This window comes from Bradyrhizobium sp. Cp5.3 (genome assembly GCF_000426265.1).
GTDB lineage: Bacteria > Pseudomonadota > Alphaproteobacteria > Rhizobiales > Xanthobacteraceae > Bradyrhizobium > Bradyrhizobium neotropicale.
Genome location: NZ_AUFA01000008.1, coordinates 281,158 through 338,191 on the forward strand (window position 1 = coordinate 281,158; position 57,034 = coordinate 338,191).

The following is a 57,034-nucleotide window of genomic DNA, read 5'->3' on the forward strand; positions in this document are numbered from 1 at the left end:
GTTGTAGAGCGAGCCCATCGCATTGCCGAGACCGGGCGCGACGTGGACGTTGCAGGCGACGAGCCTGCCGGAGGCGCGGCTGTAGCCATCGGCGATCGCGACCACCAGGCTCTCCTGCATCGCCATCACATAGGTGAGGTCGGGATGATCCTTCAGGGCATGCATGATCGGCAGCTCGGTGGTGCCGGGATTGCCGAACAGATGGGTGATGCCCTCGTCCTTGAGCAGCGCGAGAAAGGCGGAGCGGCCGGTGATCTTGTTCTTCATGTTTCCTCCAGGCCTCGCGGACGTTGCCGGAGGACGGGAGGCATGATGGCCGAAGTCGGAGGATGCACGCAATGGAGCGCGGTCATGGCTGCGTTGCGTACGAGCGGAGTGCGCGGTGTGGCTACATCTCCTCGCGCCCGAGCTCGAACGGATCTTCGCCGCGTGCGCGCTTCTTCTTTTTCGAGCGCTGCCACACAACGCCGGGAAAGCCCTTCAGCGGCACCAGCGACTCGCCGGTATAGGCCCATTCCTGCAGCTCTTCGATGGCGATGTGATAGAGCGGCTGGCGGCCGGTACGCTCGATGAACAGCGCGCGGGGGATGTTGACCATGTGTGGGCCGCGCGGACGTTCATAGGCGATCGGCGTGCCGCAATGGGAACAGAAGCTGCGCGCGGTCTTCGTCGTCTTGTCCTCGTAGCGGGTGAGAGCAGTCTTGCCGGACGTGATGCGAAACCGCTTCTTCCAACTTCCGACATAGGTGGCGTAGGCCGCGCCGTGAGCGCGGCGGCTGGCGGCGGAGTGGTCGTGCCAGGCCCAGCGCGCGGGCACGTCGATCTCGAAGGTGACCTTGCCGCAGAGGCATTGGCCGGTGGCGATTCCTGCGGCGGCTGCGGCTTTGGCCATGGTGTTTCCCCATCGTCATTGCGAGCGTAGCGAAGTAATCCAGGGTCTTTCGTCGGAAACGGTCTGGATTGCTTCGCTGCGCTCGCAACGACGGAAATTGTGCTGGCGGTCGCGCAACAAATCAAGCTCGTCATTCCGGGGCGCGACGAAGTCGCGAGCCCGGAATCCATTGGGCCTCATATTCAGGCGGAGAAATGGATTCCGGGCTCGACGCTCCCGAGCCGCGCTTCGCGCGGTCCCGTCGCGTCGCCCCGGAATGACGGGAATAACTTACGCCGGCGTCAGCTCATCATACACCGGATAGTCCGTGTAGCCCTTCTCCTCGCCGCCGTAGAACGTCGCGCGATTGTATGGCGTGATCGGATAACCCTGCTGAAGGCGGCGCGGCAGGTCGGGGTTGGAGATGAAGATGCGGCCGAAGGCGATGAGGTCGGCATGGCCATCGGCGATCGCCGCATTCGCGGTCTCGCCGGTGAAGCCGCCGGCGGTCATCAGCACGCCGCCATAGAGCGGGCGGAACAGCACCATCGCCGACGGCACGTTCTGCCAGTTGACCTCGGCACGGCCCGAGCCGCTGGAGCGCGGCTCGATGAAATGCAGATAGGCCAGGCCGAGCTTGTCGAGCGCCTTCACCACATGCGTGTAGAGCGGCATCGGATCCGGCTCGCCGGAATCATTGGCAATGCCGTAGGGCGACAGCCGCACGCCGACGCGGTTCGCGCCCCAGACGTCGATCGCTGCCTGCGTCACCTCCAGCAGCAGCCGCGCGCGGTTCTCGATCGAGCCGCCGTACTGATCGGTGCGCTGGTTGCTGCGCGATTGCAGGAACTGCTCGAGCAGATAGCCGTTGGCGCCGTGGATCTCGACGCCGTCAAAGCCCGCGGCGAGCGCATTCCTGGCCGCCTGCCGGAACGCCTCGACGATACCCTTGACCTCGCCCGTCTCCAGCGCGCGCGGCGTCTCGTAATCCGAGATCTTGCCGTCGGCCGTCATCGCCCGCATGCCTTCGGCCTTGATCGGAATCGCAGAGGCCGAGACCGGAAGCGCGCCGCCATGGAAGGAGGAATGCGAGACGCGGCCGACATGCCAGAGCTGAAGGAAGATGACGCCGCCCTTGGCGTGCACGGCATCGACAACTTTGCGCCATCCGGATATTTGCGCGTCCGAATAGATGCCGGGCGTCGCGGGGTTGCCGCGGCCATGCGAGAGCACGGGCGAAGCTTCGGCTATGATGAGGCCGCCCTGCGTGGCACGCTGCCCGTAATAGTCGGCATTGAGCGGACGCGGCGCAAAGCTCTCGCGCTCCGCCCGCATGCGCGTCAGCGGCGCCATCGCGACGCGATGCGCGAGCCTGTACGGACCGACCTGCAACGGTTTGAACAACGCCGGAAATGTCATGTTGGCCCCAATATCTCTGCGGAAGGATGCACATCATATAGCGAGGGGCGGCTACCGGAAAAGGTGCCGCCCCCAAAGGCAATATTCCTTCCCGCGAAACGCGGGAACGAAGCGCACTACGCCGTCTTGATCCAGACGGCCTTCACGTTGAGATATTCCTCGACGTGCTGCTTGCCGGATTCGCGGCCATAGCCGCTCATCTTGTAGCCACCGAACGGCACGGCCGGATCCATCGCCTGGTAGCAGTTCACCCACACCGAGCCGGCGCGCAGCGATTTTGCGACCGCATGCGCCTTGCTGACGTCGCGCGTCCACAGGCCCGAGCCGAGACCGAACGTGGTGTTGTTGGCGCGCTTGACCAGTTCGTCCATGTCCTTGAAGGCGATCGCGGAGATGACGGGACCAAAAATCTCCTCCTGCGCGATACGCATGTTGTCCTGGACGCCCGCGAACACGGTCGGCGAGACGAAGAAGCCCTTGGCCAGCGCGCCTTCGGTGACGCGGCCGCCGCCGGCGAGCGCTCGCGCGCCTTCCTTCTGGCCGATGTCGAGATAGCCGGTGACGCGCTCGAGCTGCTGCTCGGAGACCAGCGGGCCGATCTGGACATTGGGATCGAGGCCGTTGCCGACTTGCAGCTTCTTGCCGAACTCGGCGACGCGGCCGACGAACTCCTCATAGATCGACTGCTCGACGAACAGGCGCGTGCCGGCGCTGCAGATCTGGCCGGAATTGGCGAACACCGCCATCGCCGCACCCGGCACGGCGGCATCGAGATCGGCGTCCGCGAACACGATGTCGGGCGACTTGCCGCCGAGCTCGAGCGAGACGCGCTTGAGGTTGCCGGCCGAGGCACGAATGATCGACTGGCCCGTCATGTGCGAGCCGGTGAAGGCGACCTTGTCGACATCATGGTGCGAGGCGAGTGCCGCGCCCGCGGTCTCGCCATAGCCGGGAACGACGTTGATGACGCCGGGCGGCACGCCCGCTTCCATCGCAAGCTCGGCGATGCGCAACGAGGTCAGCGGCGCCTCTTCGGCGGGCTTGAGCACGACGGTGCAGCCGGTCGCGATCGCCGGGCCGATCTTCCAGATCGTCGCGGTCAGCGGGCCGTTCCACGGGATGATTGCGCCGACGACACCGACCGGCTCTTTCAGCGTGTAGGAGAAGATCTCGCCGGGCAGCGAGTTCTCGATGGTCTCGCCGTGGATCGCGGTGGTCTGGCCGGCGTAGTAGCGCAGCATGCCGATGGCGCGCAGACGATAGGCACGCGTGCGGCTGAGCGGCGCGCCCATGTCGAGCGTGTCGAGCTGCGACAATTCGTCAAAATTCTTCTCGACGAGGTCGGCGAGCTTCAAGAGCAGATTCTGCCGCTCGAACGGCCTGACCTTGCTCCAGGGTCCTTCGAAGGCGCGGCGGGCGGCGGCAACCGCGCGGTCGATGTCTTCCTTGTCGCCTTCGGCAACGGTTGCGAGCAGCTCACCGGTGGCGGGGTTGCGTGTCTCGAAGCGCTTTCCGGAAGCAGCGTCGACCCACTGTCCGTCGATCAGCATCTGCTTGTAGGACCCGTTGGCGAACGGATGGCGCGTGATCGGAATAGCCTGCGACACAGCCATGGCTGCACTCCCTGTGAGGTGATTGATTGGCTCGATCTGGGCGGGATCGTTAGGTTGAGCAGAATACAGCGGTGCCGGATAGGCGTAAAGTCGGCGCGGAACGAAGAGCACCCATGCCCACTTGTGCAGGGTCGACCGACCGCCATGTTATAGCTCGATCGAGTGCAACGCCCCTGCCACCGGAGACGATCCATGCCGCACCCCGCCATCGCCAAGGACAATGTTGCCGTGATCACCGGCGGCGCGTCCGGCATCGGTCTTGCTGCCGCCAAGGCCTTCGCACGCGCCGGGATGAAACTGTGCGTTGTGGATGTGGACCAGACGGGACTGGCAGAGGCGTCAACAAAATTGTCATCCGTTACGGATCCCGCAAATGTGATGACATCCGTCACCGACGTCAGCAAGCCTGAGAGCGTGGCGGAACTGGAACGCGCGGTGCGCACGCGCTTTGGCGGTACCGACATCCTCATGAACAATGCCGGCATCCAGCCCGGCAGCACACTGTTCGGCGAGCCCGACAATTGGCAGCGCATCATCGGCGTCAACATGTGGGGCATCATCAATGGATCGCGCATCTTTGCGCCCGGCATGATCGCGCGCGGCACGGCCGGCCTGATCGTCAACACCGGCTCGAAGCAGGGCATCACCACGCCGCCCGGCGATCCCGCCTACAATGTCTCGAAGGCCGGCGTGAAGGCGTTCACCGAGGCGCTCCAGCACGAGCTGCGCAACACCCGGGATTGCCGCATCACCGCGCATCTGCTCATCCCCGGCTTCGTGTTCACCGGCCTGACCGCGAAGGGACGCACCGAGAAGCCGGCCGGCGCCTGGACGCCGGAGCAGACCGTCGATTTCATGCTGGCACGGCTTGAGGCCGGTGACTTCTACATCCTATGCCCGGACAACGACGTGCCGCGCGAACTCGACGAGAAGCGCATGCTGTGGGCAGCCGGCGACATCGTCGAGAACCGCCCGCCCCTATCGCGCTGGCATCCGGACTATGCAGAGGCGTTCAAGAGGTTTGTGGAAGGCAATTAGTCTCGCTGCAACATAAGACCCTCATGGTGAGGAGCGCGAAGCGCGTCTCGAACCATGGGGCCCGGCCGTGGGCCTGCATCCTTCGAGACGCCCGCTACGCGGGCTCCTCAGGATGAGGATCAAGCATTGATCGCGCGGGATCGACTACAGCGTCTCTTGCTGATGCCCGCACTGCTTGCAGGCGAACTTGACGCGGCTCTGCCCCTTGGGGGCCTGGACCCGGTTCGGGGCGCCGCACTTGCCGCAGACCGCCTCGATGCGGGTCGTGCCCTGCTTGACGACGATGGTCTTCTTTTCCATCGATTCGCGGATCAGGCGCTCGGCTTCCTCTCGCAGGGATTGTTTCGACAAAGCTCGTCTCCGCCATGAATGCGGGCGAGGCTTATCGCAGTTACGTCGAAATCACAATCAGCAAAGCAGTCTCAAACTTCCACGATCACATGATCGTCTTCAACGTGCACCTGGAAAGGTCTCCGCCACATACGGGTCTTTCTTCAGTTCCTCGCCGCTCGCCACGGCAACGGATATGACCAGATCTTGACGCGTTTCGGATCGACCCAGGACCGGCCGTTGCGCATGTCAAATTCCCAGCCGTGCAACATTTCGCCAACGCGCGAGCGCTGGTAGATGCCGGGCTCCGATATACCCTAAGCGCTCGGCGTGCCCTGCGCGGCACCATCCGTCATGATCAGGATACGCTGCACCAGCGCGATCGCGGTCTCGGTGGCAGGATCGGCTGAGATCACGGGAACCGCGAGCGCGAGCAGATCGATCGGGTCGGACGAGAGCACGACGAGATGCGTCGCATTGCCCGCGGCCATCAGCGACACCAGCCGCTCCACCGCCGGATCGGCCGGCGGATGTCCCCAGGGCGCATCGAACCGCCGCAGCACGCGATGCGTCGCGAGACGGTTGCGCAACGAGGCGGGATCGTAGGGCGCGAGATCTTGTTCGCGGTAGCGCCGCGCGCTCTCGAACAGCGGATGGCGCAGCAGCTCCGCGATGAGCTGGTCGCGCGTGGTTGCCGGCGAGATCGCGACCGAGCTCAGCACGCCCGGTGCGCGGGATTCGAGGTAGGCCCGTAACGTGTCCGTCATCAGGCCGATGGTCAGCACACCCGCGACCGCAATGGCGCAGAAGCGCGCGATCTGGGCAGCGTCGACATCGGGGGCGACAAAGGCCGCGGCAAGACCAAGCAGGGCCGAACTCACGAGCCGCAGCACGGTGAGGAGCACGCCGTGCCAGCGTGCTTCGGCGCTGCTGCCGGCGATCAGGACCGCAGTGACCACGAGCAGCGCGCCGAGCGCACCCAGCCTGACCGGCATGTCCGGCATCAGCGCCTGAAAATCGGTGACGATGAAGGGGAGGACTACGATGGCGCCGATCGTCATGCGATCGATGCTGCGGTTTTCGGACACCATCAACCACTGGCGATCGCGCGTCGCAAGCAGAAAGGCGCAAGCGGCGAAGCCGCCGAGCTGGAACAGCGCCAGCGCAATCGCGTAAGGCATATCGAAATGCCCGAGGCCCAGCGCACCGCCGACGCCGAGCACGACGGCGCCGATAATCACCCCGAGCTTGATGGCGCGGGGCGCATGCCGCCGCAGCATCCCCTCGGTCACGATCAGCGCGCCGAAAGGAATCGCGGCAGCCGGGATGACCGAGAGATCGTCGAGCAGGCTGCTTTCGCTCAGCCAGGCGATGCTGCGGACCAGGAACAGCAGCGCGACGATGCCGAGCGCGGTCACCAGGCGTCGGGTCAGCGGGCTATGCGCATCGCGGCGATGAAGCGCGAGCATGGCGACGGCGAGCCCGATCACGCCGCAGAGATTGACGATCGCGTTGGCGACGACGGCCGACGTCATCGGTCGCTCCCCTGCCGGGGCCGCAGCGTGCCGAAGGTCTTGCGATCGTCGAGCCAGTAGATGACCGGCAGCACCAGCCGTTGCAACCCGAGGATCAGGGATGCGACGAACAGACCGGGCAGCGAGCGGTGCGGCACCTGCTCGAACAGATAGCTGCGCGCCGCCGCAAGATCGATGTGGCCGATCTGCAGGAAATCGTCGCCACGATCGTAGTTCAGCTCGCGGGCGCAGAACTCACCATATTGCGCGTCCCGGTGTTTTGGAGCGGCATCAAACGTCTTCTTCAGGGCGTCGGAGCCGCCGGTATAGGCATCGGTGATGACGAAGCGGCTCTCGTCGAAACCGGCATCATCGCCGACGCCGAACACGCTGCGATGCCGGCGCATCATGCCTCGGGCGAGCTGGAGATGGGCAAAGCTCTGCCGCGCCTCGGGGCGCGGCGAGGGATAGACGTCGGAAAAAGTCTCGCTGACCATGCCGACCACCGACGGCACCTGCGTGACGTTGGAGATCCAGCGCGGGCGCAGGCCGTCGCGCAGGAACAGGACAAGCGTGGTCAGGCCGTAGAGCACCCAGGACAGGCCCTGCCCGCGCGCATCGGGGTCGACCATCACCAGCCCGAGATGGGTGACGTCGACCGGCGCGCCGTCGAGCTCGACCTGCATCACCGACAGCGCGTTGAACGCGATCGGGCGGCCGCTGTCCTCCTCGGAGATCAGCGTGACGATGGCGCGGGAGAGGCGCTCGCGCTCGCCCGAGAAGATGCCGTAAGTGAGCTGATCGGCCGGCAGCGTCTTGGCCGCAACGATGCGGAGCTGCGTAATCAACCTGTCGAGTTCGTCCTGCGGCAGCGACAGGCCGGGGCTTTCGACGATCCGGGTCATGTGACCGGGATGGGTGCGCAAGCTGAGATCGATGCTCGGCTGCGCGAGCGCCTTGAACCAGAATGCGGCGTAGCTGCGCACGCGCCCGGCCGCGCCTCCGACCTGTCCTGCGTCTCGCCCGTTGCCAGAAGCCGTCATCCTGCCCGCCTGTGATCCGGACCGTTCTTCATGCGAGGCTGTTAAGGAGCGATGAGTACAACCTCCTGCGACGACTGCAGGGTAAAGGAAATATTGCGGGGCGTGCGACAAACCGGCGCAAAGCGGAGAGGACGGCGGATGCCTTCGCATCCGCCGTCCCTGCTCCAGCCGGCTTGTGACGTGCTTTACGCCGCCCGCGAGCCGCGCTCGACTTCCATCAAGAGACGCTCGGCCTTGGCGTCCTCGATGCGGTTCACCAGGCGGCCGCTCTCGTGATTGTCGCGCATCGTCTTGGTCATGGTGATGCAGGACTGCGTCAGCATCAGGAAGCCCATGGCGAGGTAGCCCTTGACCGACAGGTCGAGCGGCAGGAAGAAGATTCCGAGGCCGACCATGAAGGCGGACGCGGCGAACGAAACGTAGGTGAAAGTAACCCAGGCGGGGCTGTGGGACGGGGTGGTCGGGTTCATGATGGTCTCCTGTTGCTTGACGTTGAGGTGAATGATCATCGGTTAGGGTCAGTCGGTGGGCGTGCGCTTGGACTTCAACCGCGCCAGCACGTCGTCCGCGGTCGTCTTGAGCCGGGGGCCGAAGCCCTGCTCGGCGAGCTTCTCTGCGGTGGCGAGCGGACCGGTGGCTGCATCGAGCTCGACCAGCGCGTCGTCGGCGGCCTGGGCCTCGATCTGCCGTTCGCGGAGGCGCTTCAGCGTGTTCTCCGCCTCCGGCAGCGTGGATTCGTAAGGCCTTGCCGCCTCGATGCCGCTGCGGCGAAGCGAGCGCACCGCTTCCGAGGCACGGGCGAGACGACGGCCGCGATCGAGCTCGGTGATGCGGGCCTGCGCGCTGGCGACCTGCCGCTTCAGCCGGGCGATCTCGGTCGCGAACAGCGCGCGTGCGGTCATGGCAGCGTCGCGGTCGGCTTCGAGGCCGGCGATGGCCTCGGCGGCTTCCTTGGCAAGATCCTCGCGGCCACCGTCGAGCGCCGCAACGGCACGGGTCTCAAGGTCGGCGATGCGCGCGTTGGTGGCCTCGAGCTTCCGGGCCTCGTGCTGGTCCTGGGCGATCGCCAGCGCCAGCGTCCGCTTGCTGCGCTCGACGGCGGCGGCCGCATCGCGCATCTGCTGATCGAGGATCAGCAGCGCCGTCCGGTCTTCGAGCTCCTCGCTGGCGGCCGCCACGCTGCCGCGAAAGAGCGTCACTACGGTCTTGAACATTGGCTACTCCCTGCTATGAGCGTTGCTCACGGACGCTTTGTAGCATATCTTGAGCATTGCTCAAGAGAAATTTGAGCGTCGCTCAAGAATTATGATTAAGAATGTCTAAAGCCTTGGAACGACGAGAGAAACTGAAAGAGGCGCTGATCGTCGCAGCGGAACGGATGATCGCCGAGAGGGGATTGGCCGGCCTGAAAACCCGCGATCTCGCCCGCGAGATCGGCTGCGCCAATGGCGCGGTCTATAATCTTGTGGCCGACGTGGACGAGCTGATCCTGCGCGTCGGCTCGCGCACGCTGCGCCGGCTCGACGCGGCTCTGACCGGCGCCGAGGGCGCAGGCCCCGCCTCGCCGCAGGAGACGCTGGTCCGCATTGCAATTGCCTATTGCGATTTCGCTGCGGAAAATCTCGAACTCTGGCGCGCGCTGTTTGAGCATCGCATGGAGCGCGGCAAGATGGTGCCCGATTGGGCGATCAACGAGCAGATGGAGCTGTTCGGCCACATCTACCGGCCCCTCGCCGCTTTGTTTCCGAAGCGCGGTCCGGAGCAACTCGGCATCACCGCGCGCAGCTTGTTCTCGGCCGTGCACGGCATGGTGGCACTGGGGCTGGAGCAGAAGCTGGTCGCAGTGCCCCTGCCGGCGTTGCGGAACGAGATCGCGGGACTCGTGCGCGCGATGCTGGACGGATTGGTGGCGCGACAGAACTAACTCGCCGACTTGCAAGCCACCGCACTTTCCGGTGCAGAAGCTGAAACGGGCCTCACCGCTCAGTCAGCGGGAAACGCCCGAACGAGGCGCGCTTCACTGGCTCGCAACGCGGCTGCATCGAGCTTGCCTTTCCGCGCGCCATCGAGCGCACAATCAAAGATCCGGTAGAACTGCGCCCCGTCATAAGCGACCAGCAACAGATCGACGCCGGCGTCGATCGCCTCGACCACGGCCTTGCAGACGTCGTGCTGGTAGATCGCGCCCATCACGAGGTCGTCGGTCATCACCACACCCTGGTAATTCCAGGTGTCACGGATGATTCCCTCGACGACGCGTTTGGAATGCGAGGCAGCGCGATCGGGATCGATGGCCGTGAGCGTGACATGGCCGACCATGAGCGCGCTGTGCGACTGCGCGAGCACCTCCCGGAACGGACGCCAGTCGGATGCCTCCAGCTCCTTGACCGGCGTGTCGAGGTTGGCGCTGAAATGATGCGTGTCGGTGCGCACGCGACCGATGCCCGGAAAATGCTTGAGCGTGGCGCCGACGCCAGAAGCTTCGAGCCCACGGACATAGGCGCTCGCGATCGCACCAACGACAACAGGATCGGTGGCAATCGCGCGCTGGCCGATCAGCGTGTGGAAGTCGAGCTGGTTGCGCCGCGCCGGCGGCTTGAGATCGAGCACCGGCGCGAGATTGAGATTGATGCCGAGGCCTGAAAGCTCGCGCCCGTGAATTCGCCCGAATTCCTCTGCCTTGGCCTGTTGGACATCCGGCGCGAGCCCGGCAAGCGTCGCCAGCGCAGGCACCTTCGCCAGCGGCGGCGAGAGATGGCCGACGATGCCGCCCTCCTGATCGGCGGCGACGATGAGCGGTGGCAGGCCGGCGGCGCGCCGCTTGTCCTGGAGCGCTGCGATCTCGGCGCGCAGGGCATCGACGGTCCGGCCCCTGATGTTGTGCCGTGTCACGTAGATGCCGCCGATCAATCCCTGCTCCGCAAGACGCGCGACCTCGGGAAAGGAGGAGTAGCCGACCATGAAGTGCGGGCCGAGCTCACGCGCCTCGGCGGCGCTCGCGCCGAGGACATCATGCTTGCGCAGCTCGAACCTTGAGTGCGCGGCAGCCATCAGGAGCGGCGGCAGGCACCAGAGAAGGACGAGCAGCCTGCCGGCGATGCCGCGCCACCGTCCGCGACGCAGCAGGACGACGACAACGACGATGCTCACGGCGAAGAGCGCGATGTTTCCCGCGCCACGCAGCACGAGGAGATAGGGATCGTTCTTGTTTGCGGCCGCGAATGCGAGAACGGGCGCGGCCAGCCAGAGCAGGATGAGGCCGATACGGCGGATGAGCTGCATGGATTTCAATGGGTGCGAGGGGCGAATGCTTCGCACCTATCAAGGCGCTTCACGTTGCGCGAGAGGCAAAAGCGCGCCTGCACGGAATCTGCACGAAACTCCTGAACTCGTGCAGACGATGATCCCGGCTTCTGCACAAGAGCCGTCCAGACTTCGTGGCGTCATCACCCACGAAAGGTCTTTTGGACATGACGAGCCTGGCTTCGACGTCGACAATTGATATCCAACCGATGCGGCCTTCCGCGATCCCGACCAAGCTCGCAATGGCATTGATGCTGGCCGCGCTCGCCGACTGGCTGCTCTACGGCGAGCGGGTCGGACTGTCGCTCTCTATCTTTGCCGTCGCGATCGCCTGCGCCTCGCTGCTCGCCAACCACGCCTCGCTGGAATGGCGGCGCGCATTGATCGGCGGCGCCGTCCTCGCTCTGGGCCTCGTGCCGGCGATCGAAGAGGTGAACACGCTCTCTTTTGCGATCCTCACCATTGCGATGGTCGTCGGCCTGCTGCTCGCGACCAATCCGGAGACGACCGAATTCGCTGACCGCGCCCGCGCGCTGCGCAACTTCTTCCTGTTCGGCCCCTTGCGGTTCTTTCCCGATGCGCTGCAGGTCTTCAACATGTCGGCGTTCACCCGCGCTATCGCCCTCTGGCTGTTGCCGGCGGTGCTGGGCATGGTCTTCGTCGCGTTGTTTGCCGCGGCAAACCCGGTGATCGAGCAATGGGTGTCCCTGCTCAATCCAAAGCTCATCGTCGAATATGTCAGCGTCTGGCGCGTGCTGTTCTGGACGGCAATGCTGGCGCTGGTCTGGCCGTTCATCCATGTGCGCTGGCGCCGCCAGAAGAGTGTCGCCACTGCGGCAGCCGATGTCGCCGAGCCGGAGCCGCTTGCGTCCTTCGTCCCGGCCGAGTTCCTGGGACCCGCGACGATTCTACGCTCGCTGATCCTGTTCAACGTGCTGTTCGCCGCGCAGTCCACCCTCGACGGCATCTATCTCTGGGGCCACGTGGCGCTGCCCACGAGCCTCACCTACGCGGCCTACGCCCATCGCGGCGCCTACCCTTTGATCGCAACCGCCCTGCTGGCCGCCGTCTTCGTGCTTGCCGCGATGCGCCCGGGCGGGGCTGCGGAGAAATCGAAGGTGATCCGGCCGCTGGTCTATCTCTGGGTCGGACAGAACGTCCTCCTGGTCGCCTCCTCCATTCTGCGCCTCGATCTCTACGTGGACATCTACATGCTGACCTACTGGCGCATCGCGGCCTTCATCTGGATGGGGCTGGTCGCGGTCGGGCTGGTCCTGATCGTGGCGCGCATCGCCCTCAACCGGTCCAACCGGTGGCTCATCAGTGCAAATCTAATCGCGTTAACGATCGTGCTGTATTCCTCTTCGCTCATGAACTTCGATGCACTCATTGCCGACTATAATGTTGCCCACAGCCGCGAAGCATCGGGCAGAGGTGTGCAGATCGATATCAACTATCTCCTCACCCTCGGACCGCAGGCGCTGCCCGCGATCGACAAGGCGATCGCGCTCCGGGCCGGTGCCAACGAGAGCTGCCTTGTGTCGCGCCGCGACCGCCTTGTAGAACAGCAGCGACAGGACTTGGCCTGGCGGACCTGGGGCTTTCGGAGCTGGCGGCTGCAACGCAGGCTCGATGCGCAGGCCAAGGCTGCAGGCTGACGAGGAAGCGGAGAGATCCTTGGCGCATCGTATTCTCATCGTCGACGACGAGGGCCACATCCGCGAGGTCATCCGTGTCGCGCTGAGAAAGGCCGGCATGGACGTGATCGAGGCGCGCGACGGCAAGGAGGCGCTCAGCCGCTTTGCCACTGAGAAGCCCGACCTGATCGTGCTCGACGTCGGCATGCCGGAGTTCGACGGCCTCGAGGTCTGCCGCGAGGTCCGCAAGAGCTCCGACGTGCCGATCCTGTTCCTGTCGGCGCGCGACGAGGAGATCGACCGCGTGCTCGGCCTCGAGATCGGCGGCGACGATTATGTGACGAAGCCGTTCAGCCCACGCGAGCTGGTGGCACGGGTCAACGTCATCCTGCGCCGCCTCAGCCCGCGCAATGGCGATGCCAAGGCCGGGCCGGCGGCGCTGATCCAAGGTGGCCTCCTGATCGATCCCGAGCAGCACGTCGCGTCCTTTGCCGGCACACAGCTCAAGCTGACCGCGATCGAGTTCGGCATCCTGCGCGCGTTCCTGACCCGGCCGACCGCCGTGTTCAACCGCGAGCAATTGATGCGGGCGGCCTATCAGCTCAACATCCAGGTCTCCGACCGCACCATCGACAGCCACATCCGCAACATCCGCGCCAAGCTGGCGGCGCTTGCCTGCGACAACGTGATCGAGACCATTCATGGCGTCGGCTTCAAGCTCGGCCGCTGCGAGAAGCAGGCATGAGCACGGCACCCGACAAGTGGCGGCCGTCGCTCGGCCTCGTCATCTTCGCGGTGCTGACCACCGTCGGCGTGCTGCCGCTGGTCGGCCTGTTCTTCTTCCGCCTCTATGACAACCAGCTGATCCGCCAGACCCAGGCGGAGCTGATCGCGCAGAGCCGGGTGCTCGCGACGATCTATGCGCAGGAGGTCGAGGCGCGGCTTGCGAGCGGCCTGACGCTCGGTGCCGAGGTGCCGCCCGGCCTGCTGCCCGATCCCGGCGACCAGTTCACCCCGATCCGGCCCGCACTCGATCTCACCGCCAACGACCTGTTGCGGCGGCGCCCCGATGCGCAAGCCGCGCTGCGTCCGGCGCAGCAGGCCTATGTCGAGATCGGCGCAAAACTGACGCCGATCATCCGCGAGACCCAGAAGGTGACGCTGGCGGGATTCAGGATCCTCGACCCGCAAGGGGTGGTGATCGCCGGCCGCCAGGAGGTCGGACAATCGCTTGCCCACATCGAGGAAGTGGCCGACGCGCTGCACGGGCAATACCGCGCCACGCTGCGCAACCGCGTCCCGGACAAGCCGCCACCGCCGATCTATTCCTTCAGCCGCGGCCTCGGCGTGCACGTGTTCTCGGCAATGCCCGTCATCGTCAACAATCGCGTCGCCGGCGTGATCTACACCACGCGGACGCCGAGCAACATTTTTGACCATCTCTACCAGGAGCGCGCCAAGTTCGTGCTGGCGGGGCTCGCCGTCATCCTCGGCACGATCGCGATCGGGCTGGTGTTCTCCCGCACCATCACGCTGCCGATGCGCGAGCTGATCGAACGTGCCGCCAGGATCAGCCGCGGCGACCGCGAGGCCTTCCAGCCGCTCAGGCACTACGGCACGCGGGAGTTCGCCCAGCTCTCGCACAGCTTCCTCGGCATGGCCGAGCAGCTGGCGCGGCGCTCGGACTACATCGCGACATTCTCGGCACATCTCACCCACGAGCTGAAATCGCCGCTGACCTCGATCAAGGGCGCGGCCGAGCTGCTGCAGGATTCGCTTCAGGGCAAATCCGATGCACTGACGCCCGCCGAGCAGAAGACGTTCGTTGCGAACATCCTGTCCGACACCGAACGGCTGGAGGCGATGGCGCAGCGGCTGCGCGAACTGGCGCGTGCCGAAAGCCTGCCGCAGAACGAGCGCACCGAGCTCGCACCGGTCATCACCGACCTCAAGAACCGGTTTCCAGCAAGCGTGATCTCGGCCTGCGGCAGCCTCGACCGACCGATCGGCATGTCCGGCGAGAAGGCGCTGATCGTGCTGTCGCATCTCGCCGACAACGCGATGCGGCATAAGGCCAGGACGATCAGGCTGGAAGCGGTCGACGAACGCACCACGCTGCGGCTGACAGTCAGCAATGACGGCGAGCCGATCTCAGTGCCCAATCGCGACAGAATATTTGACGCTTTCTTCACCACCCGCCGCGACCAGGGTGGGACCGGGATGGGTCTTGCCATCGCGCGCGCGGTGATGGCGAGCCATGGCGGCTCGATCAGGCTCAAGCCGACCGACGAGGGTGCGGCCTTCGAGCTTCAGTTTCCGGTCGCCTAGATCGCGAAGACCCAGGCAGCGACAATTGTGCCGAGTGTGACCAGACCGGCGATGGTCCAGCCTGCGGCATATTCCAGTTCAGGGTGACCGGTCGCCCGCATGATCTCGGCCGGATCGGCGGTATGCTTCCAATGCTCTGCCATGACAGCCTCGCACGCTTTTTCGCGCGTCTTATGTAAGTCGCATCAGCCGCCATTAGGTTCCATCACGGAAATGCGAGGACCAGCGGCGCCGATCGAGCAGGAAGAGTGCCGCCGGAATGACGCAGCTTGGTTTGTTTGCCGACCCGCAGGACGGTCCCGCCGGCCTTCGCTACACGAACGATTTCATCCCTGCAGCCGCCGAGCAGGACTTGATCGGCCGCATTGCGGCATTGCCGCTGCAGCGCTTCCAGTTCGGCGCCTTCGAGGGCAATCGCCGGGTCGCGTCCTTCGGCTTCCGTTACGATTATTCGCTGCAGCGCCTGATTGAAGCCGAGCCGATCCCGGCCTGGCTCGTGCCGGCTGCGCGTCAGGTCGAAGCCTGGGCTGGGCTGGCGGACGGCGCCGTCGCCCAGGTGCTCTGCACGGAATATGACGTCGGCGTCGGCATCGGCTGGCACCGGGACAAGCCGCATTTCGACAAGATCCTCGGCGTGTCGCTCGGCTCTCCCTGCAAATTCCGCTTCCGGCGCCGGCGAGCCGACAAGTGGGATCGCTACACGCTCGAAGCCCTTCCACGTTCGCTCTACATGATGGACGGGGAGGCACGCTCACAGTGGGAGCACAGCATCCCGCCAGTGGAGGCCCGCCGCTATTCGATCACATTCAGGACGATGAAGCCTGCCGCACAAAAAATCTGAAAAACAACCCCATGCAAAGTAGCCGGTGTTGCCGGCATGAGGCGTCGCGCGCTTCGCAAAGTCGTTGACACGTCGGGCAAAACAGCGGCACCAATATATCCTCACGCGTTTTGCCAGCTTGCCTTCCACTTCCGATTGCATGCTAGGTTGCCCATGCGCATCCCGCGGCATGGCCGACAACGCAGTCACCGAGCGCAACAAGACGGCCAGGGATTCAGGGGGCAAGGATGACGTCAGGGAGATTTGTCCTAACCTGCGCCTTCGTCATCGTCGGCGCCTTCCATGCCGCCTCCGCCGCCACGCCCGCGAAGGTCTCGGGCTCCACGGCGATCGCGCTCGCCGGTGTGCTCGCGCCGCTGTCGCCGGACCTGTCGGGTGCCGAAAAGAAGGCGGTTGCGATGCTGTTCGCCGCCAACAGCGACATCCCCTACAAGAAGACGATCGTGGTCACTGCGGACAGGATCGTCTGCCGAACCGGCAATGTCGACATCACCATGCGCAATTGCGAGGTCACCTTCGGCAAAAAGGTCAAGACCGTGAACGGCTCCACGGCGAACGAGATTTTCGCCACCGAGGCACTGGCCGGCATTCCGCCCGACGGCGCGGCCGGATCAAATTTCGAGAGCCTGACCAGGCTGAGCTGCACGATCGATCCGAATGCGATCCGGCGGAAGGACGGCAGCGGGGCGGATTGCACGTTCCAGCCGGGGAATTGAGCCAGGCTTGGCGGACGAACCGAACGTGCCGCGAAATCGCCTCAAGACGAACTAATAAGGCGAATTGAAAAGACGAGTGAAACGAGCGGACCAATATTGGGCGCGCAAGGCCTGCACCAATATGATCAAGAATTATCTCGCATTTTTCCTTCTTCTGACCGTGACGACAGCCTCCGCACATGGCCCGGTGCCGGCGCGGCTGACAGGATCCGATCTCGTCCGGGTGGGCCTTACCGATAGCGACACGAGCGCCGGCGGCACCGCCCGGCTGTGCGAGCAGGTCACGTTCTCGCGCGGCCTCCGCTATGGCGAGAGCGAGCAGAACGTGCTTGACGTCGCGACCAGTGCAAACAAGGCGGATATATCTCAGCCGGTGCTGGTGTTTGTGGGCGGCGATACCTTCACCGGCGACACCGTCGCACCAGACCTGTCGCGCGAGGTCCAGGATCAGGCAATGTGCTTTGCCGTGCACAATGGCATGATCGGCGTGCGCGTGAACTATCGTCTCGCGCCCGCGGCAACCTGGCCGACCGGCGCGACCGATGTCGCGGCGGCACTGTCGTGGCTCCACCAGAACATCGACCTGTTCAAGGGCGATGTCCGCGAGATCGTGGCGGTCGGCTACGGCGCCGGCGCGTTCCATGTCGCGAGCCTGCTCGCCCATCCCGAGCTTCAGGCCGACCAGGCCGACGTCGCTGCCGTCGTGCTGGTGTCCGGGATCTATCGCGCGGGCAAGGACGCGAGCGACAGCGAGAAGGCTTATTTCGGCACCGATGCCAGCCAATATGACAAGCGATCGATCTTTCCCGGCATCCTCACCATCGATGAGCCGATCGTGCTGGCCTGGGGCGCAGGCGATCCCGCACATCTCGTCTCACAGGGCGAAGCCCTGAAGGACGCGCTCTGCGCCGCCGGTCACTGCCCGCGCACCACGATCTTGCGCGGCCGCGACGGCATCGCCGCGGCGTTCGGGCTCGACGGTTCCGGCGACAGCCTCGCCGAGCCGACGCTGCTGCTCGTGCGCCAGCTCGAGGCGCGGGGACTGCCGTAGCAGGCCGTCGTCGTCAGCGCGTCAGAACGCCTGTCGTTTGGCTCGGCGCGGACAGGTCGCGGCGCGCCATCAGGCCACAGGATTGACAAACGCTTGACCTAGATCAAGCGGCCTTGGTGCAGGGTGAGCCGACCTCATGAGGGGCCAACATCAAGGTATCAAACATGCGCGTCAGCGGCAGGATGCTGTTCGTTGTGATGGTCGCTTTCGCCTCGCTGGGGGCGATGTCGCAGCAACGTGCAGAGCAACCCACGGCCGACACCGAAATCCGCATCGGCAACGTCATGCCCTATTCGGGACCGCTCTCCGAATTCGGCGCGATCGGCAAGGCGGAGGCCGCCTATTTCGACATGATCAACGATCGCGGCGGGATCAACGGCCGCAAGGTCCGCTTCATCACGCGCGATGACAATTCCGATCCCACGACTGCGCTGGAACTCACCCGCAATCTGATCGAGAAGGACGACGTGCTGTTGATGTTCGGCGCGTTCGGCACGCCCGGCAACCTCGCCACGCGCTCGTATCTCAACGAGCGGAAGATTCCGCAACTTTTCGTCGCCTCCGGTGACGAGGAGCTGAGCCGGCCCAACCGGTTTCCCTGGACCATGGGCTGGCAGCCCTCGTTCAAGGCCGAGGGACGCATCTACGCCAACTACATTCAGGCCTATTATCCGCAGCGCAAGATCGTAGTGCTTTGGCAGAACGACCAGTTCGGGCGCATGGTCTTCAAGGGGATCGAGGAAGGTCTTGGCGATCTGAACCGTCTCGTCCTCGTCGACATCGCCTTCGACATTACCGATGAACATCTCGAAGGGCACATCTCGATCCTCAAGCGCGCGGGCGCCGATATTTTCGTCTTTCTCGGCGTGCCATCGACGGCGTCCAAGGCGATCAAGCTGGCGGCGTCACTCAATTGGCACCCGGTCTTCATTGTGAACGATTCTTCCGCCTCGATCGCCAATGCGATGGCACCCGCAGGATTGGAGAATTCGGCCGGCGTGATCTCCGCAGCCTTCCTGAAGGATCCAAGCGATCCCGCGTGGAAAAACGATCCTGCCATGAAGGACTGGTTCGCCTTCATGGACAAGTACCATCATGTCGAAAGCACGAACAACAACGCTGCGCTCTATGGCTACGCCGCGGCCGAGGCGCTGACGCAGGTGCTGAAGCAATGCGGCGACGACCTGTCGCGCGAGAACATCATGCGTCAGGCTGCTTCGCTCAGGGACTATCAGCCCTCCGTCGCCTTGCCCAACATCAGGATGAATACCTCGCCAGACAGCTATCTGCCGATCAAGCAGATGCGGCTCGTCCAGTTTGACGGGCGCTCCTGGCAACCATTCGGCGCGGTGATCGAAACCGCATTCACGGAAGGCGCAGCGCGATGAGCCGCCTCACGCCGGCTTGAGCGAGGCCAGCGCGCGCGGCGGCTGCTCGATGCTGGAGGCTCGCCATTTGGCATTCATGGTGGTCGCGGCAAACGACTTTTCGTTTCATGACGAATGTTTATGATCGGCCTGCAACCGCTCCGCCGGGAGATCTTCCGAATGACCGAGACCGTTCGCATCAAGCGCTTCACTGCGCGCCCTGTGATCGTGCCGATGAACCTGCCGCTCCAGACCTCGACCGGCGCGGTCGCCAGGGCGCCTCTGGTGCTGATCGACTGTGAGACTGACCAGGGCGCGCGGGGGCACGCTTATCTGTTCTCGATCACGCCGTCGGCCTTGAAGCCGCTGGCGGCAATGGTTGCGGAGATGTCGGAGCTGCTCACAGGCGACGAGCTGCTGCCGTTCGAGATCGAGCGCAAGCTGACCCAGCGCTTCACGCTGCTCGGCCTTGCCGGGCTGCAACGGCTGGCGCAATCCGGCATCGACATGGCGGCGTGGGACGCGCTGGCCCGCACACGCGACCTGTCGCTGGCGCGCCTGCTCGGCGGCGCGCCGAAGCCGGTGCGTGCCTACAATTCGAAGGGACTCGGCATCATGCCCGCCGGCGCCGCGGTGGACGAGGTGCAAAAGCTGCTGGGTGAAGGTTTTCACGCCGCAAAGATCCGCGTCGGCCGCCCCGATGCGCGGGAGGATCTGAACGTGGTGCGCGCGGTGCGCAAGGCGGTCGGCGATCAGGTGACGCTGATGTGCGACTACAACCAGGCCTTGACCGTCACCGAGGCGATCCGCCGCGGCGAGATGCTCGACGATGAGGGGCTGACCTGGATCGAGGAGCCGATCCGCCATGACGACTATGCCGGCTGCGCCCGCATTGCGGATGCGCTCCGCACGCCGGTCCAGATCGGCGAGAATTTCGACAGCGCCTTCTCCATGCAGTCCGCTCTGTCCACCGAGGCTTGCGACTACGTGATGCCTGACGTGCAGCGCATCGGCGGCGTCACCGGCTGGCTGCGCGCTTCGTCCCTCGCCCATGCCGCCGGCATCGAAATGTCGACGCATCTGTTCTCGGAGGTCAGCGCGCACCTGCTCTGCGTCACGCCGACCGCGCATTGGCTGGAATATGTCGACTGGGCCGACGCGGTGCTGTCGACGCGCCTCGCCATCAAGGACGGCTTCGCGCTGCCAAACGAGACGCCCGGCAACGGCATCGAATGGGACGAGCCAGCGGTGAAGAGGTATCTGGTGAGCTGATCGAAGCAGTTGGTCGTCTGGCGAAAGCCAGGACAACCCTGGGGAGGTATGACGCGCTCTCCCCCCATCGAGCGCGCGCCACAAGGGTATATGCGATAGCCCTGCCCTTGCGGGGGAGGGAGTAGAGCGGAGCACGCGGCAGCGGTCGTCCCAACACCGCGCGCTACGCGGCGGGTGGGCCGAACCAGGTGGTGAGCGCCTCAACGAGTCCGCGCTGCGCCGTATCGCCCACCCATGCGACATATCCATCGGGCCGCACCAGCACGGCATCGGGCGCAGCGACCACGCCGAGCGCGGGAAGCTCCCACGAGCCGGCATAGCTGGCGTCGATCGGTTGGACCCGATCCGCCCAAGGCACAATGTCGAGGCTTCCGGGCTCGCCGAGATTGAGCAGCACGGCACGGCCACCATGCAGCAGCGAGAACATTCGGAGCGGACCGGCGGGCGTGACGAGGTCGAGATCGGGCATGCGGCGCCCGAGCAGCGGATGCCCCTCGCCGAGGTCGTAGCGAATGTCGAGACCCGACATCATCGCACCGAAGCGTTTGCGCGGCTCCTCCATGCCGAGAAGCTCGGCCACGCTGTCGCGCAGGGCGTCGATGCGATCGTCGTGACGAAGCAGCGCAGTCTGCGCCATCGTATTGCGCAGGACGCGGGCGGCGACCGGGTGGCGCTCGGCGTGGTAGCTATCGAGGAGACTTTCCGGCGAGATGCCCCTCACCACCTGCGCCAGCTTCCATCCCAGATTCACCGCGTCCTGCAAGCCGGTGTTGAGGCCCTGCCCACCGACCGGCGAATGCACGTGTGCGGCGTCGCCGGCGAGCAGCACCCGCCTGTTCCGATAGGTGGCCGCCTGCCGGGTCATGTCGGTGAACCTCGATATCGAGGTCGGACTGTGAATCCCGTAATCGGTGCCGTGGACGGCGATGAGGGCATCGCTGAGATCGCGCAAGGAGGGCTCGCTGCGGCCGTTTGGTCCGGTGTGCTGTTCGGTCACCATCATCCGCACCGGCCCATCCTCCAGGCGCGCGAAGGAATGGATGCCCTTGTCGTCGCGGCGGAGGCCCCACTCCGGCTCCTCCGTGATCTCGGCTTCGGCGATCAGGCAGCTCGTTGTCGCATCCCAGCCGGGAAAGTCGATGCCTGCGGCCTTGCGCACCAGGCTTCGTCCGCCGTCGCAGCCGACGAGATAGTCGGCCCGCAGCGGCGGACCATCGGCCACGTCGATCTCGACGCCGGTCTCGTCCTGCGAGATCGCCGTCACCTCGCGCCCGCGATAGATACGCACGCCGAGCTCGCTGGCCCACTCGGCCAGGATACGCTCGATGTGGTTCTGCCTCAGCGCGAGCCCGTAGGAATGGCGGGTGGGGAAGTCGCTGATGTCGAGACGATTCCAGGCGAAGCCCGCGACCTGGGCCACCTGCCCCTCGCCGAGGAACCGGTCCGCGATGCCGCGCTGATCGAGAATCTCGATGCTGCGCGCATGCAATCCACCGGCACGCGTGCCGACGAGGTCCTGATTGACACGCCGCTCGAGAATGGCGACGTCGACGCCCGCAAGCCGCAGCTCGCCTGCGAGGATCAGTCCGGTCGGGCCCGCTCCGACGATGACCACCGCATGGCCGATCATCGCAGTTCCTGCAGTCCGCCCCGCCGCGTGTGCCCGATCCGTCGACATCGATGCGCTCATCTCGTGATCCCCTTGCTTATGGCTGAGACCGGGGGTTCTACGGGATGACCGGGGACTTGAAGCAAGGGCGTTGCAGGCCACATATAGAGCTGGGAGGAGGAACGGCGCTTTTTCCTCCAGCCGGTCCGCGGCAGAGCGGAATAATCTTATGCAGATGGTTTCGTGGAGACGTCTCGGTTGCGTGTCGGACTATGCCGACTCCACAGCGCCATCCCTGGACATATCCGCCGCACGGCCGGATAGCCGCACCACGCACCTGAATCCGACGTGGCTGGTCGAGGTATCGACCGGCTCGGCGTGACGCGCGGCCGGGCGATAGCGGCGGCAATAGTTCGGCGCGCAGAGATGCGAGCCGCCTTTCAAGACTTTCCGCGGGATGCGTATGTCTGGTTGACATGGATCAAAGCTTGCCTCCTCACACCCGCCGCGCGGATTAAGTGGGATGCAGCAGGGCTTTGCGACATCTGCCACATGCCGCGCCGACCACCAGTCCAAGGTCCACTCCCAGACATTGCCGATCACGTCATAGAGGCCGTAGCCGTTCGGCGGAAAGGCCATGACCGGCGAGGTACGCTCGAACCCATCCTCGCCGAGGTTCTGGACAGGGAAGTTTCCCTGCCAGATGTTGGCCATGTGCTTGCCGCCGGGCATCAGCGCGTCGCCCCAGGCGAACTCCTCGCCGTCGAGGCCGCCGCGCGCGGCGAACTCCCATTCCGCTTCCGTCGGCAGATCCTTGCCGGCCCAGCGCGCATAGGCAGCCGCGTCGCTATGCGAGACGTGGACGACGGGATGATCGTCGAGCCCCTTGATGTTGCTGCCGGGGCCGTAAGGATGGCGCCAGTTGGCGCCGCGCATGAAGCTCCACCACTGGCTCCAATCGCGCAGATCGGTGATGCGCGGCAACGGCGAGAACACCAGCGAGCCGGCGTAGAGCATCTCCTTCAGCGCGCCGGGATAGTCCTTGGGATCGGGAACGAGCTGCGCCTCGGTGATGTGGCCGGTCGCATTGACGAATTTCTTGAACTGCCGGTTGGTCACCGGCGTGCGGTCGATCCAGAAGCCGTCAACGGACACCCGATGGCTCGGCGCTTCCTCCGGATAATGGTGGTCGGAGCCCATCCGGAATGTACCGCCGGCGATGAAGACCATCTCGCCGGTCTTCACGTCATCCGGCAACCACTCGCAGTGATCCAGATCGGTCCGCAGCATGGTGGAACCCCGATACGTCCACCCGATGCTACGGCGCGAAATTCAACGGAATTCGGCAGTGACAGATCGCCCTGTGCGCTGGACACATCGCCTGATCCCCCTCCTGTCGGCGCTGAAGGCTGAAGATGTTCACGGCATATTGCGCAACCATCTCTTCCTCTTTCGCGCGCACCCATTTGAGCACACAGCGAACCACGGCTGCGTGCGCTCTGCGATCCGCGGAGCGACTCGGAAAAAATTGCTGAGGCGCAAATGGTATCCGAAGATTGGAAACCTGTGATGTGCAAATTGTGCCAGCGCACCACAGCGGCAGTGAGCCCTAACGACGCAGTGCGCCGGTCCTTCAATACCGATGGTTGCGACGCGTATACTTCGCGTCAAGTTCGGCGATAATTTGCTTCAAAGAGCGAAGCTGCATCGCTCCGCCCTCTTCCTCGGCGCGGTAGTATTATCCCGTCGCCTGCCGCATAATTGTCGCGCTTCCATCAGAGAGTGCCGCCATGGGGCAGTTTCTTCTGGTTGATTCGCAGAAGCTTGATGGTTTCGAGGGCCTTCAGCAGGCCGTTCACGGATCACATGTCGACGTCATGCAGCTTGGACGCGGGCGGCTGCACGGCACGTTGTCCCATGTTGGCATCGGAGATTTCTCGCTTAGCATCGGCGCCTTCAACGTCGGCATGCGCACGCAGCGCATCGCCAGCGACGACAAGCTGATCGTCGGCATGCTGCTGGCGGCAGAGCAGCGCGTGGCGCATTGGTCGTTCGACATGCAGCTCAACGACGTGCTCGTGATTCCGCCGCTGCTCGAACATGACGGCGTGTTTCACGGCGGGTCCGCCTACGCGGCGATGCGCTTCGATCTCGACGAGGTGACGTCGCTGTTCGGCGGCGAGGCAAGGCTGAGCGACCCCGACACCTGGCGCGGCCGCGGTCACTTCCGCGCTGATCTTGCGACCGGCGCGGTCGCCTCGCATCGTCTGGTCCGGATCATGTCGCATCTGCGCACCCACAAATACGCGCTGATGCCGTCGAACGCCGATTTCTGGAAACGGTCGATCGTCGAGTGCATGGCCGCCAACGTCATATCGTCGCTGCCACCCGACGACAGCGGCTGGCTGCCTTCGGCACGGCGGCTCATCCGCAGGGTCGAGGACTATCTGGACGAGACCGGCCCGCGCCCGGTGCACGTTTCGGAGATCTGCTCCACGCTGAGAGTATCCCGGCGCACCTTGCATCGCGCCTTTCAGGAAGTGTTTGGCATCGGGCCGGTCACCTTCCTGCGGTACAAGCGCCTGTGCGCCATCCATTCCATCCTGCGCGACAGCGCACCAGGCTCGACGACGGTGGCCGCGGTGGCCATGCAGCAGGGCTTCTACGAGCTCGGCCGCTTCTCTCACTATTATTTCACGATGTTCGGCGAGCATCCGTCGCAGACATTGGGAATTGCACCGTCCACTCTCGTGCGGGGTGGAAACATCTGCGCCTAGCGTGATCGCGCTACGCCCGATGCGTGTCGCGTTTCGCGTTTGTTGACAAGCACGACACCCTCAAGCACACTTCCTTTCGGTGGATACCGCCTGCTGCTTGCGCCCTTGTGGGTATGGTGAAGTGTATCAGACCGCCGCACGCGTCCTTTGCTCACGCGAACGGGTCAGTAACGCAAGCTCTGACGTTTTTCCGTTCGCATAGCAGAGGAACGGCACATGCGCGATTTCCGCGACGCCAAAGCCATGGCGCAAACGCTTCGCGAAGCTCTCAACTCCCGGTCGGTCTCCCTCGGCGTCGGCGAGAGCCTCGAGCTCATCGCGAAATTATTTGGACTGCCGGACTGGAACGTCCTCGCGGCCAGGATCCGCACCGCCGAACAAGGCGGGCATGAGAGAAGCGGTGGACCGGGCGCGAAGGTCGACGCCGGTGTGACGAACGGGAAAGAGGTTCATGTCCCGTCCGATATCCTGGACCGCTACGTCGGAAACTATCAGTTTCACAATGCCGTCTTCACCGTCACGCGCGACGGAGGCCAGTTGTCGGGGCGTCTGAGCGGCCAAGGCGCGGTGCCGTATCTCGCCGTGGACGAAACGGAATTCACCGCGGACGACATCGAGGTCAAGCTCCGCTTCATCCTTGGTCCGGACAGCAGGCCGACCGCTGTGGTGCTGCGTCAGCATGGCAACGACCACACCATGCCGCGCATCGATGCGGCCGCGGCGCATGAGCTTCAGCGCGCGATCGAGGACCGCATGAGCAGCCGGTCGGCCAGTCCCGGCACCGAGGCCGCACTTCGCCGTCTCGTCGCAAGTCTCGCGTCGGGTCAGCCCAATTACGCGGAGATGAGTGCGGGACTGGCGGAGGCCACCCGCAAGCAATTGCCGCGCTTGCAGCGCGGCCTCGCCGACATGGGCCCGATCGCATCGATCGAGTTTCTTGGCGTGGGCGCGCAAGGCCAGGACGTTTATTCGGTCTGGCATCAGGGCGGCGCGGCGTCGCATTGGCATATCGCGCTCGAGGCCGACGGCACCATCGCTTCGGCCTTCGTCACGCCGGGGCCGTGACATCCCTCACGTCGAACCGGCGGGGTCGCGCCGGTAGCGGAAGTCGCAATGATCGGCGCCCTGCATGATCGTCTGCGTGCGCGCGAGCTTGATGTCGGGACCAAATCCGTCCGCCGCCGCGAAGTCGGCGGTGCAGACCAGGAGAAAGCCGAGCTCCGGCTCGCCGAGCGCCTTGTAGAACTCGGCATAGGCGCAGCGCTTCACGTCGAAGGCGAATGCGTCTTCCGACTGCTCGATCACGTCGTAGGCGAGTGCATCGTCGCGCGCGTAGGTGCTGAACGCCGACGCGACCGCCTTGCCGAGATTGGTCTCGTTCTTGGCTTGCCAAAATTCCTCGCCGTAGCGGCGATAGAGATCGCCGAGCGCCTTGCGCACCAGCGCATTGGCGCGCGCCTCGCCAAGCTCGGCCTGCAGGGCTTTGACCAGCGGGATCAGCACCTCCGCCTGGATCTTTGCCTGTTCGATGACGGAAACGCTCACCCACGCCTCCTCGTTCTCGTTGCGGCAAGCTTAGCCCGGCCGGAGGCGATTAGCTAACCGAGGTTTCCGCGGGATAGGTGAGACGACCATCAGGCGCGATGCGCGCGGCCGGGTTGATCGCGGCCGGCTCGACCTTTCCGGGTCCCAGAATGTGAAACACGGTCTCGCCGGCCGCGATGAGATAATCGGTGATGATCCGCCGGTGGCACCGCCACCACACCGTCTCCGCACAAACGATGGCGCAACGCTGCCGGTGCCCCAGTTCGCGCAGATGCGCGAAGCCCGCCCGAAAGGCGTCGCTCATGGCGTAGTCGGCGTAATTGTGGAAGCTGTCGTTCTGCCAGAACGCATTGATCTCGGGCGGCATGTCGCGGTTGCGGCTGCGCAGGCCGCCGAGCGCGGCGACATGCTCGTAGCCGATCGCATGCGCCTCGAGCGATTGCGGCAAGGTCTCGCGATTGTACTGCGGGTTGGTGCGCGAGCGCGGCACGGTGCGAACGTCGACAACGCGCGTGACGGAGACGCCCTGCAGCAATTCGACGAATTCGTCGATCGGGCGGGCCGCGTGGCCCAGCGTGAAGAACGGATGCGCCATGGGACGCCCTGTCAGCGCGACGGCGGCACGTCAGCTCCGCAGCCGCCGCAGCGCCCGGCCCTTGTGCAGGGCGACGTGGTCGGTCTTGTCGCTTTTGATCTCGTATTGCGGATCATCCGGGCTCGCGTGGTGGACATAGCCCTTGTAGTCGACGTCTTTCCTGTGCACGCGCAGGATATGGCCGCGCACGCGGCCAGCCTCGGAATTCCAGCTCACGTGGTCGCCGACCTTGAAGGTGTTTGGCATGACGTACCAATGCCGGATGGCGCCGGGGCGTTCCCGGGAAGCGGAACTGGACGCCCAGTCCGTCTACGCTGTTCGAGCTACGCCGGACACGCTTCGCCGCCTGGATGGTCGTGGCTTGCCCAGCCGTAGCTCGCGGCGAAAAGCCCGTCTTCGCCCGTTGGCTTCGGCGTGGCATCCTTCTCTCGCTGCGCGAGCGAAGGATGGTGGGCACGACAGGGATCGAACCTGTGACCCCTACCATGTCAAGGTAGTGCTCTCCCGCTGAGCTACGTGCCCTAGAGGTCGTCTAGATCGGGTGGGGTCCCTATAACGGCTCAGGGGAGCCTGCGCAAGGACGGAACAAGGTCGATTTAGGCCGCCAGCATCTTGTTCACTTCGCTCACCAATTCGCGCAGGTGCACGGGTTTCGACAGCACCTTGGCGTTCTTGGGGGCGTCCGAATCCGAGTTCAGGGCCACCGCGGCGAATCCGGTGATGAACATGATCTTGATGTCGGGGTCGAGTTCCGAGGCGCGGCGGGCAAGCTCGATACCGTCCATCTCCGGCATCACGATGTCGGTGAGCAGCATCTCAAACGGCTCTTCCCGCAACCGCTGATAGGCGGCCATGCCGTTGTCATGCGAGGAGACCTGAAAACCGGCGTTTTCCAGCGCCTTGACCAGGAAGCGGCGCATGTCGTTGTCGTCTTCGGCGAGCAGGATCTTTGGCATGGCAGGAAACGTCGAATCCTAGAGAGGACATCAGCAAAGAACACTAAGCCCGATAGAGGGTAAATTTGGAGTGAAAGTATTTACCCTGGGCCCGTGCGCCCGCTCTTTGTGAACCGGAATGGGGCGTGAATCAATCGAACCGTGGGTTGAGGTGCCTGCACGGTTAAGACATGTTCCAAGGGGGCGATCACACTTTTTCGCTTGGCAGAATGGTTGCGATTCCAGACAATGAACGCACATAAGAGCCGCTCGACCGGCCGAATCGATTCGATCCGGCCTTGCCGGATCCTGCGGCTGCAAAGGGACGAAGCCCCTCAGATGACCCGGTTTGACGGCGAGGTGTCGCCAGCCTTCGAGATCGTGGAGCCCACCGAGTGGCGGGCGCCGATCATCTTCAACTCGCCCCATTCCGGCTCGACCTACCCGGACGAATTCCTGCTGTCCTCCCGGATCGACCTGCCGACGCTGCGGCGCTCGGAAGACTCGTTCATGGATGAGCTGATCGGCCATCTCAGCGATCGCGGCTTTCCGACGGTGCGAGTCAACTTCCCGCGCTCCTATGTCGACGTCAATCGCGAGCCCTATGAGCTCGACCCGCGGATGTTCTCCGGGCGGCTGCCGAGCTTCGCCAACACCCGCTCGATGCGCGTTGCCGGTGGCCTCGGCACCATTCCGCGCGTCGTCGGCGACGGCCAGGAGATCTATCGCGACCGCATCCTGGTCGACGATGCGCTGGCGCGGATCGAGGCGCTCTACAAGCCCTACCACCGCGCGCTGCGCCGCCTGATCAACAAGGTGCATCAGCTGTTCGGCACGGTGGTGCTGGTCGATTGCCACTCGATGCCGTCGGTCGGCGTCTCCCGCGACGAGCCGCGCCGGCCCGACATGGTGATCGGCGACCGCTACGGCACGAGCTGCACGCCGCTGCTGCCAGACCGGGTCGAGGAGACCCTGAGCGGGCTCGGCTATTCGGTCGGCCGCAACAAGCCCTATGCCGGCGGCTTCATCACCGAGCATTACGGCAACCCGGCCAGCGGCCTGCACGCTGTGCAGATCGAGCTCAACCGCGCGATCTACATGGACGAGCGGCGGCGCGAGCGCGGACCGCGCTTTGCGCAGGTCGCCTCCGACTTCGCGATCCTCGCCGACGTGCTGGCGACCACGATCCCCTTCACCGATCTCGGCCCGTTCCAGGCCGCGGCGGAATAACGGCTCGTCTTTCGTCGCGTGATCGCATCGCGAGTGCTTGGCGCGTTCGCGTTTTCGATCTGCGTTCGTGCGCGCGTCGAAATGAAAACAGGGGCCCAAGAAAAAAGGGCCGCTTGTGATGAACAAGCGGCCCAAGTCTAGGGAGGAAACGCCCAAGGAGGGCAGCGGTAACGCGAAGCGCTACCGCACCGCAACAATATGCGACTGCGCCGCACAAAGTGCAAGGGCTTTTGAGCCGTTTCCCATGCAAAAAACACAGGGCTCAGTTGCTTCCAGCGAAATCCAGATTCAGTTTCTTTAATAAGGAATTTCAATGGGTTGATAGCCGTTTGCATACAAACAAGGCAACCCCGGAACTAAGTTCTCAACGTCGTGATCGATATTTGTCCAGGATATGGCTCGGAGGAGGCGGCAGGACGTCGGCATCCAAAATACCAGGGTGCAAATCAAGACAGCGCTGCACGCCGGGGTGGATTTGAGCTAGGCAGGTGCGAGCTTCACCCGACTTTCGTTTCGAGGATTCGCCGTGACGGTGATCGACTTCTCAGCCTTCATCGGGCGGCTCGCCACCGCCGCCGGCGAGACCATACTGCCGTTCTTCCGCACCTCGCTGTCCATCGACGACAAGAGCAAGACCAAGGATTTCGACCCCGTGACCGAGGCCGACCGTGCCGCGGAGGCGGTGATGCGGCGGCTGATCAAGGCCAACTTCCCCCAGCACGGCATCGTCGGCGAGGAGTTCGGCAACGAGCACGAGGACGCCGACTATGTCTGGGTGCTCGATCCCATCGACGGCACCAAATCCTTCATCGGCGGCTTTCCGATATGGGGCACGCTGATCGCGCTGCTGCACAAGGGCGCGCCGGTGTTCGGCATGATGCACCAGCCCTTCATCGGCGAGCGCTTTTCCGGCGACAACGGCTCGGCCAATTATAAAGGCCCCTCCGGCGAGCGCCGGCTCCAGGTCCGCCGCTGCGCTTCGCTCAGCGAAGCCACGACCTACACCACGAGCCCGCTGCTGATGAACGAGAGCGACCGTGCCATTTTCGGCCGCATCGAGCAGGGCGCGCGGCTGTCGCGCTATGGCGGCGATTGCTACTCCTATTGCATGCTGGCCGCAGGCCATGTCGACCTCGTGGTCGAGACCGAGCTGAAGCCTTACGACATCGCCGCACTGATCCCGATCGTCACCGGCGCCGGTGGGGTCGTCACCACCTGGGAAGGCAAGCCGGCGCAAAGCGGCGGCCGCATCATTGCCGCCGGCGATCCGCGCGTGCATGAAGAAGCACTGAAGCTGCTCAACGGATAAGCGGACGAGGAGCTTGCATGAAAAACTGGCGCAAGCTCACCTTCGCAATCCTGCTCCTGCTCCTGCTCCCGACATTCGCGTCCGCCCAGAATTTTCCGGCCAAGCCGATCCGGCTGGTGGTGCCCTTCCCGGCCGGCGGCCCCAACGACATCATCGCCCGCGTGATTGGCCAGCGCATGTCCGAGATCTCGGGTCAGCCGGTCGTGATCGACAATCGCGGCGGACAGGGCGGCGTGCTCGGCACCGACGCGGTCGCCAAAGCCGCCCCCGACGGCTATACCATCGCCATTTCCAGCGCCGGCGCGCTCGCGATCAGCCCCAGCATGGAGAGGGTCGCCTACGACACGCTGACCGATCTGACGCCGGTGACGCTGGTCGCGACCGTGCCGGAGATGCTGGTGGTGGCCACCTACGTGCCGGTCAAGGACGTCGGCGAGTTGATCGCACTGGCGAAGGCGCAGCCCGGCAAGCTCAACTTCGCCTCCTCCGGCCCCGGCAGCCTGCCGCATCTGGCCGGCGAATTGTTCAAGCTCACGGCCGGGATCGACATCGTGCACGTGCCCTATCGCGGCGCCGCGCCGGCGGTGAACGATCTCCTGGGCCAGCAGGTGCAGATGACTTTCCTCGACCTGCCTGTGCTGCTGCCGCAGATCAAGGCAGGTTCCTTGCGCGCCGTCGCGGTCGGCTCGCTCGTGCGCGCACCGACCGCGCCTGATGTGCCCACCACGGCAGAGGCGGGCTTCCCCGCCTTACGCATCGAGAACTGGTACGGCATGGTGGCGCCGAAGGGCACGCCACAGGAGATCGTCGCGGCGCTTCATCGCCTTACGACACAGGCGATGGCCGATCCGGCCGTGAAGGAGAAACTCGCGGCCCAAGGCGCAACGCTGGTCGGTGATGAGCCGGAGCACTTTCGCAGCTTCATCGCCGATGAGACCGCGAAATGGGCGAAGGTGATCAAGGACGCCGGCGTCGAGACCGCGAAGTAGCCGAGCGACGATCTCACCACGAGCGCATCCGCGTTCCCTCCCCCCTTGCGGGGGAGGGTTAGGGAGGGGGGTGCCACACGGCACACTCTTTCCGTCTGCGTGAATGTCGTGCGCGTCTGCCTCGGCGATGGCAAAGACCTTTTGCTGGGCTACCCCCCTCCCCTGCCCTCCCCCGCAAGGGGGGAGGGAGTGGAGCGGAGATCGCGGCAACGCTGACATTCACACCGCCGCGGCTCTCAGATGCTCGACCAGCATCTTCGCCGGCCGCGACAGTGTGCGGAAACTCCGCGCGCAGATGACGAGTCGCCGGTTGGCCCAGGCATCGCGCAGGCGGACCATGGCGAGCGGCATCAGTTTTGAGCAACGGCGAGCGGCGGATTCCGGCACCAGCGCAACGCCGACGTCGGCAGCGACCATCTGGCAGATCGCGTCGAAATCGCGCAGGCGCGCGCGGTAATGCGGTCGCATGCCGAGCCGGGCGGCGTGCTTTGAAATATGGAGCTGGAGCGCGGTGGCGCTGGTCAGCCCGACGAATTCGCAGCCGCCCGCCTCCTGAAAGTCGATCTGACGGCGGCCGGCGAACGGGCCGCGCCGCGACGTCACCAACGTCAGACGATCCTCGCTGAAGACGAAGCGTTCGATGTGGTCGGGCAGCGCGTGCTCGGCGGCGAAGCCGAGATCGGCGGCGCCTGCGGTGATTGCGGCCGCGATGTCGGTGCTCTCGCGCTCCTCGATGTCGACGGCGACATCGCGGTGCTCGTGCAGGAAGCCGGCCAGCGCCTTGGGCAGGTGCTCCGACAGCCCCGACGTGTTGGCGAGCAAATGCACGCTTGCGCGCACGCCACTGGCAAAGCCCGCAAGATCGCCGCGCATGGCGTCGATCTGATGGATGACGAGGCGGGCGTGGTCGAGCAGACTCTCGCCGGCTGGTGTCAGCTCGACGCCGCGGCGCCCGCGCTTGAGCAGAGCGACGCCGAGCGCGTCCTCGAGTCCCTTGATCCTGGCGCTGGCCGAAGCCAGCGCCAGATGCGATCGCTCCGCGCCGCGGGTGATGCTGCGCTGGTCGGCAACCGCGATGAAAAGCTGGAGATCGACGAGATCGAAACGCACGGCCTGTCTCCTCCGCCCCCATCAGCCTTCGCCTTGAACGAAGGCTATCTCCGGAACCTCCAGATTGTGCCGGCGCGCGGCTTCGGTCAATGTCCGCGGCATGATCGATCCGCTCCTCATTCTCATCGCCGCAGTCTTCCTGATCGCCGGATTCGTCAAGGGCGTGGTCGGGCTCGGCTTGCCGACGGTCTCGATGGGCCTGCTCGCGGTGAGCATGGCGCCCGGCCGCGCGATCGCCATCGTCATCGTGCCCGCGATCATCACCAACATCTGGCAGACATTCGTCGGCCCCTACTTGCGCGACATCGTCAAGCGGCTGTGGCCGCTGATGGTCGGCACCGTGATTGGATGCTGGCTCAATGCCGGCGCGCTCACCGGCCCCTATGCGCGCTACGGCACGGTCGTGCTCGGCGTCCTGCTCATCGTCTACGCGGTGATCGGGCTGAACAAATTCCACTTCCGCGTCGCGCCGAAGAACGAGAAGTGGGTCGGCGGCGTGGTCGGCGTCGTCACCGGCGTCATCTCCGCCTCGACCGGCGTGCAGGTGATCCCGTCAATGCCGTTCATGCAGGCGATCGGCATGGAGAAGGACGAGCTCGTGCAGGCGCTCGGCGTGTTCTTCACGGTCGCGACGCTGGCGCTCGCCTTCAATCTCACCGCGGGCGGCCTGCTCACCCCGGCCAACGCCGTGCCCGGCGCCATCGCAATGGCCTGCGCCTTTGCCGGCATGTTCATCGGCCAGTCGGTGCGGGCGCGGATGCCGGCCGAGGCATTTCGCCGCTGGTTCCTGATCGCGATGATCCTGCTCGGCCTCTATCTGGTCGGCAGCGCGCTGCTCAAGGAACTCGCGTAAAGAAGTTACCGCGTCTCCAGCATGGCGACGCGGATGCCGAGATAGACGAAGAGCCCGCCGATCGCCCGGTTGATCCAGGCGATCACGCCTTCGGATTGCCGCAACCGGCGCGCGGCCCCGGCGGCAAACGCCGCCAGGAACAGGCACCACAGTGTGCCCGTGCAGATGAAGATCAGGCCGAGCGTCAGGAATGCGACCGGCTTGTGCGGCGAATCGACTGCGACGAATTGAGGCAGGAAGGCGAGGAAGAACAGCGCCACCTTGGGATTGAGCGCATTGGTGAAGACGCCCTGGAGGAAGACTCGCCGCAGCGATTTCTGGACGGGCTCGCCTGCGACGGCCGCCGTAAGCGCCGGCCGCGACCACAGCATCTGAAGTCCCGTCAGCACGAGATAGGCCGCGCCGACCAGCTTCACGATCGCGAACGCGGTGGATGAGGCCATCAGCAGCGCCGAAAGCCCGATCGCCGCGCCCGTAACGTGGAATAAGCAGCCAAAACTGATGCCAAAAGCGGCCGCGGCACCGCCCCGCCACCCCATCTGCATGCTGCGGCCGATGACATAGACGGAATCCGGTCCCGGCGTGATGTTGAGCAGCACGCCCGACAGGATGAAGAGCCAGAGTTCGTGGATGCCAAGCATGCCTAATGTCTCAGCCGGACGGTATGAGGCAACCGGCTTAGTCGGTCCGCGGGCCTGCGTCCACCGCCGGAATTGCGGGGGATTTGTATCGAATTTGCAATGCGTTTCATACTTCCGCTCGGGCTCTTCTGCTCTATAAAGGCGAGGTTCTTGAAATGCCGGATTCGAGGCGACTGCCACGCCGTGGCCGGTCCCCGATCCCTTGGAGCCGCAAGTTATGGAAAGACGCCTGGCCGCCATCGTCTGCGCCGACGTCGCCGGCTATTCGCGCATGATGGGCCATGACGAGGCCGGCACCCATGCCGTCTTCAAGGCCCATCGCAGCGCTATACACCCCATCATTCTCAACCACGGCGGCCGCGTCGTGAAGAACACCGGCGACGGCTTCCTGCTGGAGTTCGCCAGCATCGTCGGCGCCACCGAGGCCGCGATCGCGCTGCAGACGCTGATGGCGGAGCGCAACCATCATTTGCCCGCCGACCGCGCCATGCAGTTCCGCCTCGGCATCCACATGGGCGACGTGATCGCCGACGAGGACGAGGTGTTCGGCGATGACGTCAACATCGCCGTCCGGCTCGAATCCGTGGCGAACCCCGGCGGCTTCGCGATCTCGGCCAAGGCCTACAGGGAAGCCGGCAAGCATCTCAGCCTGCGCCTGGTCGACGCCGGCGATCATCGTTTCAAGAACATCAAGGATCCGGTCGGCGTCTGGACCTGGACGCCCGAAGGCGCGGCCGCCCTCGTGCCCGAGGCCAAGGAAGCGTCGGTCCTGTCGCAGCAGTACCGGACCGCGATCGTCGGCGTCCTGCCCTTCGCCAATCTCAGCGACGCCCAGGACGAATATTTCTCCGACGGCCTCACCGAGGACCTGATCCACGCGCTGTCGCTGCAATCGTTCTATCGCGTGCTGAGCCGCAACTCGACCTTCGCCTTCAAGGGCAACAACGTGAGCACCCGCCTGATCGCGCGCGAGATCGATGCGACCTATTTGATCCAGGGCTCGGTGCGGCGCGCCGGCAGCAAGATCCGCGTCACCGCCGAATTGATCGCGCCGGAGACCGGCGAGCAGCTCTGGACCGGCCGCTACGACCGCGACATCGGCGATCTCTTCGCGATGCAGGACGAGATCACGACCAATTTGTCCGCAGCCATCGCCACCGAGATCGTCCGGGCCGAGGCCTCCGCGCCCGCGCGCATGACCAACGACGTGACCGCCTGGGACCGCTTCCTCAAGGGACTGTCACATTATTACCGGCAGACCAAGGAAGACCTGACCTCGGCCATCGCGCTGTTCCACGAGGCCGTCACGCTCGATCCAAAACTGTCGATCGCGCACGCCTATCTCGCCACCATCCAGATCCAGAGCATCCAGTTCGGCTGGATCAAGGGCACCCGCGAATTATGGGCCGAGGCGATGAACCTCGCCGAGACCAGCGTGCGGCTCGATCCGCGCTCCTCCTTCGCGTTTTCGATCCTGTCCTGGGCGCACGCCATGGAGGGGCATTACGAGGCTGCGATGGACGCCGCCAAGCGCGCGGTCGCGCTCAACCCCTACGACATGGGCGCGCGCGGTGTGCTCGGCATCTGCCACTTCGTCGTCGGCGAGCACCGGCAGGCGATCGAGCTGTTCACGATGGCGGCGCAGCGCGACAACAATGACCCGCGCTATCAGTGGGCGACGCTGAACGCCTTCAGCCATTATCTGCTGGGGCAATACGACGCTACCCTGTCCTGGGCGCGGGAACAGCTCTACATCAATCCCAATCACATGCAGGCGCTCGCGATCCGCGCTGCAGCGCTGGCGCAGCTCGGACGCGCCGCGGAAGCCGCTGAAGCGGCCAAGGTTCTGCTCGGTAACTACCCGACGCTGAACGTCGACCGGCACTTGCGGAATTTCAACTGGAAGCGGCCCGAGGACATTGCTCATTACCGCGAGGGCCTTCTGAAAGCGGGCGTGCCCTTCAGCAAGCTGACCCTCGTGCAGACCGACGTCAAACGCGCCGCCGAATCCTGAGGGCAAGCCTCCGTCTCACCGCGATCTCACGCCTGCTTTTATTGACAGCGCGCAGAATTCAGCCACACTTCGTTACACGCTGAAGTAGTATAGTCTCGCTGTCTGTTTGTTAGGACTTTTCGCGCCTTATCGGCGCGTCTGTTTTCACGATTCGCTGTTTCCAGGAATTTGGGCCATGCATGATCCCGCCTCGAAACCCTTCGATCCCTCGATCGAGGTCTCGCCGAACAATCCCTGTCCGTTTCTGCGCGGGCTCGTCGGCGAGGGCTTCGTCGATGGTGGGACGGTCCCGCTCGGCACACTGTCGCAGACAATCGCAAATGCGAGCGGCGAGAAGGGGCCGAAGAAGACGCTGGCCCGCATCGAGGTCCGCGGCGTCGCACTCATCGCCAACGGCGCACGCCACCTGTTGAAGAGCATCTGGTCCGGCGTCCAGCTCGACGCGCTGCGCGGCGGCCCCCTGGACAAGCGCGGCGCCGGCTCGCGCATCCTCGGCGTCGACGGACGCGTCAATCAAGACGAGATCGCGCGGCTTGCCAGCTTCGGCCGGAATTATCCTGATCCGAACGGCGGCACCGAGCCTGGCCTCAACGCATCGGAAATCGAGATCTTCATGCGCGACAACCTCAAGCGCGCCGGCAACGCCGCGCGCTGGTACTACCCGCTGCTGATGAAATTCGAATGGCCGATCCTGCTGAAGATCATGGGCAAGGGCGAGGGCGAGAACCGCTATCTCAGCGTGGCCGACGTGCGCACGCTGTTCAACGAGCGCAAGTTTCCCGACCGCATCAACCAGCGGCTGACATCGCAGCCGGTGCTGTCGGCCTGCCAGCGCACATTGCGGGCTGCAGCCAAGCTTGCGGCCCTGCTCATCGCCCTTGGTCTTGCGACCCTCGTGGCCGTTGCAGAATTTCCCGATCAGGTCAGGGCAATCCTCCCCGAGAAGGCGGCGCAAGTGATCCCGCCTCCCTTGCCGGAGCTCCGTGAGACGACGGCCGCCTACTGGCTCGAGCAGAACTGGTCGCTCGAGGACCGGCACTGGTTTCACCACACCAGCCAGGGCACCGCGACGTTCCCGGTGCCCTACGGCTGGTTCATGGCGCTGGAGCAGCCCCGCCTCAGCCTGTTCTCGCGGCCCGGCATGATGACCGACGGCGCCTATCTCGAGCGCTTCGGTTTCATCCCGAGCCCGCAGTCGATCAACACCGATGCCACGACGTTGCGCCGCTTCGGCTATGCCAATGTCTACGAGACAACGCAGCCGCCGAGCCTGTCGAGCGATTGGACGCAAGCCGAGAATGTCGACGGCCTTCCGGTCGGCTTCGCGCGGTTGACGGGGACCGTCGATCCCGCGACCGGCCGCCGCGAGGAAGACAAGATCGGGCTCACCTGCGCCGCGTGTCACACCGGGCACATTCGTTACAAGGGCGTGGACATACGCTTCGACGGCGGTCCGGCCATGACCGATCTGAAGAAGCTCGAGCTCTCGACTGGTCTGTCGATCGCCTACACGCTGTATGTCCCCTTCCGCTTCAAACGCTTTGCCGATCGCGTGCTCGGCCCCGAGGCGAGCGACGCGGACCGCGACGCGCTCAAGCAGAAGCTCGGCGCGATCGGCAAATTTCTGCTCGACTGGCAGAACAATTACGACAAGACGATCGCCGGCAAGAAGACCTGGGACGGCAAGCAGCAGAAGGACACCGAGGAAGGATTCGGCCGCCTGGATGCGCTCAACCGCATCGGCAATCAGGTGTTTGCCCAGGACTTCGCGTTCAGCGGCGTCGCGGGATTCGAGAAGAACCTGCATGCGCAGGATGCGCCGGTCAGCTTCCCGCCGATCTGGACCGTGCCGTGGCTCAAATATGCGCAGTACGATGCCTCGATCGAACAGCCGCTGATCCGCAATGCCGGTGAGGCCTTGGGCGTGACCGCGCTGCTCAACCTGTCCGATGCCTATCCCAAGGACAGGCTCTATCGCTCATCAGTCGAGGTCACCAACCTGCACTGGATCGAGAGCCTGCTCGCAGGCCCGGATCCCTACGCACAGAAGAAGCTCGGCGGACTGACCTCGCCGAAATGGCCCTCGCAGATCCTTGGCGAGGCCTGGAAGATCGATCCCGAGCGCGTCAGGAACGGCCGCAAGCTCTATGCGAAGATCTGCGTCGAGTGCCACCTCGGTCCCGTCAACGATCCCGAGTTCGACAGGGAATTTCCCGAGGAGAGCGTCTGGTCCTCGCCGCGCTGGGAGCGCATCGGGGAGGAGATGGTGTTGAATCCCGTGCAGAAGAGCGTCGCCGGCATGGGGACGGATTCCGCGCAGGCCTACGTTCTGGAGAAACGGACGGTCTCCATGCCGGGCTTCCTCGACCTGCAGCCGACACGCATCCTCGGCGAGCAGTGGAAATGCAAGAACCTGCCGGAGACGTCTTCGACCGAAATGTCCTACGCGCTCGGACTGATGGCCCTCGTCGATGTCGTGGCGCGGAAGTCGATGGATGATGCGGATCTCCCGCCGGACGCGCAGAAGGCGTGGTGGGGCGCGCGCGCCAACTGCCCCAATCCCGGACCGCAACCACCGGATCCCAAGGAGCCGCGCCCCTGGTACCGCGCGCGTCCGCTGAACGGGGTGTGGGCCACCGCACCTTATCTCCACAACGGCTCGGTGCCCTCGCTCTACTGGATGCTGCGGCCGGCGGCCGAGCGCCCGAAGACGTTCTGCATGGGCAATCGCGATTACGATCCGAAGCAGGTCGGCTTCGCCGTGGTCGAGGGCGAGAGCTGCAAGACCGGAGAGACGCAGTTCTCGACGACCTGGCCCGACGGCACCGAGATCAACGGCAACAGCAATCGCGGCCACTCGTTCGAAGGCACCCCGGGGCCGGGCAAGCCGGGCGTGATCGGGCGCACGCTCGAGGAAAACGAGCGCTACGACCTGATCGAGTATCTGAAGACGCTGTAGCGCCGGATGCGTTCGGCTTGAGGCGCCTCTTACCTCGCCCCGCTCGCGGGGAGAGGTCGGAATTCGCGCGCAGCGCGGATTCCGGGTGAGGGGGACTCTCCGCGTGTCCAACTCTCACCGTCCTCGCGGAGGCTTCCCCTCACCCCAACCCTCTCCCCGCAAGCGGGGCGAGGGAGCGCACCGCCGACACGGCCGCATTTCACTTGAACAGCGGCGTGCCCGGCACGAAGGCGTCGAAGGCCGCCCAGAATTGCGTGCGGTAGCGGTCCTGCTCCTGCAGGATCTCGTGCTTGGACCCTGCGATCACGAGATGGGAGCCGGCGCGCAGGTGATAGGCGAACTCCTCGATTGCGGCGGTCGAGACCACGGTGTCGTTGGAGGCCGCCAGCATCAGGATCGGCTGCCGGATCTCGGACGGGTAGTTCATGCGCTTGAAGGTCTGCATCGCGCGGAACGCGGTGTCGGCCCAGGCGACCGTGGGCGATGCCAGCCCGAGCGTCGGATCCTCCTCGAGGATCGCGGCGTTGCGGGCATAGCGCACGGGATCGCTGGTGAGGGGATTGTTGATGAAGGGAGCGAGCCCGGTCAGGTGGTCGCTGCCGCCGGGCACGTAGTGGCCACCCTGCCCCATCAGGCGCATCGTCCTGAGCAGTGCCCGCGCCGGGAACGAAGTGGAGCGGCCGGGCAGATCGATCATCGGCGCCGACAGCACCATCCGGTCGAACCAGCGCTTGCCCGCATGCGCCACGCGCAGCATCACCGCGCCTCCCATGGAATGGGCGAGCGCGAAGAACGGCGGCGGACAATCCGGCAACACCACCTGCTGCACGAAGGTCTCGACGTCGACCTCGAAGTCGGAGAAGGCGCGCACATAGCCCTTGCGCGGATCGCGCAGCCGGCGCGAGGAATGGCCCTGCCCGCGCCAGTCGATCATCGCCACCGCAAAGCCGCGGTCACGCAGGTCGCGCACCGTCTCGAAATATTTTTCGATCTGCTCCCCGCGCCCGGTGAAGACGCAGACGGTGCCCTTGCGGCCCGCCGGCGGCGCCCAGCGCGCGAAGCGAAGCTCGGCGCCGTCGGGCGTCTTAATGGTGCCGCTGACGACGTTTTCGGGAACTGGATTGGCGGGAATCGAGATCAGCGTCATGTGTGGGAAGGGCTGAAAATCAAGGGGCGGAGGCGCCGAAGAGGCGCCGATGCCGCCCTCTTGAACGCTGTTTCGACCCACCCATATCATCTTCGTGCAGGCCGCTACCAGTGCTTCGGAACCGAAGGATCAGGCTGCACACAGACTAAGCCCGGCCCGATTGGCGGGCGGGTTACCAGATCAGTCGCTCAATGGAGGACTAACCATGCGCACCTACGACCTCACCCCCTTCTATCGTTCCACCGTCGGCTTCGACCGTCTCTTCAACCTGCTCGACCAGGCGGGCTCCGACGGCAGCCCCGGCTATCCCCCCTACAACATCGAGCGCACCGGCGAGAACGCCTACCGCATCACCGTTGCGGTCTCCGGCTTCTCCAAGGATGAGCTCTCCATCGTCGCGAAGGAAAACACGCTGACGATCAAGGGCGAGAAAGTCGCGAACGAGAACAGCAAGAACGAAGTGCTCTACCGCGGCATCGCCGCCCGCGCCTTCGAGCGCGCCTTCCAGCTTGCCGACTTCGTGCAGGTGAAGGATGCCTCGCTCGAGAACGGCCTGCTTCACGTCGACCTCGTGCGCGAGATTCCCGAGGCCAAGAAGCCGCGCCAGATTGCGATCAACACCGCCGCGCAAGCCGCGCAGGTGATCGAGGGCTCGAAGGCCGCCGCCTGACGCGCCCGCACCGTTCGACGTCCAAGTTGCGAAAACGCCCCGGTGCCCCGGGGCGTTTTTGTTTGCGCGTTTCTACTTGCGCTAACCTCTCCCAACGTCGTCCTGGCGAAAGCCAGGACGATACCGAATGTTTTTTTGCACCGCATCACAGAGCGGTGAAGAGCGTAACAGCGCGGCCTCATGCTCCGTCCTTCCAGCATCGAACCCAAACCAGGACGGAGAATGATCGTGACCCTCTGGCGCAGCCTTTTCGTCGCCGCGAGCCTGTTGGCGGCTCCCCTTGGCCTTGCCAACGCACAGACCCCGCAAACGGTGAAGGCGAAGAATGTCGTGCTGGTGCACGGCGCCTGGGCGGACGGCTCGAGCTGGTCCGAGGTGATCCCGATCCTTCAGGCTGCGGGCCTGCATGTCATCGCCGTGCAGAATCCGCTGGGCTCGCTCGCCGAATCGGTCGAGGCGACCAAGCGTGCTCTGGCGGAGCAGGATGGTCCGACCGTGCTGGTCGCGCATTCCTGGGGCGGCACCGTGATCAGCCAGGTCGGCACCGATCCGAAGGTCACAGGGCTCGTCTATGTCGCAGCGCGCGCGCCCGATGCCAACGAGGATTTCGTCGCGCTGTCGAAGCAATTCCCGACAGGGCCTGCGCGTGCCGGCATCGTCGAGCACGACGGCTTCACGAAGCTCTCCGAGGATGCGTTCCTGAAATATTTCGCCAACGGCGTCGCGCCGGAGCGCGCCAAGGAGCTCTACGCCGTGCAATGGCCGACGGCCGCCTCGATCTTCGCCGGCCGCACCACCGAGGCTGCGTGGCACACGAAGCCGAGCTGGTACGCGGTGTCGAAGAGCGATTACACCATCAATCCCGATCTCGAGCGTTTCCTCGCCAAGCGCATGAACGCGACGACGATCGAGCTCGATGCCGGCCACCTCTCGCTGGTGTCGCATCCAAAGGAGGTTGCGAATTTGATCCTGGATGCGGCGGGGTTTCCACGCAGCTGAGCGGCGATCCGCTCAAAAGCAAAAGGGCGCACGGAGCGATCCGGGCGCCCTTTGTTTTTGCTCGACCCTTTCCCCGACGTCGTCCTGACGGGCGCCCTCGCATCACGCGAGCAGCGCGCGCGTGTCCTAATCCAGCCCCTGTGCGGCTGGCATCTCCTGGGTCGGCAGGATGGTCGGTGCAGGCTTGGTCTGGCCGACGGTTGGCGTGGCGGCCGGAGGGGATGCCTCGGCAGGCTTGGGCTGCACGGCGGCCGCCTGCTGCGCGGGTTGAGCTTGTGGCGCCTGCTGCGGCGCAGGCGCAGGCGAAACCGGCTTGGCTGCGGCGACCGGCGTCTCGCCGTGCCGCGGGGCGGCCTTCGGCAGCGGCACGGTGCGGCTCGCCACATGCGGGATCGGGGCCGGCGGCCGCGGCGGGCCGCCGCGGACAACGGTCGGCGGCGGCAGCGCACTATGCGGACCGTAAGGCGCGATCGCGCCCTCATCATAGGCCGGCGGCGCCATGCCGAAGGCGTCATAGGCGGGCATGAAGCGCAGGATTCGGCCATCCCGCGCGTCGATCACGAGCCGGCCGTCGTCACCCCGGCGGTCGATCACGGCGATGGTATAGACGCTGCCGCGCAGGCGCGGGATGCCCAGCGGCGAGAAGCCGTTGTCGCGGAGCACGGCGTAGACCTCGGTCGGCGGCAAAAATGCGGGCGCTGGGCCGCGCTCGTCGTCATAGCCGTAACGGTATCGCGGTGGTGGTGGAACATCCGGCGGACCGTAGGGACCGTCGAAATCCGAGACCGCAACATAGCCTCCCCGCGCAGTCCCGTTCGCAAGCACCTGTGCCTCGGCAGCCGTTGCCGCCAGCGCCAGCGCGGCGGCGGCCACACATCCTGTGAAAAACTTCATGGTCGAAACGCTCCTGTCAGGCCCTCCGGACGGCACGCGCCTGTTTCGCTTCTGGTGGCGCGGCGCACCTTTCCAAGGGTTGATCCGAAGCTTCCTGCGGGATTCCGGCGCCGCTTCGACGCGCCTAGGGCCGGATCGGGGCGCGTTTGCTTCAAATCCGGGGCGGCGCGCCATGCGGAAAGCGCTGATTGACACTCTGGGAATCGGGACTTTCGCGCGCTTGTGTGCTAGACAAAAATTTGGCAAGGTGATGGTTAGGACAGGAAGACTGTCTTAATTTTGCTTGCGATTCCGGCATAGGGATTGCAGCGAAACTTGGCGCTCTCGAGCGCCAAGACGGTCGCGGGCAAAGCCGTTCTCGGGGACGAAGAACGCCTAGGCCTGAATTTAAGAAAATGCGGCTCGCAACGGACGAGCGGTGGCCCAGAAGCGGGTGCCGCGGGACGCCCAAGGTGCGCCGAAGATGGCGGTGAGGCAGCTTGCCGCATGGAGAGGACAAAACAATGAACGGGTCGCAATTCGAGCGCGCAAACATCGTGGCAGAAGAGCTGTCGGCGACGGTCGCCTCGAAAACGACCGACCCGATCGAGCCGCACACTTTCCGTCCGGCCGCCGAAGGCCTCTACGACCCGAGCCTGGAAAAGGATTCCTGCGGCGTCGGCTTCATCGCCAACATCAAGGGCAAGAAGTCGCACGAGATCGTCTCGGACGCGCTGAGCATCCTCTGCAACCTCGAGCATCGCGGCGCGGTCGGCGCCGATCCGCGCTTCGGCGACGGCGCGGGCATTTTGGTGCAGATCCCGCACGCCTTCTTCGCCCGCAAGGCCAAGGAGCTCGGCTTCGCGCTGCCCGCGCCCGGCGAGTACGCCATCGGCGCGCTGTTCATGCCGCGCGACACCGCCTGGCGCAACGTCATCAAGAGCATCATCGCCGACCAGATCAAGGCCGAAGGCCTGACGCTGCTCGGCTGGCGCGACGTGCCGACCGACAATTCCTCGCTCGGCGTCACCGTGAAGCCGACCGAGCCCGCCTGCATGCAGGTGTTCATCGGCCGCAACGGCACCGTCAAGACCGAGGACGAGTTCGAGCGGAAGCTCTACATCCTGCGCAAGTCGATCTCGCAGGCGATCTATCAGCGCCGCGACCGCGGCCTCGCGGGCTACTATCCCTGCTCGATGTCCTGCCGCACCGTGATTTACAAGGGCATGTTCCTCGCCGACCAGCTCGGCAAGTACTATGCCGACCTGCACGAGAAGGACTTCGAGAGCGCGCTCGCACTGGTGCATCAGCGCTTCTCGACCAACACCTTCCCGACCTGGTCGCTGGCGCATCCCTATCGCATGATCGCGCATAACGGCGAGATCAACACGCTGCGCGGCAACGTCAACTGGATGGCGGCGCGCCAGGCCTCGGTGAGCTCCGAGCTCTATGGCAAGGACATCAGCCGGCTCTGGCCGATCTCCTATGAGGGCCAGTCCGACACCGCCTGCTTCGACAACGCGCTCGAATTCCTGGTGCAGGGCGGCTACTCGCTGCCGCACGCCGTCATGATGATGATTCCGGAAGCGTGGGCCGGTAATCCCTTGATGGATGAGAAGCGCCGCGCCTTCTACGAATATCACGCCGCGCTGATGGAGCCGTGGGACGGCCCCGCCGCGATCGCCTTCACCGATGGCCGCCAGATCGGCGCCACGCTCGACCGCAACGGATTGCGGCCGGCGCGCTATCTCGTCACCAAGGACGACCGTATCGTGATGGCGTCCGAAATGGGCGTGCTCAAGATCCCCGAGGATCAGATCATCACCAAGTGGCGCCTGCAGCCCGGCAAGATGCTGCTGGTCGACCTCGAGCAGGGCCGCCTGATCCCCGACGACGAGATCAAGGCCGACCTCGCCAAGAGCCATCCGTACAAGGAGTGGCTGGACCGCACGCAGATCGTGCTGGAGGAGCTGCCGAAGGCGCCGACCACGGGCGTGCGCTCCAACCTGTCGCTGCTCGATCGCCAGCAGGCGTTCGGCTATAGCCAGGAGGACATCGCCATCCTGATGACGCCGATGGCCTCCACCGGCGAGGAAGCGACGGGCTCGATGGGCAACGACACGCCGGTCTCGGCGCTGTCGGACAGGCCCAAGCCGCTGTTCACCTACTTCAAGCAGAACTTTGCGCAGGTCACCAATCCGCCGATCGATCCGATCCGCGAGGAGCTGGTGATGAGCCTCGTTTCGATCATCGGACCGCGGCCGAACCTGTTCGACCTCCAGGGCCTCGCCACCACCAAGCGCCTCGAGGTGCGCCAGCCGATCCTGACCGATGCGGATCTGGAGAAGATCCGCTCGATCGCCGATCTCGGCGATTCCCACTTCAAGTCACGCACGCTCGACACCACGTTCCACGCCGGCCTCGGCGCCGCGGGCATGGATCAGGTGCTGGATGAGCTCTGCGCGCGCGCCGAATCGGCGGTGCGCGAGGGCGTCAACATCATCATCCTGTCCGACCGCATGGTCGGCACCGACCGCGTGCCGATCCCCTCGCTGCTCGCCTGCGCCGCCGTACACCATCATCTGATCCGCACGGGCCTGCGCACCTCGGTCGGCATCGTCGTCGAATCCGGCGAGCCGCGCGAAGTGCATCACTTCGCCTGCCTTGCCGGCTATGGCGCGGAAGCGATCAATCCCTATCTCGCGTTCGAGACCATCATCGCGATGAAGGATCGCCTGCCCGGCTCGCTCGACGACTACGAGATCGTCAAGCGCTATATCAAGTCGATCGGCAAGGGCCTGCTCAAGGTGATGTCCAAGATGGGCATCTCGACCTACCAGTCCTATTGCGGCGCGCAGATCTTCGACGCGGTCGGCCTCAAGGCGGATTTCGTCTCGAAGTTCTTTGCCGGCACGCACACCCGCGTCGAGGGCGTCGGTCTCGCCGAGATCGCAGAAGAAGCCGTGCGCCGCCATGCCGACGCGTTCGGCGAGGCGCAGGTCTACAAGAGCGCGCTCGACGTCGGCGGTGAATATGCCTACCGCACCCGCGGCGAGGATCATGCCTGGACCGCCGAGTCGGTGTCGCTGCTCCAGCACGCCGCCCGCGGCAACTCGCAGGAGCGCTACCGCGCCTTCGCCAAGATCCTGAACGAGCAGTCCGAGCGTCTTTTGACGTTGCGCGGCCTGTTCCGGATCAAGAGCGCCGAGGAAGAGAAGCGCAAGCCCGTCCCCCTCGACCAGGTCGAGCCGGCCAAGGACATCGTCAGGCGCTTCGCCACCGGCGCGATGAGCTTCGGCTCGATCTCGCGCGAGGCGCACACCACGCTCGCGATCGCCATGAACCGGATCGGTGGCAAGTCGAACACCGGCGAAGGCGGCGAGGAAGCCGACCGCTTCAAGCCGATGCCGAACGGCGATTCCATGCGTTCGGCGATCAAGCAGGTCGCCTCGGGCCGCTTCGGCGTGACCACGGAGTATCTCGTCAACTCCGACATGATGCAGATCAAGATGGCGCAGGGCGCCAAGCCCGGCGAAGGCGGTCAGTTGCCCGGCCACAAGGTCGACGCGACCATCGCCAAGGTCCGGCACTCGACGCCGGGCGTCGGCCTGATCTCGCCGCCGCCGCACCACGACATCTATTCGATCGAGGATCTGGCGCAGCTCATCTACGACCTCAAGAACGTCAACCCGACGGGTGACGTCTCGGTGAAGCTCGTCTCCGAGATCGGCGTCGGCACGGTCGCGGCCGGTGTCGCCAAGGCGCGCGCCGACCACGTCACCATCGCGGGCTTCGAGGGCGGCACCGGCGCTTCGCCGCTGACCTCGATCAAGCATGCCGGCTCGCCCTGGGAAATCGGCCTTGCCGAAACCCACCAGACGCTGGTGCGTGAACGGCTGCGCAGCCGCATCGCGGTCCAGGTCGACGGCGGCTTCCGAACCGGCCGTGACGTCGTGATCGGCGCGCTGCTCGGCGCCGACGAGTTCGGCTTCGCCACCGCGCCGCTGATCGCGGCCGGCTGCATCATGATGCGCAAGTGTCATCTCAACACCTGCCCGGTTGGCGTCGCGACCCAGGACCCGGTTCTGCGCAAGCGCTTCACCGGCCAGCCCGAGCACGTGATCAACTACTTCTTCTTCGTCGCCGAGGAAGTCCGCGAGATCATGGCGAGCCTCGGCTTCCGCACCTTCAACGAGATGATTGGTCAGGTTCAGATGCTCGACCAGACCAAGCTGGTTGCGCACTGGAAGGCCAAGGGCCTCGACTTCTCCAAGCTGTTCGTCAAGCAGAAGGAAGAGAAGGGCCAGAAGATCTACCACTCGGAGCTCCAGAACCATCATCTGGAGGCCGTGCTCGACCGCAAGCTGATCGAGAAGGCGACGCCCGCGCTCGACCGCGGCGCGCACGTGAAGATCGAAGCCGAGATCAACAACACCGACCGTTCCGCCGGCGCGATGCTGTCGGGCGCCGTGGCCAAGATCTACGGCCATGCCGGCCTGCCGCAGGACACCATCCATGTCAGCCTCCAGGGCACCGCCGGCCAGGCCTTCGGCGCCTGGCTCGCCCACGGCGTCACCTTCGAGCTCGAAGGTGAAGGCAACGACTATGTCGGCAAGGGCCTTTCCGGCGGCAAGATCATCGTCAAGCCGCCGCGCAATGGCGGCATCGTGCCGGAAGAGAGCATCATCGTCGGCAACACCGTGATGTACGGTGCGATCGCGGGTGAGTGCTACTTCCGCGGCATCGCCGGCGAACGTTTTGCCGTGCGCAACTCCGGTGCCGTCGCGGTGGTCGAGGGCGCGGGCGATCATTGCTGCGAATACATGACCGGCGGCATCGTGGTCGTGCTCGGCAAGACCGGGCGCAACTTCGCGGCCGGCATGTCCGGCGGCATCGCCTATGTGCTCGACGAGACCGGCGACTTCGACAAGCTCTGCAATCTCAGCATGGTCGAGCTCGAGCCGGTGCTGTCTGAAGAGCTGATCAACGCCGGCACCTACAATCACGCCGGTGACCTCGAGGCCCATGGCCGGGTCGACGTGTTCGCCAACCTGCTCGCCTCCGACGTCGAGCGGCTGCACGTCCTGATCACGCGCCATGCCAAGGCGACCGGCTCCAAGCGCGCCGCCGACATCCTTGCCAATTGGAAGGAATGGCTGCCGAAATTCCGCAAGGTGATGCCGGTCGAGTACCGGCGCGCGCTGCGCGAAATGGCCGCCAACGCGGACGCCGAGCCGAAAATCGCGATCGGGGCGTAAGCATCAGAGCCCGTCATCGCGAGCGCAGCGAAGCAATCCAGCATCTCCCCTCGGGCAATAGCCTGGATTTGCTTCGTCGCTTCGCTCCTCGCAATGATAGTGAAAACAACAGACGAATTAAGCGGCAAGGACTTCGGGTTTAATGGGCAAGATCACGGGTTTTCTCGAAATCGAACGGCATGACCGCAAGTACACCCCGGTCACCGAGCGCTTGAAGCATTTTGGCGAGTTCGTCGTTCCGCTGACTGAAAAGGAAACGCGCGACCAGGCCGCGCGCTGCATGAACTGCGGCATTCCCTACTGTCACGGCACCGGCTCGGTCGCGCCCGGCACGCCCGGCTGCCCGGTCAACAACCAGATCCCCGACTTCAACGACCTCGTCTATCAAGGCAACTGGGAAGAGGCCTCGCGCAACCTGCACTCGACCAACAACTTCCCGGAGTTCACGGGCCGTATCTGCCCGGCGCCGTGCGAGGCGTCCTGCACGCTCAACATCGACGACAACCCCGTCACCATCAAGACCATCGAATGCGCGATCGTCGATCGCGCCTGGGACAATGGCTGGCTGAAGCCGGAAGTCGCGACCGAGAAAACCGGCAAGAAGGTCGCCGTGATCGGCTCGGGCCCGGCCGGCATGGCCTGCGCGCAGCAGCTCGCGCGCGCCGGCCACGACGTCCATGTCTACGAGAAGTACGCCAAGGCCGGCGGCCTCCTGCGCTATGGCATTCCCGACTTCAAGATGGAGAAGGGCATCATCGACCGCCGCGTCAAGCAGATGGAAGGCGAAGGCGTCACCTTCCACTACAACAGCTACGTCGGCGCTGACGGCAACGTCGATCCGCGCGAGATGCTCAACCAGTATGACGCGATCGCGCTGACCGGCGGTGCGGAAGCCCCGCGCGACCTGCCGATCCCCGGCCGCGAGCTCGACGGCATCCACTACGCGATGGATTTCCTGCCGCAGCAGAACCGCCGCGTCTCCAACGAGCCGCAGGGCGGCGTCACCGAGATCCTCGCCGGCGGCAAGCATGTCGTCGTCATCGGCGGCGGCGACACCGGCAGCGACTGCATCGGCACTTCGCTGCGCCAGGGCGCGCTCTCCGTGACCCAGCTCGAAATCATGCCCGCCCCGCCCGAGCGCGAGAACAAGGGCCTGACCTGGCCGAACTGGCCGCTGAAGATGCGCACCTCCTCCAGCCAGGCCGAAGGCGCGGTCCGCGAATTCGCCGTGCTGACGCAGAAGTTTTCCGGCGAGAACGGCAAGGTCAAGAAGCTGCACTGCGTGCGCGTCGACGACAAGTTCAAGCCGCTTCCCGGCACCGAGTTCGACCTCGATGCCGAGCTCATCCTGCTCGCGATGGGTTTCGTCCATCCCGTGCACGAGGGCCTGCTCAAGCTGCTCTCGGTCGAGCTCGACCCGCGCGGCAACGTCAAGGCCAACACGCTCGACTACCAGACCTCGCGCCCGAACGTGTTCTCGGCAGGCGACATGCGCCGCGGCCAGTCGCTGGTGGTCTGGGCGATCCGCGAAGGCCGCCTCTGCGCCCGGTCGATCGACACGTTCCTGATGGGGAAGACGGATCTGCCGCGGTAGCTGCTCGCTTCGCTGCCAGATTTGAATGAAGCTGTCATCGCCCGCGAAAGCGGGCGATCCAGTATTCCAGAGGCAGTGACGTATCACGGAGAAGCTGCGGCATACTGGATGCCCCGCCTTCGCGGGGCATGACAGCGGAACTAGTTCTGCAACCTCACCCCCAGCATCACCACCGTGTCCTGCGAGCTCGACCCCGGCTGGTTCGAATCCAGGATGTCGTGGCGCAGCGTGCCCTTGATCCAGACGTTGCGGTTCAGCTTGTAGATCAGATTGCCTTCAAGCGAGTAGGTTTTGTCGTTGCGGTTCTGGTTCTGGTAGTCGTACGTGCCGAAGGTGAACCGGCCAACTGCGGTGAGCCAGCGGCGGAAGTCGTGGTCGACTTCGGCGGAATAGGTGCGCACCAGCACACCGGAGGAGCCGGGGACCGTGGACTCGGCGATCTGCGTGTCGGTGAAGAATTTCACGGTGGTCAGGCCGCTCGCGTTCCAGATCAGCGAGCCCGTGGTCAAAAAGCCCGCGAGCTGGCTGAGGCGCGGGTCGACATAGTTGCGCGCGGTATAGCCGACCGAGATCTCGCCGGTGAGGATGCGCGTGAACTCGAAGGTCGAGCCGACCTTGGCATAACCGCCCGATGAATCGCGGAAGTAGCCGTTGCGGTCGGCGGGCTGGTCGTGCACGCGGCTGTCGCCCTCGATCTCGACGAACGGCTTCAGGCCCGGCTTGAGATCGTAGGAGAAACGTCCCACACCGCCGTACTGGTTGAAGTCGCGATCGTCGTTGCTCGAAATCGTGCCGTCGGTGAGCTTGGAGTTCGTATAGGCCGTGCGGTCGATGGTGGCGCCGGCCGCGACCTCGAAGCGGTTGAAGGTCTGGTCGAAGCCGAAGGTGCCGCCATAGGAGGCGTAGACCGGGTACCTCTGCAGGCCGGCCTGCACGTTCGGGCTGCCGGGATTGTCGGTGGCGACCCGCAGGCGCAGTTGCGAGGCCAGCTTGAAGTCGCGGTCGACGTCGACGCGGCCGTCGACATGGCCGGTGAAATCAGGGCGGTCGATGTCGACCGGCGACGGCGAGGCAAAACCGTCGATCGTCGCCGGCATCTGGTTGCCATAGCCCGAGAACGAGCCGCGCAGATCCGCGACCAGCGCGTGGCGCTCCCAGTCGGACACCACCAGGAGATCGGGCGCGACCACGTAGACCGGCGAGCCGACCGGCTTGCTGAGACGGGCCGGATTGGTGTCGTAGCCGGCGGAGAGTTCGAGCCCGCCCTTGATCAGGAAGCTGCCGGCATAGTCGCCGACGGCGCCGAACGGATCGTCATCGGCCTTGAGGCGGCGCCGCAAGGGCTGGCCGGGCACTGCGCCGGCCATCGCCGGCGGTGTCGGCGTCTTGTGCGCGGTCTCGGATGGCGGCGGCGCGATGCGCGGCGGGCCGAGGCTCGTGGCCTGCGTCGTGGGCGGTGGCGGCGAGCCGGGACCGACGGGGCGCTTCGGCTTCGGCTGGCCGGGGTAGAATTTGGGCTGCTGCCGCTTGCGGTTGAGCGAGTCGTATCCCGAGCCGCTGGCGCCATTGGCGGCGGGCAGCCCGTAGGTCGGGACCTGACCGACGCGCGAGGTCGCCGGCGTCGGCTGGCTCTTGCGCGGATCGGCGTTCGGGTCGGGCAGCGCCGGCAGTGCATCCGACGGCGCCTGCACGACGCCCGCCGTGCGCCGGGTCGGCAGCGTGTCCGGCGAGACGAAGCCGCCGCGGGTGGGATTGAACAGGTCCGGCGTGAGGCTCTGGGCGGCCGCCGGAGCGCTTTCCAGCGCCGTCAGCAGCAGGCACGGCAAAGCGGCGCGCAAGGGATGCGCGCGACTGCTCCGGCCTCTACCTGGAGGCGACCTCACGATGGAATTACCCCAGCGAAATCAGACACTTCCTTGACGGCCTCCCGCCGGGCGGCGGGAACCATCGTTAAAGGAGTTAAAACAATTATGGTTAATGAGGCGTTGAAGGGTTTGGGGGCGCGTCGCCTCCCGGGCGGCGGCATGCTAAGCAGGCAGCCACGGGCAAATCACGCCCTACCTCCCTGGATCAGGACATGCCGAGCTCGAAACCGCTGATGACTCCATCATCCGGCCCCCTTCCTACAAGCGTCGAATCCGCGCTCCGCACGCTGGAGACGGAGAGCGGCGGCATCAACGCGCTGGCCGCGGCGCTGAAGGGACCGCTGGGCACGACCTTCGCTGCTGCCGTCGAGCTGATCCGGCAGGCCAAGGGCCGCGTCGTCGTCACTGGGCTCGGCAAGTCCGGCCACATGGCGCGCAAGATCGCGGCGACGCTGGCCTCGACCGGCACCCCCGCCTTCTTCGTGCACGCCGCCGAGGCCGGCCATGGCGACCTCGGCATGATCACGGCGGACGACGTCATCATGGCGCTGTCCTGGTCCGGCGAGCAGCCGGACATGAAGAACATCGTGAACTACTCCGCGCGCTTTGCGATCCCCATGATCGCGGTGACGTCGAACCCGGCGTCCTCACTCGGCCAGGCAGCCGACATCGTGATCGAGCTGCCGAAGGCGCGCGAGGCCTGCCCGCACAATCTGGCGCCGACCACCTCGACGATGATGCAGGTCGCGATCGGCGACGCGCTCGCGATCGCGCTGCTCGAGGGCCGCGGCTTCACCGCACTGGAGTTCGCGCATTTCCACCCCGGCGGAAAGCTCGGCGCCATGCTGAAATTCGTCCGCGACTACATGCGCACGGGCGCGGAGATCCCGGTGAAGCCGGTCGGCACCATGATGTCGGACGCCGTCGTCGAGATGTCCGCCAAGGGCCTCGGGTGCGTCTGCATCGTCGGCGATACCGGCGAGATCGCGGGCATCATCACCGACGGCGATCTGCGCCGCCACATGCGCCCCGATCTTTTGACGGCGTCCGTCGACGACATCATGACCAAACAGCCGAAGACCGTGCCGCCCTCGATGCTCGCGACCGAAATGCTCGAGGTGCTGAACGCCCGCAAGATCACGACGCTGATCGTGGCCGAGGCGAACAAGGTGGTGGGTATCGTGCATCTGCACGATCTGCTGCGGGCGGGTGTGGCTTAAACTTTCTCCGTCATCCCGTGGCATCGCGAAGCGATGAGCCCGGGATCCATCATGCCGCCGAGTTTGTTTCGCCATGGATTCCGGGCTCGCGCCAAGTGGCGCGCCCCGGAATGACAGCGAAAGATGTGGCGCTCATCTGCCCCCCAACGTGGTTAGACCGACGGAAATCGCGCCGCCTTCTCCTCCGGCAGCCGCAGGCCGTTCGCCAGATACGACACCGTGCGATAGAAGCCGCACAGCAGCATGATCTCCGGAGTCTGCGCCTCGTCGCCATGCGCCGACAGCGCGGCGAGTCCTCACGTTGCGGCCACCGTCAGATTCGCACCGTCCACCTGCACCACCTTCACCCTGGTGCCGGCCGGCGTATCCGGACCGGCGACACGCCAGACGGTGTCGCCGATGCGGACGGTGCCGGAGCCGTCGATGATCGGCTTCTCCAGCGTGAACTCGCGGCCCAGAAGCGCCTCGGTGCGCTTGTTGAGGAAGGGGCTGGCGCCTGCATCCGTCTTCGCCCGGGCGAGGCGTCGCCACACCGGCACGGCGGCCACGGCGAACACCGCGAACATCAGAAGCTGCGCCTGCCAGGACGAATGAACGACGAACGAGACGAGGCCGACCAGCAGGGACGCCAGCCCGAGCCAGAACAGGAACACGCCCGGCGCGAACACCTCCAGCGCCATCAGGATGAAGCCGAAGATCAGCCAGTTCCAGGCGCCGAGCGAAACGAACATGTCGGTCATGGCACGACCTCTTGAATGATCCCGTTACTGCGGCGGGACCGAAGGCGGCGTCGGGCCCGACGTCGGCACCGAGCCGCGACGGGCGGCCGCGACAGCGGATGCCGCGCTTTCGCCGAACGTTGCCTTCGCGATCTCGCCGATGCCAGCGAGCGAGCCGAGCAGGCTCACGGCCTCCATCGGCAGCATGATGACCTTCTGGTTCGGCGCGTCAGCGAACCCGCCGAACGCCTTTATATATTTGTCGGCGATGAAATAGTTCAACGCCGCGACGTCGCCCTTGGCGATGGCTTCCGACACCGCCTGGGTCGCCTTGGCCTCGGCTTCGGCGAGACGCTCACGCGCTTCGGCGTCGCGGAAGGCGGCCTCGCGGCGGCCTTCAGCCTGAAGGATCTGGCCCTGCTTGGCGCCCTCGGCGCGCAGGATCTCGGACTGACGCTGGCCTTCGGCAGCCAGAATGTCGGCGCGCTTGACGCGCTCGGCCTTCATCTGCCGGCCCATCGCCTCGACGAGGTCGGCCGGCGGCACGATGTCCTTGATCTCGATGCGGTTGACCTTGACGCCCCACGGCGAGACCGCGGCGTCGACGACGCGCAACAGGCGCTCGTTGATCTCGTCGCGATGCGACAGCACCTGGTCGAGATCCATCGAACCCATCACCGAACGGATGTTGGTCATGGTCAGGACCGTGATCGCCTGGGTGAGGTTGGCAACCTCGTAGCTCGCCTTCGCGGCGTCGAACACCTGGAAGAAGGCGACGCCGTCCACCGTCACGGTGGCGTTGTCCTTGGTGATCACCTCCTGCTCGGGGATGTTGATCACCTGCTCCATCATGTTGATCTTGCGCCCGACGCGATCGAAATAGGGCACGATCAGATTGAGCCCGGGGCTCAGGGTCTGGGTGTATTTGCCGAACCGTTCGATGGTCCAATCATAGCCCTGCGGCACCGTCTTTACGCCGGCAAGCAGCGTGACGATGACAAGCAAAACCAGAACAATCGCGAAAATATCGAAACCGCTCATAGCTCCTCCAAGGCGGGAAAACGCCTTCCCCGCAGCTCCCATTGGTCGGTATCGCTACCCTACCGGTTCAGCGGCACGAATTCACGTCGGCGCCCGCCGAGCTCTCCACAAGAAGTACAGAGCGGGAACCGCGGCGATTAACTATTTGCAAGGACGCTCTTGAAAGCCCGCGTGCGCAGCCTAGCGTTGCGACAGTCCATTTCGTCATTCCGGGCCCGAGCGGAGCGAGGGAGCCCGGAATCCATCGGGCCACAGAGTACGCGGATGAATGGATTCCGGGCTCACGACTTCGTCGCGCCCCGGAATGACGTCCCCTGAATGACCTTGAGCGGATCGGACGTCAGAGACGCAGCACTACCAGCCTATTCGATCACGTCGTTCGCGGTCGCGAGCAGGTGGGCGGGGATCGTGACGCCGATCGCCTTGGCCGTCTTCAGGTTGAAGGCGAGCTCGAACTTGGTGGGGTTCTGCACCGGGAGGTCGGCGGGCTGCGCTCCCCGAAGGATCCGATCGATATAGGAGGCGGCACGGCGCACCTGCTCGGCGCTGTCGGTGCTGTAGGACATCAGCCCGCCCTCCTCGACGAAGGTGCTGCTCCAGAACACCGCAGGCACGCGCGCTTCGGCGATCGCCGCCAGCAGACGCGCGCGGTTGGCCATGGTGAAGAAGTCCGGCAGCACCAGGAGACCACCATCCTTGCGCGAGGCCAGCGCGGCGATGGAAGCATCGTCATGCACCGGCGCCGCCTCGACCGTCACGCGAAGCGCGCGGCCTGCATCCTCGATCGTCTGCAGCATGAGGCCGGCGAACGGCGCGGTGGCGGGATTGTAGACGACGGAGACGCGGGAGACCTTTGGCGTGATCTGCGCGAGCATCTCCAGCCATTTGCCGGCCATCGGGCCGTCAAAATCGGTGAAGCCGGTGATGTTGCCGCCGGGATGGGCGAGGTTTTTGACAAAACCCTGGCTGACGGGATCGGTGACTACGGCGAACACGATCGGCGTCGTCGCCGTGCGCCTGTGCAGCTCCTCGACCGAGGGCGTGCCGACCGCGAGCAGGATGTCCGGCTTGAGCGCGACCAGTTCGTCGGCGAGCCGCGCGATCCTCTCCCGGTCGCCGCCGCCGCTGCGCCAGTCGATCCGCAAATTGGCCTGCTCCTTCCAGCCATGGCTGGCCAGCGCCTCGACCAGGATGGCACCGCGCGTCTGCCCGGCCGCATCGTCGTCGGCCGTGACCGATAGCACGCCGAGCCGGCGCGTCGCGCCCGGCTGCTGCGCCAGTGCCGCGCGCGGCAGCGTGGTGATCATCCCGAGAAGCGCGAAGAGCTCGCGGCGGTTCATGGGCTCAGATCCAACCCTGAAGCTCACGCAGCACCAGGGCGCGGATCACGTCCATGCCGGGCTCGCTGTCGTTGAGACAGGGAATCGCGGAGAACTGCTCACCGCCATTGTGCTTGAAGATCTCGGCATTCTCCTGCGCGATCTCCTCCAGCGTCTCCAGGCAGTCGGCGGCGAAGCCCGGCGTCACCACTGCGATGCGGCGCACACCCTCCTTGGCGAGGCGCTCCATGGTCTTGTCGGTGTAGGGCTGCAGCCACTCATCATTGCCGAAGCGGGACTGGAAGGTCAGCAGCAGCTTCGATGCATCCATCCCGAGCCGGCGGCGCAGCGCCTCGGTCGTGGCGACGCAATGGCCCTGATAGGGATCGCCCTTGTCGACATAGGATTTCGGCATGCCGTGGAAGGAGGCGACGATCAGCTCCGGCTTGAACGGCAGCGTGCCAAGGTGCGCCTCGATCGCAGTCGCGAGCGCCTCGATATAGGCCTCGTCCTCGTAATAAGGCGGCGTCACCCGCAGCGTCGGCTGCGCGCGCAGGCGGGCGAGCACACGGAACACCTCGTCGCAGACGGTCGCCGAGGTCGAGGCGGAATATTGCGGATAGAGGGGAACGGCGAGGATGCGCTCGCACCCCTTCGCGATCAGGGCGTCGATGCCCGAGCGGATCGAGGGATTGCCGTAGCGCATCGCCCAATCCACGACGACGTGCGCGCGGTCCGATAATGCGGAGGCGAGCTTCTCGCTCTTCGAGCGTGTGATCGTCTTCAGCGGCGATTCGTTCTTCTCGTTATTCCATATCTTGCGGTAGTCGAGCGCCTTGGTGCGCGGCCGCCGGCGCAGGATGATGCCGTTGAGCACGAACTGCCAGACCAGGCCCTGGTCCTCGATCACGCGGGGATCCGAGAGAAACTCCTTCAGGTAGACCCGGACGCCCGGAGCGTCGGCCGTATCGGGCGTACCGAGATTGATCAGGAGCACGCCGACGCGCGGCAGGCTCGCTTGCACGGCGGGCTTCGCGGTCTCAGTGGGGACAACGGTCGTCATGGCATCCGTGGGTCGCGCGTTGCGCCGAACTTGTCAAGATGAGCCCGATTTGGCTAGGGTCGCCCCCAAGCGGGGGAGGACCGATGACACTCGCGGAATGGTGCGTTCTTGGAGCGCTGCTGCTCTACCAGGCGACGATCGTCTCGATCAAATGGATCAGGTTTCGCCGCTTCGACAATTCCCGGCCGCGCGATCCCGCCTTCTTTGAGGACTCCCTCTCGCAGCGCGCGCTCGGCGCGCACCAGAACGGCATCGAGACCTTCCCGTTCTTCGCCTTCGCGGTGCTGCTCGCCGAATTTCGCGATTCGCCGCAGCGCCTGATCGACGAGCTCGCCGTGCTGTTCCTGATCGTGCGGG

The 57,034-nt window shown here is 65.1% G+C and carries 50 protein-coding genes, 1 tRNA gene and 1 pseudogene (2 of these 52 running past the window's edge); 24 read left to right on the forward strand and 28 right to left on the reverse strand.

Features of this window, described 5'->3' with window-relative positions; genetic code table 11:
• From K289_RS0113545 to K289_RS0113560, 4 genes are all read right to left on the reverse strand, one after another.
• Window positions 1–267: the start of a thiamine pyrophosphate-binding protein gene (locus K289_RS0113545; RefSeq protein WP_027552011.1), read on the reverse strand. It extends 1,395 nt beyond the left edge of the window; the window shows 267 of its 1,662 coding nt (coding positions 1–267); the start codon lies at window positions 265–267; the stop codon falls past the left edge of the window.
• A 121-nt stretch (window positions 268–388) separates the two neighbouring features.
• Window positions 389–892, reverse strand: a complete 504-nt coding sequence (locus tag K289_RS0113550; protein WP_027552012.1) for a GFA family protein — start codon at window positions 890–892, stop codon at window positions 389–391.
• 270 nt (window positions 893–1,162) lie between these two features.
• Entirely contained in the window at window positions 1,163–2,290 is a 1,128-nt protein-coding gene (locus tag K289_RS0113555) for an alkene reductase (RefSeq protein ID WP_027552013.1), read from the reverse strand.
• A 116-nt stretch (window positions 2,291–2,406) separates the two neighbouring features.
• Window positions 2,407–3,903: an aldehyde dehydrogenase family protein gene (locus K289_RS0113560; protein WP_027552014.1), complete on the reverse strand. Its 1,497-nt coding sequence runs from the start codon at window positions 3,901–3,903 to the stop codon at window positions 2,407–2,409.
• Window positions 3,904–4,095: 192 nt separating this feature from the next.
• On the opposite strand from K289_RS0113560, the gene K289_RS0113565 reads away from it, so the two are divergent.
• Window positions 4,096–4,941 (forward strand): SDR family NAD(P)-dependent oxidoreductase, encoded by an 846-nt coding sequence (locus tag K289_RS0113565; protein ID WP_027552015.1) that lies wholly within the window; start codon window positions 4,096–4,098, stop codon window positions 4,939–4,941.
• A gap of 144 nt (window positions 4,942–5,085) precedes the next feature.
• On the opposite strand, the gene K289_RS0113570 is transcribed toward K289_RS0113565, so the two are convergent.
• The 5 genes from K289_RS0113570 to K289_RS0113595 all read right to left on the reverse strand — a co-directional run bounded on the left by K289_RS0113570 (window position 5,086) and on the right by K289_RS0113595 (window position 9,042).
• On the reverse strand, window positions 5,086–5,292 hold the full coding sequence (locus K289_RS0113570) for a hypothetical protein (RefSeq protein WP_027552016.1): 207 nt from the start codon (window positions 5,290–5,292) through the stop codon (window positions 5,086–5,088).
• Between the two features lie 296 nt (window positions 5,293–5,588).
• Window positions 5,589–6,806, reverse strand: a complete 1,218-nt coding sequence (locus K289_RS0113580; protein WP_027552017.1) for a hypothetical protein — start codon at window positions 6,804–6,806, stop codon at window positions 5,589–5,591.
• On the reverse strand, window positions 6,803–7,828 hold the full coding sequence (locus tag K289_RS0113585) for a hypothetical protein (protein ID WP_051310566.1): 1,026 nt from the start codon (window positions 7,826–7,828) through the stop codon (window positions 6,803–6,805). Before K289_RS0113585 ends, K289_RS0113580 begins: the two co-directional genes overlap by 4 nt.
• Window positions 7,829–8,013: 185 nt before the next feature.
• Window positions 8,014–8,298: a YiaA/YiaB family inner membrane protein gene (locus tag K289_RS0113590; RefSeq protein WP_027552019.1), complete on the reverse strand. Its 285-nt coding sequence runs from the start codon at window positions 8,296–8,298 to the stop codon at window positions 8,014–8,016.
• A gap of 48 nt (window positions 8,299–8,346) precedes the next feature.
• Complete coding sequence (locus K289_RS0113595) at window positions 8,347–9,042, reverse strand: PspA/IM30 family protein (protein ID WP_027552020.1); 696 nt, start codon at window positions 9,040–9,042, stop codon at window positions 8,347–8,349.
• A gap of 101 nt (window positions 9,043–9,143) precedes the next feature.
• Here K289_RS0113595 and K289_RS0113600 point away from each other — a divergent pair, with 101 nt between their 5' ends.
• Window positions 9,144–9,752 (forward strand): TetR/AcrR family transcriptional regulator, encoded by a 609-nt coding sequence (locus K289_RS0113600; protein WP_027552021.1) that lies wholly within the window; start codon window positions 9,144–9,146, stop codon window positions 9,750–9,752.
• 59 nt (window positions 9,753–9,811) lie between these two features.
• Here the strand turns inward: K289_RS0113600 and K289_RS44350 are convergent, their stop codons facing one another.
• Window positions 9,812–11,110 (reverse strand): glycoside hydrolase family 3 N-terminal domain-containing protein, encoded by a 1,299-nt coding sequence (locus tag K289_RS44350; protein WP_035684690.1) that lies wholly within the window; start codon window positions 11,108–11,110, stop codon window positions 9,812–9,814.
• Between the two features lie 188 nt (window positions 11,111–11,298).
• On the opposite strand from K289_RS44350, the gene K289_RS0113610 reads away from it, so the two are divergent.
• Genes K289_RS0113610 through K289_RS0113620 form a run of 3 tightly spaced genes read left to right on the forward strand, consistent with a single transcriptional unit; the run spans window position 11,299 to window position 15,096 of the window.
• A complete protein-coding gene (locus tag K289_RS0113610) occupies window positions 11,299–12,789 on the forward strand; it encodes a DUF4173 domain-containing protein (RefSeq protein ID WP_027552022.1) in 1,491 nt (496 codons plus the stop codon).
• Window positions 12,790–12,808: 19 nt separating this feature from the next.
• Window positions 12,809–13,513 (forward strand): response regulator transcription factor, encoded by a 705-nt coding sequence (locus K289_RS0113615; RefSeq protein WP_027552023.1) that lies wholly within the window; start codon window positions 12,809–12,811, stop codon window positions 13,511–13,513.
• The gene (locus tag K289_RS0113620) at window positions 13,510–15,096 is read left to right on the forward strand and encodes an ATP-binding protein (protein WP_027552024.1); all 1,587 of its coding nucleotides are present in this window, start codon (window positions 13,510–13,512) and stop codon (window positions 15,094–15,096) included. Before K289_RS0113615 ends, K289_RS0113620 begins: the two co-directional genes overlap by 4 nt.
• Here K289_RS0113620 and K289_RS51545 read toward each other — a convergent pair.
• The gene (locus K289_RS51545) at window positions 15,093–15,239 is read right to left on the reverse strand and encodes a hypothetical protein (protein WP_198024699.1); all 147 of its coding nucleotides are present in this window, start codon (window positions 15,237–15,239) and stop codon (window positions 15,093–15,095) included. The two genes, K289_RS0113620 and K289_RS51545, sit on opposite strands and share 4 nt — an antisense overlap.
• A gap of 116 nt (window positions 15,240–15,355) precedes the next feature.
• Between K289_RS51545 and K289_RS0113630 the strand changes: the two genes are divergently transcribed.
• From K289_RS0113630 to K289_RS0113650, 5 genes are all read left to right on the forward strand, one after another.
• Window positions 15,356–15,937, forward strand: coding sequence for an alpha-ketoglutarate-dependent dioxygenase AlkB (locus K289_RS0113630; RefSeq protein ID WP_027552025.1), 582 nt, complete (start codon window positions 15,356–15,358; stop codon window positions 15,935–15,937).
• 227 nt (window positions 15,938–16,164) lie between these two features.
• Window positions 16,165–16,653, forward strand: coding sequence for a hypothetical protein (locus K289_RS0113635; protein ID WP_027552026.1), 489 nt, complete (start codon window positions 16,165–16,167; stop codon window positions 16,651–16,653).
• Between the two features lie 76 nt (window positions 16,654–16,729).
• Window positions 16,730–17,704 (forward strand): alpha/beta hydrolase, encoded by a 975-nt coding sequence (locus tag K289_RS0113640; protein WP_245283907.1) that lies wholly within the window; start codon window positions 16,730–16,732, stop codon window positions 17,702–17,704.
• Window positions 17,705–17,868: 164 nt separating this feature from the next.
• Window positions 17,869–19,092, forward strand: a complete 1,224-nt coding sequence (locus K289_RS0113645; protein ID WP_027552028.1) for an ABC transporter substrate-binding protein — start codon at window positions 17,869–17,871, stop codon at window positions 19,090–19,092.
• A gap of 159 nt (window positions 19,093–19,251) precedes the next feature.
• Window positions 19,252–20,343 (forward strand): enolase C-terminal domain-like protein, encoded by a 1,092-nt coding sequence (locus K289_RS0113650; RefSeq protein WP_027552029.1) that lies wholly within the window; start codon window positions 19,252–19,254, stop codon window positions 20,341–20,343.
• 163 nt (window positions 20,344–20,506) lie between these two features.
• Here the strand turns inward: K289_RS0113650 and K289_RS0113655 are convergent, their stop codons facing one another.
• Window positions 20,507–21,973, reverse strand: a complete 1,467-nt coding sequence (locus K289_RS0113655) for an FAD-dependent monooxygenase (RefSeq protein WP_027552030.1) — start codon at window positions 21,971–21,973, stop codon at window positions 20,507–20,509.
• Window positions 21,974–22,222: 249 nt separating this feature from the next.
• Complete coding sequence (locus K289_RS0113660; RefSeq protein ID WP_027552031.1) at window positions 22,223–23,242, reverse strand: formylglycine-generating enzyme family protein; 1,020 nt, start codon at window positions 23,240–23,242, stop codon at window positions 22,223–22,225.
• Window positions 23,243–23,742: 500 nt separating this feature from the next.
• Here K289_RS0113660 and K289_RS44355 point away from each other — a divergent pair, with 500 nt between their 5' ends.
• On the forward strand, window positions 23,743–24,729 hold the full coding sequence (locus tag K289_RS44355) for a helix-turn-helix domain-containing protein (protein WP_051310568.1): 987 nt from the start codon (window positions 23,743–23,745) through the stop codon (window positions 24,727–24,729).
• 216 nt (window positions 24,730–24,945) lie between these two features.
• Window positions 24,946–25,794, forward strand: coding sequence for a glyoxalase superfamily protein (locus K289_RS0113670; protein WP_027552032.1), 849 nt, complete (start codon window positions 24,946–24,948; stop codon window positions 25,792–25,794).
• Window positions 25,795–25,800: 6 nt separating this feature from the next.
• On the opposite strand, the gene K289_RS0113675 is transcribed toward K289_RS0113670, so the two are convergent.
• From K289_RS0113675 to cpdR, 5 genes are all read right to left on the reverse strand, one after another.
• Window positions 25,801–26,274 carry an L-2-amino-thiazoline-4-carboxylic acid hydrolase gene (locus K289_RS0113675; protein ID WP_027552033.1) on the reverse strand — a complete coding sequence of 158 codons (474 nt, stop codon included), beginning with the start codon at window positions 26,272–26,274 and terminating at the stop codon, window positions 25,801–25,803.
• 49 nt (window positions 26,275–26,323) lie between these two features.
• Window positions 26,324–26,869: a DUF488 family protein gene (locus tag K289_RS0113680; RefSeq protein ID WP_027552034.1), complete on the reverse strand. Its 546-nt coding sequence runs from the start codon at window positions 26,867–26,869 to the stop codon at window positions 26,324–26,326.
• 30 nt (window positions 26,870–26,899) lie between these two features.
• Window positions 26,900–27,115: a DUF2945 domain-containing protein gene (locus tag K289_RS0113685; RefSeq protein WP_027552035.1), complete on the reverse strand. Its 216-nt coding sequence runs from the start codon at window positions 27,113–27,115 to the stop codon at window positions 26,900–26,902.
• A 201-nt stretch (window positions 27,116–27,316) separates the two neighbouring features.
• Window positions 27,317–27,391 (reverse strand) — tRNA-Val (locus tag K289_RS0113690).
• Window positions 27,392–27,465: 74 nt separating this feature from the next.
• Entirely contained in the window at window positions 27,466–27,825 is a 360-nt protein-coding gene (cpdR, locus tag K289_RS0113695) for a cell cycle two-component system response regulator CpdR (RefSeq protein WP_007597092.1), read from the reverse strand.
• Window positions 27,826–28,143: 318 nt separating this feature from the next.
• Between cpdR and K289_RS0113700 the strand changes: the two genes are divergently transcribed.
• The 3 genes from K289_RS0113700 to K289_RS0113710 all read left to right on the forward strand — a co-directional run bounded on the left by K289_RS0113700 (window position 28,144) and on the right by K289_RS0113710 (window position 31,332).
• Window positions 28,144–29,034 carry an N-formylglutamate amidohydrolase gene (locus K289_RS0113700; protein WP_027552036.1) on the forward strand — a complete coding sequence of 297 codons (891 nt, stop codon included), beginning with the start codon at window positions 28,144–28,146 and terminating at the stop codon, window positions 29,032–29,034.
• A gap of 526 nt (window positions 29,035–29,560) precedes the next feature.
• Window positions 29,561–30,343, forward strand: a complete 783-nt coding sequence (gene hisN / locus K289_RS0113705) for a histidinol-phosphatase (RefSeq protein WP_027552037.1) — start codon at window positions 29,561–29,563, stop codon at window positions 30,341–30,343.
• Between the two features lie 17 nt (window positions 30,344–30,360).
• Window positions 30,361–31,332: a tripartite tricarboxylate transporter substrate binding protein gene (locus K289_RS0113710; protein ID WP_027552038.1), complete on the forward strand. Its 972-nt coding sequence runs from the start codon at window positions 30,361–30,363 to the stop codon at window positions 31,330–31,332.
• A 219-nt stretch (window positions 31,333–31,551) separates the two neighbouring features.
• On the opposite strand, the gene K289_RS0113715 is transcribed toward K289_RS0113710, so the two are convergent.
• Window positions 31,552–32,442: a LysR substrate-binding domain-containing protein gene (locus K289_RS0113715; RefSeq protein WP_027552039.1), complete on the reverse strand. Its 891-nt coding sequence runs from the start codon at window positions 32,440–32,442 to the stop codon at window positions 31,552–31,554.
• A gap of 100 nt (window positions 32,443–32,542) precedes the next feature.
• Between K289_RS0113715 and K289_RS0113720 the strand changes: the two genes are divergently transcribed.
• The gene (locus tag K289_RS0113720; protein WP_027552040.1) at window positions 32,543–33,295 is read left to right on the forward strand and encodes a sulfite exporter TauE/SafE family protein; all 753 of its coding nucleotides are present in this window, start codon (window positions 32,543–32,545) and stop codon (window positions 33,293–33,295) included.
• 5 nt (window positions 33,296–33,300) lie between these two features.
• Here K289_RS0113720 and K289_RS0113725 read toward each other — a convergent pair whose 3' ends face one another.
• Window positions 33,301–33,936, reverse strand: coding sequence for a LysE family translocator (locus K289_RS0113725; RefSeq protein ID WP_027552041.1), 636 nt, complete (start codon window positions 33,934–33,936; stop codon window positions 33,301–33,303).
• A gap of 217 nt (window positions 33,937–34,153) precedes the next feature.
• On the opposite strand from K289_RS0113725, the gene K289_RS0113730 reads away from it, so the two are divergent.
• Window positions 34,154–35,950, forward strand: a complete 1,797-nt coding sequence (locus K289_RS0113730; protein ID WP_027552042.1) for an adenylate/guanylate cyclase domain-containing protein — start codon at window positions 34,154–34,156, stop codon at window positions 35,948–35,950.
• Window positions 35,951–36,125: 175 nt separating this feature from the next.
• Window positions 36,126–38,909 carry a di-heme-cytochrome C peroxidase gene (locus tag K289_RS0113735; protein WP_027552043.1) on the forward strand — a complete coding sequence of 928 codons (2,784 nt, stop codon included), beginning with the start codon at window positions 36,126–36,128 and terminating at the stop codon, window positions 38,907–38,909.
• A 199-nt stretch (window positions 38,910–39,108) separates the two neighbouring features.
• Here the strand turns inward: K289_RS0113735 and K289_RS0113740 are convergent, their stop codons facing one another.
• A complete protein-coding gene (locus K289_RS0113740; RefSeq protein WP_027552044.1) occupies window positions 39,109–40,056 on the reverse strand; it encodes an alpha/beta fold hydrolase in 948 nt (315 codons plus the stop codon).
• A gap of 205 nt (window positions 40,057–40,261) precedes the next feature.
• Between K289_RS0113740 and K289_RS0113745 the strand changes: the two genes are divergently transcribed.
• Window positions 40,262–40,726, forward strand: coding sequence for an Hsp20 family protein (locus K289_RS0113745; RefSeq protein ID WP_027552045.1), 465 nt, complete (start codon window positions 40,262–40,264; stop codon window positions 40,724–40,726).
• 228 nt (window positions 40,727–40,954) lie between these two features.
• Window positions 40,955–41,725, forward strand: coding sequence for an alpha/beta fold hydrolase (locus K289_RS0113750; protein ID WP_027552046.1), 771 nt, complete (start codon window positions 40,955–40,957; stop codon window positions 41,723–41,725).
• Between the two features lie 126 nt (window positions 41,726–41,851).
• Here K289_RS0113750 and K289_RS0113755 read toward each other — a convergent pair whose 3' ends face one another.
• Window positions 41,852–42,619 (reverse strand): hypothetical protein, encoded by a 768-nt coding sequence (locus tag K289_RS0113755; protein ID WP_027552047.1) that lies wholly within the window; start codon window positions 42,617–42,619, stop codon window positions 41,852–41,854.
• A 503-nt stretch (window positions 42,620–43,122) separates the two neighbouring features.
• On the opposite strand from K289_RS0113755, the gene gltB reads away from it, so the two are divergent.
• Both gltB and K289_RS0113765 read left to right on the forward strand, forming a co-directional pair.
• Window positions 43,123–47,856, forward strand: coding sequence for a glutamate synthase large subunit (gene gltB / locus K289_RS0113760; protein WP_027552048.1), 4,734 nt, complete (start codon window positions 43,123–43,125; stop codon window positions 47,854–47,856).
• A 142-nt stretch (window positions 47,857–47,998) separates the two neighbouring features.
• Window positions 47,999–49,450, forward strand: coding sequence for a glutamate synthase subunit beta (locus K289_RS0113765; RefSeq protein WP_027552049.1), 1,452 nt, complete (start codon window positions 47,999–48,001; stop codon window positions 49,448–49,450).
• 140 nt (window positions 49,451–49,590) lie between these two features.
• On the opposite strand, the gene K289_RS0113770 is transcribed toward K289_RS0113765, so the two are convergent.
• Window positions 49,591–51,333 carry an outer membrane beta-barrel protein gene (locus tag K289_RS0113770; protein ID WP_027552050.1) on the reverse strand — a complete coding sequence of 581 codons (1,743 nt, stop codon included), beginning with the start codon at window positions 51,331–51,333 and terminating at the stop codon, window positions 49,591–49,593.
• A 194-nt stretch (window positions 51,334–51,527) separates the two neighbouring features.
• Between K289_RS0113770 and K289_RS0113775 the strand changes: the two genes are divergently transcribed.
• On the forward strand, window positions 51,528–52,535 hold the full coding sequence (locus K289_RS0113775; protein WP_027552051.1) for an SIS domain-containing protein: 1,008 nt from the start codon (window positions 51,528–51,530) through the stop codon (window positions 52,533–52,535).
• 152 nt (window positions 52,536–52,687) lie between these two features.
• Here K289_RS0113775 and K289_RS52085 read toward each other — a convergent pair.
• The 5 genes and pseudogenes from K289_RS52085 to hemH form a co-directional block, all read right to left on the reverse strand.
• A pseudogene (locus K289_RS52085) lies at window positions 52,688–52,825 on the reverse strand (carboxymuconolactone decarboxylase family protein); the annotation flags it as partial.
• 6 nt (window positions 52,826–52,831) lie between these two features.
• Entirely contained in the window at window positions 52,832–53,275 is a 444-nt protein-coding gene (locus tag K289_RS0113785) for an NfeD family protein (RefSeq protein WP_027552052.1), read from the reverse strand.
• A 24-nt stretch (window positions 53,276–53,299) separates the two neighbouring features.
• Window positions 53,300–54,295, reverse strand: coding sequence for an SPFH domain-containing protein (locus tag K289_RS0113790; protein WP_027552053.1), 996 nt, complete (start codon window positions 54,293–54,295; stop codon window positions 53,300–53,302).
• A 362-nt stretch (window positions 54,296–54,657) separates the two neighbouring features.
• On the reverse strand, window positions 54,658–55,635 hold the full coding sequence (locus K289_RS0113795; protein WP_027552054.1) for an ABC transporter substrate-binding protein: 978 nt from the start codon (window positions 55,633–55,635) through the stop codon (window positions 54,658–54,660).
• A gap of 4 nt (window positions 55,636–55,639) precedes the next feature.
• Window positions 55,640–56,677 carry a ferrochelatase gene (gene hemH, locus K289_RS0113800; RefSeq protein ID WP_027552055.1) on the reverse strand — a complete coding sequence of 346 codons (1,038 nt, stop codon included), beginning with the start codon at window positions 56,675–56,677 and terminating at the stop codon, window positions 55,640–55,642.
• Between the two features lie 83 nt (window positions 56,678–56,760).
• Here hemH and K289_RS0113805 point away from each other — a divergent pair, with 83 nt between their 5' ends.
• Window positions 56,761–57,034, forward strand: the 5' portion of a protein-coding gene (locus tag K289_RS0113805; RefSeq protein ID WP_027552056.1) for an MAPEG family protein. Its footprint extends 125 nt past the window's final position; only the first 274 of its 399 coding nucleotides appear in the window; the start codon lies at window positions 56,761–56,763; its stop codon lies off the right edge, out of view.

What these genes read in the sequence shown, in the direction of transcription:
- K289_RS0113775 (WP_027552051.1), top strand. Translation starts at nt 51,528, where the DNA reads ATGCCGAGCTCGAAACCGCTGATGACTCCATCATCCGGCCCCCTTCCT.
- K289_RS0113700 (WP_027552036.1), top strand. Translation starts at nt 28,144, where the DNA reads ATGACCCGGTTTGACGGCGAGGTGTCGCCAGCCTTCGAGATCGTGGAG.
- K289_RS0113660 (WP_027552031.1), bottom strand. Translation starts at nt 23,242, where the DNA reads ATGCTGCGGACCGATCTGGATCACTGCGAGTGGTTGCCGGATGACGTG.
- K289_RS0113755 (WP_027552047.1), bottom strand. Translation starts at nt 42,619, where the DNA reads ATGAAGTTTTTCACAGGATGTGTGGCCGCCGCCGCGCTGGCGCTGGCG.
- K289_RS0113720 (WP_027552040.1), top strand. Translation starts at nt 32,543, where the DNA reads ATGATCGATCCGCTCCTCATTCTCATCGCCGCAGTCTTCCTGATCGCC.
- K289_RS0113790 (WP_027552053.1), bottom strand. Translation starts at nt 54,295, where the DNA reads ATGAGCGGTTTCGATATTTTCGCGATTGTTCTGGTTTTGCTTGTCATC.
- K289_RS0113595 (WP_027552020.1), bottom strand. Translation starts at nt 9,042, where the DNA reads ATGTTCAAGACCGTAGTGACGCTCTTTCGCGGCAGCGTGGCGGCCGCC.
- K289_RS0113645 (WP_027552028.1), top strand. Translation starts at nt 17,869, where the DNA reads ATGCGCGTCAGCGGCAGGATGCTGTTCGTTGTGATGGTCGCTTTCGCC.
- K289_RS0113565 (WP_027552015.1), top strand. Translation starts at nt 4,096, where the DNA reads ATGCCGCACCCCGCCATCGCCAAGGACAATGTTGCCGTGATCACCGGC.
- cpdR (WP_007597092.1), bottom strand. Translation starts at nt 27,825, where the DNA reads ATGCCAAAGATCCTGCTCGCCGAAGACGACAACGACATGCGCCGCTTC.
- K289_RS0113600 (WP_027552021.1), top strand. Translation starts at nt 9,144, where the DNA reads ATGTCTAAAGCCTTGGAACGACGAGAGAAACTGAAAGAGGCGCTGATC.
- K289_RS51545 (WP_198024699.1), bottom strand. Translation starts at nt 15,239, where the DNA reads ATGGCAGAGCATTGGAAGCATACCGCCGATCCGGCCGAGATCATGCGG.
- K289_RS0113590 (WP_027552019.1), bottom strand. Translation starts at nt 8,298, where the DNA reads ATGAACCCGACCACCCCGTCCCACAGCCCCGCCTGGGTTACTTTCACC.
- hemH (WP_027552055.1), bottom strand. Translation starts at nt 56,677, where the DNA reads ATGACGACCGTTGTCCCCACTGAGACCGCGAAGCCCGCCGTGCAAGCG.
- K289_RS0113745 (WP_027552045.1), top strand. Translation starts at nt 40,262, where the DNA reads ATGCGCACCTACGACCTCACCCCCTTCTATCGTTCCACCGTCGGCTTC.
- K289_RS44355 (WP_051310568.1), top strand. Translation starts at nt 23,743, where the DNA reads ATGGGGCAGTTTCTTCTGGTTGATTCGCAGAAGCTTGATGGTTTCGAG.
- K289_RS0113555 (WP_027552013.1), bottom strand. Translation starts at nt 2,290, where the DNA reads ATGACATTTCCGGCGTTGTTCAAACCGTTGCAGGTCGGTCCGTACAGG.
- K289_RS0113680 (WP_027552034.1), bottom strand. Translation starts at nt 26,869, where the DNA reads ATGGCGCATCCGTTCTTCACGCTGGGCCACGCGGCCCGCCCGATCGAC.
- K289_RS0113550 (WP_027552012.1), bottom strand. Translation starts at nt 892, where the DNA reads ATGGCCAAAGCCGCAGCCGCCGCAGGAATCGCCACCGGCCAATGCCTC.
- K289_RS44350 (WP_035684690.1), bottom strand. Translation starts at nt 11,110, where the DNA reads ATGCAGCTCATCCGCCGTATCGGCCTCATCCTGCTCTGGCTGGCCGCG.
- K289_RS0113560 (WP_027552014.1), bottom strand. Translation starts at nt 3,903, where the DNA reads ATGGCTGTGTCGCAGGCTATTCCGATCACGCGCCATCCGTTCGCCAAC.
- K289_RS0113735 (WP_027552043.1), top strand. Translation starts at nt 36,126, where the DNA reads ATGCATGATCCCGCCTCGAAACCCTTCGATCCCTCGATCGAGGTCTCG.
- gltB (WP_027552048.1), top strand. Translation starts at nt 43,123, where the DNA reads ATGAACGGGTCGCAATTCGAGCGCGCAAACATCGTGGCAGAAGAGCTG.
- K289_RS0113795 (WP_027552054.1), bottom strand. Translation starts at nt 55,635, where the DNA reads ATGAACCGCCGCGAGCTCTTCGCGCTTCTCGGGATGATCACCACGCTG.
- K289_RS0113580 (WP_027552017.1), bottom strand. Translation starts at nt 6,806, where the DNA reads ATGACGTCGGCCGTCGTCGCCAACGCGATCGTCAATCTCTGCGGCGTG.
- K289_RS0113620 (WP_027552024.1), top strand. Translation starts at nt 13,510, where the DNA reads ATGAGCACGGCACCCGACAAGTGGCGGCCGTCGCTCGGCCTCGTCATC.
- K289_RS0113585 (WP_051310566.1), bottom strand. Translation starts at nt 7,828, where the DNA reads ATGACGGCTTCTGGCAACGGGCGAGACGCAGGACAGGTCGGAGGCGCG.
- K289_RS0113630 (WP_027552025.1), top strand. Translation starts at nt 15,356, where the DNA reads ATGACGCAGCTTGGTTTGTTTGCCGACCCGCAGGACGGTCCCGCCGGC.
- K289_RS0113610 (WP_027552022.1), top strand. Translation starts at nt 11,299, where the DNA reads ATGACGAGCCTGGCTTCGACGTCGACAATTGATATCCAACCGATGCGG.
- K289_RS0113685 (WP_027552035.1), bottom strand. Translation starts at nt 27,115, where the DNA reads ATGCCAAACACCTTCAAGGTCGGCGACCACGTGAGCTGGAATTCCGAG.
- K289_RS0113765 (WP_027552049.1), top strand. Translation starts at nt 47,999, where the DNA reads ATGGGCAAGATCACGGGTTTTCTCGAAATCGAACGGCATGACCGCAAG.
- K289_RS0113785 (WP_027552052.1), bottom strand. Translation starts at nt 53,275, where the DNA reads ATGACCGACATGTTCGTTTCGCTCGGCGCCTGGAACTGGCTGATCTTC.
- K289_RS0113650 (WP_027552029.1), top strand. Translation starts at nt 19,252, where the DNA reads ATGACCGAGACCGTTCGCATCAAGCGCTTCACTGCGCGCCCTGTGATC.
- K289_RS0113635 (WP_027552026.1), top strand. Translation starts at nt 16,165, where the DNA reads ATGACGTCAGGGAGATTTGTCCTAACCTGCGCCTTCGTCATCGTCGGC.
- K289_RS0113710 (WP_027552038.1), top strand. Translation starts at nt 30,361, where the DNA reads ATGAAAAACTGGCGCAAGCTCACCTTCGCAATCCTGCTCCTGCTCCTG.
- K289_RS0113670 (WP_027552032.1), top strand. Translation starts at nt 24,946, where the DNA reads ATGCGCGATTTCCGCGACGCCAAAGCCATGGCGCAAACGCTTCGCGAA.
- K289_RS0113730 (WP_027552042.1), top strand. Translation starts at nt 34,154, where the DNA reads ATGGAAAGACGCCTGGCCGCCATCGTCTGCGCCGACGTCGCCGGCTAT.
- K289_RS0113725 (WP_027552041.1), bottom strand. Translation starts at nt 33,936, where the DNA reads ATGCTTGGCATCCACGAACTCTGGCTCTTCATCCTGTCGGGCGTGCTG.
- K289_RS0113740 (WP_027552044.1), bottom strand. Translation starts at nt 40,056, where the DNA reads ATGACGCTGATCTCGATTCCCGCCAATCCAGTTCCCGAAAACGTCGTC.
- K289_RS0113655 (WP_027552030.1), bottom strand. Translation starts at nt 21,973, where the DNA reads ATGATCGGCCATGCGGTGGTCATCGTCGGAGCGGGCCCGACCGGACTG.